The organism is Campylobacter sp. (assembly GCF_052169515.1).
GTDB lineage: Bacteria > Campylobacterota > Campylobacteria > Campylobacterales > Campylobacteraceae > Campylobacter_A.
In genome coordinates this window covers 1-57,671 of record NZ_JBQNCH010000007.1, presented here as the reverse complement: position 1 = coordinate 57,671, position 57,671 = coordinate 1, and the positions used below count along the sequence as shown (strand labels likewise).

Genomic DNA, 57,671 nt, shown 5'->3' with positions numbered 1-57,671 from the left:
TTTGGTTCATATTTGCCTGCCGTAGCCTTAATACCAACCTCACCTGAGTGAATCACTTTAAATGGCTGAGTGATAGCAAAAATAGCAATAATTGCAATTAAAATGTAGGCAAGTGCTCCAAATTTACCAAAACCATTTGGCAAATTTGGCATTTTAAAGTCCTTTTTGAAGGGTGGTTCTTTGTCACTATTTTGACTAGAGCCCCTGTTGTCATTACCTGGCTTTTTTTTATTGAAATAATCGTTTAAATCAGCGGGCATTTCGTTCCTTTAAATTTTTAAATATATGTTAAAAATGATTCATATTTTTTATTTAGACCATAAACTACGTCAAAATAAGCTTTTTGTAGTCTCTTTGTCACTTCGCCTCTAGCGCCGTTGCCAATCACGCGGTTATCTATGCTATTTATCGGTGTTACTTCGGCTGCAGTACCTGTGAAAAATGCCTCGTCAGCAGTGTAGGCCTGATCTCTTGTGATGCGCTCTCTTCTTACCTCTATGTCAAGATCATGAGCTAGTTTTATGATAGTATCTTGAGTGATGCTAAGTAGGCTATTGTCATTTGGTGGAGTGATCAATGCACCATTTTCAACGATAAAGAAGCACTCGCCAGGACCCTCAGCTACAAAGCCTTCGCTATCAAGAAGTAGCGCCTCGTCGTATCCAGCCTCTTTTGCCTCGTAGTTTGCCATTTGTGAGCTTAGGTAGTTTGAGCTAGCTTTTGCCCTGTTCATCTGAGCAGCAGGGCTTAGCTTTGCATAGCTTGAAATTTTAACCCTGATGCCTTTTTCTAGACCTTCATCACCAAGATATGCACCCCATTCCCATGAAGCGATAGCAGTTTGCACTGGTGCTTTTGTGTGTGCTACACCCATTACGCCATATCCTAAAAATACAAGTGGGCGGATATAGACGTTGCCGTTATATTTGTTTGCACGAAGTAGCTCGATCTGCGCTTTTTCTAGCTCTTCTTGTGTATACGGCACGTTTAAAACTGTCATTTTTGCTGATTTTAAAAGTCTTTTTGTATGGTCTTGAAGTCTAAAAATAGCTAGACCTTTTTTTGTTTTATAAGCTCTTGTGCCTTCAAATACGGCATTGCCATAGTGCAAAGAGTGAGTTAGAACGTGTACTTTTGCATCGTCCCATTTAACTAATTTTCCATCCATCCAGATGAATTCTGAAGCGTTCATTGTTAAACCTTTCTGTTTTTTAGAAATTTGGTCTCAGTTTATCTAAAATTGCTTTAAATTTACATTTCTAAGACCAAAATTTGCAGGCATTGCCGGCTAAAATTTACTTGTCTAAAAGCTCTTGTATCGTCTTTGCCATCTCATCTATTGATGAGGCTGTGTTTAAATTTATTAGGTATTTGCCACTTACCACAAAGGCTGGTACACCGCTAATGCTAGCGACATCATAAGAGGCGAACCATGTATCTAAAAGCTCTTTTGCTCTGTCGCTATTTAGTGCTTTTTCGTAGTCGGCTTTGCTCACGTGAGCTGCTTCGAGGGCTAAATTTAGAAATTTTTCTTTATCTTTGCCGTTGTTAAAGTCGTCATTTTTGTCGTGTCTGGCTTTGTAGATAGCAAATTTAGCCTGCTTAAATTTAGACTCATCACTTAGTAGATCTGTACCGTTTGCTTCGTCTATCGAGATAAGAGCCGCAAAAATTTTACTCGCACTCTCGCCAAGTTTGCCTTTGGTGCTTAGGTGATATGGTATAAATTTAACTCCATCAAGCTTTGCCATTAGCTTTTTTGTGATCGAGCGATCAAACTTATAGCAGTGTGTGCAGTCGTAGCTAAAGACCTTGACGACCGAGTTTTTAGGCACATCAAGTGGTTTTGCTAGAGTTTGATACTCTACACCTTCAGTGAGAGCTGATAAATTTAGCGCAAAAAACGTACTTAAAATTAGCATTTTTATAAATTTCATTCTTGCTCCCTATTTTACTAGATCAGCTAGTACTTTTGCGGCATGATCTTTTGCTTTTACGCTTTTGTAAATTTTTACTATTTTGCCGTCTTTGCCGATCACAAATGTACTTCTAGCGATGCCAAGATACTCTTTGCCGTAATTTTTCTTGACCTGCCAAACACCATAGAGTTTAGAAATTTCCTTATCCTCGTCGCTTAAGAGGATGTGCTTTAAATTTTGCTTTGTGATAAAACCAGCGTGCGATTTGACACTATCTGGACTAATACCGATAATAACAGTGTCATTTTTGATAAACTGATCGTAGTTTGCGCTAAATTCGCAAGCCTCAGTCGTGCAGCCTGGGGTGTTATCTTTTGGATAGAAGTAAAGCACTACATTTTTACCCACAAAGTCCTTTAGTGCGACCTTTACACCGTCTTGATTTAGTGCTTCAAACTCTGGCGCCTTATCGCCAACTTCAAGCGTTATCTTTCTTTCTAAATCTGCTTTGCTAAATTCGCTCATTTTGTCCCCTTTCTCTTATTTTCTACACTCTCGCCTGCTACGCCGATATTGCTAGCGTCGTGAGTCTCTAAAAATATCATAATCGACTCTTTTTTCTTGCCAAGTACTCTCACAAGCGTATCTGTCATCTCTTGAAAAACTTGATCTTTCTGCTCTTTTGTCGGCTCTGGACCTGCTATTTTTATATTTACATAAGGCATTTTTGCTCCTTTTTTAAGATGTGAAATATTAGCTAATTTGAGTGAAATTTCAGATTAAAGCCTTTATTTAAGAATTTGGCATTAAAATACAAAAACTTGTTATTGGGAGCGAAAAATGGACTACAACAAACACAATAAAGGCTTTGTTTGCTTTATGTATGGCTTTGGACGAAGCAGGGCAGTTTACGCTGTTTTGATGGTGCTGGTCGCATTTTTGCTCGGTTTTTTAACATTTGGCTCAAGCGCTCAAGCTGACGTTTTAAATTTACAAATAGCCCTTGGCGTCATGCTTTGTGGCCTTTTGCTGATCTTTGTAAATCCAAAAATTTTCATCATCAAGCTCGCAGGCTATCTTATCAGCCTAGTTGGCGTCATGATCGCCCTTCATAATGCAAGTTTGCTAGGTGCGGACTTTGACCTATACTTTTACGCGAGTCTCGTTTTTGGCGCATTTATGATGCTCATGCTTCTTAGCTGGTTTGTTTACAATGCAAGAAGTAGCGAGATAAATGAAATTTAGTTCGCTACTCCCATAAGTACGCTTGTATAGGTGTTTTGCTTCACATCGGTGCTTGTCGCTTCTTTTACACTTATCCTGCTTTTGTCAAGCCCAGCTTTTACAAGCGCCTCTTTGACAGCATTGGCGCGTTCATTGGCGAGCTCAACTAGCTTTTCTTTATCCACCTCGATCGCCTTTAGAGCCTCTTCTCTTAAGGCTTTGTCGCTTCTATCTTTTGCGTTTAGCACTAGCGAATTTAGCGCCCAAACATAGTCTTTGCCGCTAGATGCGATGAGCTGGTTGAGCTTTTGCTCTAGCCTTTTATCTTTAAAGTAAAGCACGTCTATCTCTGAGTAGGTTGGTGTGATGCTAAGACTCATCTTTGGTTTTTCGGATGTTATCTTTATAAAATCGTCTATTTTGGCTGCTTCTGAGCTTATTAACTCGCTACTTCCAGCAAGAAAGTCAATGGAGCTTAGATCTTTTCCGCCAAGTCCTAAAGCATTTCCTAAAAATCTAAATGGTGCTAGCGTAATGTCGGCAAAGAGTTTTTTTACCGCGGCCCAGACAACGCCACCATATTTAAAGTCAGGATCATTTAAATTTCCCTCAACTGGAAGATCGATGTTTATCTGGTTGTTTTCATCACTTAAAATCGAAATAGCAAGCGATAGCGGTAAATTTACAGCATCTTTTGAGTCAACTTTTTCACCAAGCGTGAGAGAGTCAAAATTTATAAGATTTGAGCCATCCAGCTTAGAGTCGATGATACTATATTTTAGATTTAAATTTAGTTTTCCTTTTTCTATCTTATAGCCTACGAATTGCCCGCTGTAAGGTGTTATATTGATTAGGTCAATGTCCTTAAAGTCGAGCTTAATCTCTGTATTTTGTTTTATCTCAAATGGAAATAATTTTGCTGTAATCTTAGAGAAGCCATTTTTGCCGACTACGCCTTGAAATTCCCCAGAGCTTGGACGCTTTTTGTCGATGTCAGTGAGCTTGCCGTTTAGTTTTGATATCCTTGTGGCAAATGGCATAAATAAAGATGCGTCTGAGAAATCAACTTCGCCATTGTTAAGTGAGAAATTTTTAACACTGAAATTTATTTCATCGTCTTTTTTGCTAGCTGCCTTTTTGCTCTCAGATTTTTGCTCGCTTTGAGCTTTATTTTTATCTTCTTTTACGATTTTGCTTAGGTTAAATTCGCGCTCTTTGCTTAGATGAGCTTTGATAAATGGCGAGTTTAAGCTTACGCCAGATAGTTCTAGGTCGTTTTTGAAAAATGAAATTTTATCTATATTCAAGCTTTTAAATGCAAAAAGCTTTTCACGGTCTTTGTCGTTTAAGGCGATATTTTTTATACTGATTTTTGCGTTGGCTTTAGTATCTTTTGCGTAGTGTAGCTCGGCATCAGCACTCATCTCTCCACTCACAAGATCTGCTTCTAAAAACGGCTTTGCGTAGGCAAAATACTTTGGTAAATTTGTATCACTTAGTTTGATTTTTGTATTTACATCAAGTGGCTCGATCTTGATCTTTGAGTCTACATTGAGGTTTAGCTTTTGTGAGCTTTTCATATCCACCTTTGTATCAAATGGCCTACTAAAATCACTACTTAAATTTGCAACTTTTATAAATAGATTATCAAATTTATGAGCGATCTTCTCGCCTTCAAAAAGGTGTGTCAAAGCGATGTCAGCGTTATTTACATTGATATTTTTTATATCAAATTTAAACTCACTATCTTTGCTTTTTGAAGCAGCTTTGCTCTGCATTTTTTTCTCATCTTTTGATACTTTTTTGGCTGTTTTTACTGGTTTTTCTTCGCCAAATCCTAGTTCATTTATAGCGCTTAGACCGTTACCACTTAGCTCAGAAGTAAATTTAGGCTTATTTACATCGATGCTAGCAGTATTTAGAGTCATTTTTAAAATATCAAAGCCTATGCTCTTTGCAATGACTTCTGTCACGTTTAAAATTTCCTTGTTTTTAGCTTTTAAATTTATGCCATTTACATTAAGCTCATTAACACTAGCCTCACTTTTGTTGCTATCTTGTGTAAAACTTGTGCCTAAAATTTGTATGTTTGTTACGTTTGTGGTCGCATCCTTGCTAAGTGGTGCATTTATGCCACTAAGCGCCGTTTTTTCAAGACTTAAAGCGACTTTTTCATTTAGCAAATCTGCCTTTAAATTTGAAGCATTGAGGTCTTTTAATGTAGCTAAATTTTTACTGACCTCATCTACCTTTAGGCTGCTTGCGCTTATATTTTTTAGCTCCGCTTTAGCATCTAGCTCGCTCTTTTCATTTAAATTTGCAAGAAGCGAGATACCGTTTAAATTTAGTGATTTTAGGCTTTCTTCAACCGCGCTTTTAAAAGAGATCTCGTTTAAATTTATGTCGCTTAAATTTAGCTTGGCATCTATGGTTTGGGCTATTTTGCTATCTAGATCAAATTTTGGTAGATCAAGCTCGCCAAGGCTTATCTCATTTTCGCCCTCGTTTAAATTTAGTGATTTTATATTTAAAAAACTATCCTTTAAATTTATCTTTGTAGCGTTTTCATCGGCTTTTATATCGTAGTTGATACCTAAATTTATAACTGCATTTTTAAGGTTTAGTGTATCGTTATCGATGAAGCTTATCGCAACTGGCTTGATGCTAAAGTCCTTAATGACAACACTACCATTTATGTTTAGCGGATTTAGCCTGATATCGCCTTTTAAGTCGATCTTGTGTGCAAGGCTTGAGTTTGAGTCAAAGATATGATTGCCGGCACTATTCTTTTTTGTATTTAGCGAGTTTAACTCGTAGTTTATATCATCAAAACTTACATTAAATGGCTTTGTGAGATTTTGGTCGCTATACGAAAATGAGCCTTTGATGATCTTGGCACTATTTAGGGCGAAATTTATCGAGCTTGTACTGTTGTCCTCATTGCTTGCATTATCTTCACCTATGAAGTTGCTAAAGTTAAATCTCGCATCCTTAGTTCTTGCGATCTTTACGCTTGGCTCATCAAGTCTAAAAATATCAATCTCTATTAGTTTTTTGAAGATAGAAAATGGCTTTAGCTTGATGTCGACTTGCTTTGTACTAAAAAGTGGCGAAGTGCTGTTTAGTTCAGCATTTGTAGCGTTTAGCTCAAAAGTAAATGGATTAAATTTAGCCTCTTTCACAAAAAGTGTTGCATTATAGTCTTTTAGATACTTTGGAACAACATTTTTGATAGCATAAGGAACACCAAAAAAGCCAAGAAGCGTATAAATAAGCAAAAGTGAAACTAAACTTATACCTGAAATTAGGGCTATTTTTTTATTTTTATTCATTTAAAATTTTACCTTGAAGTGAGCTAAAATAAACTTTGATTTTACTTTAAATAAGGTTAAAATATAGTTAGAAATTTCCAAATTTTTAGACGTTTATATTTACATTTTAGTTAATAACACTTTTATAAAATTCGTATTACCATTTTACAAATATTTCAAAAAAGGGGATAATGTGAAGAGAATTTTACTTGCATTTTTCTTGTTATTTGGCGTTTGCCTTTACGCAAATGAGAGTAAAGTCGTAATAGCTATTGAGGAGCAAACACCTCGTATAAATCCACTTTACGACGAGGATCATGATCCTACACTTTCGTTAGTTTTTTCTGGTCTTACGAGCCACAATGAAAATAGCACGCTCGTGCCAGAGCTTGCCAAGTCTTGGCAGGTGAGTGATGATGGATTGGAGTATGTTTTTGAGCTAAGAGATGATGCTTTTTGGCATGACGGAGTCAAATTTAGCGCAAAGGATGTTAAATTTACCATCGAAGCGGCTCAAGATAAGAAGCTGAACGCACCTGCTATCTCAAACTACGAGGTCGTAAAAAGCGTTGAAATTTTGGGTGATTATAAGGTAAAGATCACGCTTAGCGAGCCATTTCCACCGTTTCTAGACGCACTTAGCTTTGGTGTGTTGCCTGAGCATATCCTAAAGGGCAAAGATATAGCAACTGATAAATTTAATGACGCTCCTATCGGAACTGGTGCGTATAAACTCGTAAAATGGAAAAAAGATGAGAGTTTAGAGTTTGTGGCAAATGAGAAATTTTACAAGGGCGAGCCAAAGATCAAAAAGGTATTTTTTAAAATTGTCGGCGATGAAAATTTAAGACTTGTAGGCCTAAAAAGCAGTGAGATCGACGTCGCGCTTATCTCTCCAACTGGCGTAAATTTTATAAAAAATGATAAAAAATTAAGCTTGCTTAAGTTTAAAAGCGCGGACTATAGAGCGCTAATGTTTAACTTTGAAGATCCTCTTTTTCAAGATAAAAATGTAAGGATAGCCCTAAACTACGCAGTCAATAAAGATGAGATAGTTAAAAATTTATTCCACGGATATGCAAGTGTGGCGAACAATCCGGTAGAAAAAAGCTTTGCAAATGATGGCGAGTTTAAATTTAGCTACGATCCGCAAAAGGCTAAAGAGCTACTTGAAAAGAGTGGCTTTAAGAAAAACAAGGCTGGCTTTTTCGAAAAGGACGGTAAGGAGCTTGGCTTTGATATCTACGCCTTTAATAACGACGTTTTAAGGGTCAATCTAGCCAAAATTTTAAGCAGCGAGTTTGAGAAATTTGGTGTAAAAGCCAAAGCCTACGCAAAGCCAAAAACAGCTTTTGATCTAAGTAAGGTAGATAGCTTTGTGATCGGCTGGGGAAGCCCGTTTGATCCAGACTTTCATACATATAGAATTTTTGGTGGATTTGCCGATGTGAGCATAAATGAAAATGGCTGGAACTTTAGCCACTACAAGGACGCAAACGTAGATCTCACCCTAAAAAACGCAAGGTATACAAAGGATGTGGAGCTTAGGAAAAAGTACTATAAGGAATTTCTAAAAGCGCTTCATGAAAATCCGCCTTACATTTTTATAGCCTATCTTGACTATCCGCTTGTTTTTAACAATAAAATTTCAGGCATCAAGACGCAAATTTTGGGACATCATGGGGCTGGATTTTTATGGAATATAAGAGAGTGGCAAGTAAAATAGTGGATAAAAACTTTGTTTAGAGCCATTTTTAAAACAGCGATCTCAAGCCTTGGATTGCTGTTTTTTATCTCGTTTTTTCTATTTTTGCTCATATATTTTTTGCCAGGAAACGTCACTGACGCGATGTTTTCAAGGAGTGAGGCGATAAATTTAGCTATAAAAGAGCAAATTTTAAAAAATTTAGGGCTAAAAGATAACTTTTTCGTGCAGTATTTTAGGTGGCTAGCTCGCTTTATCACAGGAGACTTTGGCACTAGTTTTGTAAGCGGAGCGAACGTATCTCTGCTCATTAAAGAGCGGCTTTTAAACTCGCTTATTTTATTTTTTGCTTCGTTTTTTTTGATAACTCTTTTGTCTTTTTTCTTAGGGCTTTTAAGTGCCATTTATAAGAATAAATTTGCTGATATTTTTATAAATTTTAGCTCGTTTTTACTAGCTTCATTGCCGCATTTTTACATCGCTCTTGTGCTAATAGCGATATTTAGTGTATATCTAAACTTGCTACCAAGCTCTGGCGCAAACGAGCTAGGATATAGCGGAGTAGGGGCTAAATTTATCATCTTACCAACTCTTGCCATTATCTTGCCACACCTTGGTGCAAACGTGAAATTTGTAAGAGACAGGCTAAATCAAAGCCTAAGCGCTGACTTTATCCAAACAGCGCGCGCTAGAGGTTTGGGCAGTGGCAAAATTTATCTCTTTGCCATAAAGCACGCAAGCACCGATATGGTTTATTATTTCGCCACACTTGTGGCTGGCGTTTTTGCTGGCTCGTACGTCATTGAGAGTATTTTTTCATTTCCGGGCATAGGCAAACTAAGTCTTGATGCAGCGATCGCCAAAGACTATCCAGTCGCACTTGCAACCATTTTGCTAACAGCCATTTTTGTCGTTTTTGCAAATTTGCTAGCAAAAATTTTTGCTATTTTGGCAGATAAGAGAAATTTATGAGAAAAGTCCTATTTTTCCTAGCTTGCTTTATATTTTTGGCACTTGTCGCATTTGCCTTTGTGACACCATTTTTTTCTAAATTTGAGCCAAATTTCACTGACTTTATGGCAGTAAATTTAGCTCCAAGTAGCGAGCACATCTTTGGCACTGACATCCTAGGCAGGGACAATCTCATAAGAGTAGCTTGCGCGCTTAAAAACTCACTTCTTATCTTGCTACTAGCTGGCTTTTTAACGACACTTTTTTCGCTCATATATGCCTATTTTGGCACGAGTAAGAGTAAAGCTTGTGAGAGTATTTTTGACAAGGGACTTGATACCTTTTTGAGCATACCAAACATCGTTTTTATCATGCTTTTTAGCTCGTTTAGTAGCGGAGATCTGCTTATAACATCTTTTATCATCGCTATTTGTTCGTTTATGCAGGGAGCAAAAGTCTTTATGCAAAATTTAAGACTTAATAAAAAGTGCGACTACGCCGAGCAAGCCGTGATAAATGGGGCTGGTAAATTTAGCCTTATCTGCTTTGAAATTTTGCCAAATTTAAAGCATCTTGTAGTTAGTATCTTTGGCATAAATGCGATAAATGCGGTCGTCATGGAGGCCACGCTTGGCTTTTTTGGCGTAGGCAGCGATGCAAATAAAATAAGCCTTGGCATCATGCTAAATGAGAGCAAAGAGGCACTTTTTCTTGGCTCATGGTGGATGGTGCTTTTCCCTGGGGCGACGCTCTTTTTGCTCATTCTTGCAACCTCGATCATCACGTCAAATTCAAAAAATGGCAATATAAAAATATGATAGAGATTAAAAATTTAAACGTTTTTTATAAAGATAGGCAGCTTTTGCGTGAGCTTGATTTTGACATGAGTGATGGTAAATTTATAGGTATCACAGGCGCTAGCGGCAGTGGAAAATCTCTCTTTGCAAAGAGCCTAATAAGGCTTTTTGATGATCATTTTAGAGTGAGGGCGGATAAATTTAAGATAGGTGAAAAAGATATCTTAAAACTTAGCCAAAATGAGCTAAAAGAGCACCGAAGAAAAGTTGCCGCGCTCGTTTTTCAAAACTCAGTTGCAAGCCTTCATCCACTCTTAAACGTGGGCGATCACTTTAACGCTTATCTTGATGGCGACAAAAGGGCGAATAAAGAGCTTGCATTTAGCTACTTTAAGGAGTTTGGGCTAAATAACGCAAATCTCATCTGGCACAAATACTCATACGAGCTAAGTGGCGGCGAGGCGAGCCGTGTGCAGATCGCTCTTGCGCTTTGTCTAAAACCAAAAATTTTGATCTGCGACGAGATAACAAGTGGGCTTGATAGCATTAGCGGGGGCCAAGTGGCAGGCATCTTAGAGAGCTTAAAAGGCAAGATAAGCGTCATCTTTATCTCGCATGATGAGGCGCTGACAAACTATCTTAGTGATGAGATTTGGCAAATGAGAGATGGGCGGCTAAATTTAAAGGAAAATGCGTGAAAATCAAGCTTGAAAACGTCTCAAAAAGTTTAAACTTTAAGGAACATTTTAATGCAAAAAGTGAAACCTTACACCTTTTAAATGGGATAAATTTTGAACTTGATGATGGCGAAAATTTAGCCATTTTGGGCCAAAGTGGTAGCGGAAAAAGCACGCTTGCAAAGCTCATATCATTTAGCGAGCCAAAAAGTGGGGGCAAAATTTATATAAATAATGAAGAGATCACGGACAAAAATGACCTCAAAAAAGATATCAGATATATCTTGCAAAACCAAAAACAAGCGCTAAACCCAGCGCTTAAGGTAAAAACAGCCATCGCTCATGTGAGGTCATATCTTAAGCTTGGCTTTAGCAAAAATGAGCTCAAAGAGCTTCTGGCAAATTTAAATTTAAAAGATGAAATTTTAGAAAAATATCCGTCTCAGCTAAGTGGCGGCGAAGCGACAAGGGTTGGGATATTGCTAGCTCTTCTTTCTAAACCAAAAATTTTAATCTGCGACGAGATAACAAGCGGGCTTGATAACGAGACGAAGCAAAAGATCATAAATTTGCTTTTAAGCTTAGATGAAAAGATCAGCATAATTTTCATAACGCATGATATTTTAAGTGCTAAGATGATCGCAAAAAAAGTACTTATAATCGAATCTGGCAAGCAAATGGCTTTTGATAAATTTGATGACCTAGTAAGCCAAAATGTCCTTAAAAAGTACCTCAATGCGGCTAAATTTTATGATGACAAACTTTGATATAATGCAAGCAAAAAAGGTCAAATTTGCTAGTTCAAATCTGCTGCTCGGTCGATAGCCACTATTTTTTGCAACGCTTACGAAAAGACTTTCCAAATGAACGAATAGTAGGCTATTTTTATGATCCAAACATACATCCGTATAGCGAATTTTTACTGCGTTTTGAGGACGTGAAGCGAAGCTGTGAGAAGCTAGGCATTGAGCTAATATGTGGTGAATACGATTATGAGGCGTGGCTTGGTGGCACAAAAGGACTTGAAGATGAGCCAGAAAAGGGCAAAAGGTGCGAGTACTGCTTTGATTTTCGTATGAAAGACTCTGCTAAAAAGGCGCTTGAGCTTGGGCTAGATAAGATCACGACGACACTTTTGATGAGTCCAAAAAAGGACTTTTCTCAGCTTAAAAAGGCGCTCGATGAGGCGGTGGCTGGCTCAAATTTGGAGGCTGTTGCGGTTGATTATAGAAAAAATGGTGGCACAAGCGAGCAGTTTATCCTCGCTAAAAAAGATAAGCTCTATCACCAAAACTACTGTGGCTGCGTCTTTGCGCTAAAAAAACAGAGAGACTCGCAAAATTTGCCACAAAGTGAGCTAATGAGCGAACTACATGCAAGGGCGCTTTATGGCAGCATTGAGGCAAGGCTTGAGCTTTATAAAAAGGTGCGCGAGTGCGAGGCAAAGGGGGAGAAATTTCACCTTTTTAGAAGGCGATTTTTAAACTATAGACTTTTACGTGCTTATGTAAAATTTGAAGGTCATGTGACACCGAGCTACTTTGTGCTTTACTCTGGTTTTAAAAGAGAAAATTTAAGGCTAAATGTGACAAGAGATTGCGAGATGGATGATGAGCTAAAAGAGGGTGTCGTTTTTATGAGTTTAAATCGATTTAATAAATTTACAAATAGTAATTTTGCAAGCATAGACGAGCTTTGCAAAAGACCGCTTGAGCTTAGTGATGAGATGAAATTTCGTCGCGATATAAGTGGGGAATTTTCACAAAATCCTATTATCATTTTAGATGAGATCAAAAAGGGTAGCTACGAAATTTATGCAAAGGCTGTTTTTTATAATGACAGCGAAGAAATTTTGGTTTTAGAGCACTAAATTTAAATTAATCAAAGCTAAATTTCAGAGATTTTTAAGAGAAGCTAATAATTTTTTTCTTAGTATAAATTTGTTACAATCGCCAAAAATTTACATTACTAAGGCTAAAACGTGATAGACGTCGTAGAAATTCAAAAAATTCTCCCACATAGATTTCCATTTTTACTTATAGATAGAGTTGTTGAGCTAGAGCCAGCTAAAAATATCGTGGCTTATAAAAATGTAACCATTGGTGAACCGATATTTCAGGGACACTTCCCAGGTCACCCGATCTATCCTGGTGTCATGATAATCGAAGGCATGGCGCAAGCTGGTGGCGTGCTAGCTTTTAAGAGCATGAGTGACGAGCACCAAGCTGGTATCGAAAATAAAGTGGTCTATTTTATGAGTATAGACGGAGCAAAATTTCGCCATCCTGTCCGCCCTGGAGATAGACTAGAGTATAGACTAAATGTGCTAAAACACAAAGGAAATATCTGGGTGCTTGAAGGTAAAGCATACGTCGATGAAGTACTTTGTGCCGAGGCTGAACTAAAAGCGATGATAGTCGATAAATAGGCTTTTGCTTAAGAAAAAGAGAAATAATGAAAAACATCCACAAAACAGCTGTAATAGAAGATGGAGCGATAATCGGAGATGACGCAAACATCGAGGCCTACGCATTTGTTAGCAAAGATACAGTCCTTGGCAACAACGTCACGATAAAGCAAGGCGCAAGGGTGCTTGGTAAGACTAAGATCGGCGATAACTCTCGTGTATTTAGCTACGCGATCGTGGGCGACATCCCACAAGATATAAGCTACAAAGACGAGGTCGATACTGGCGTAATAATAGGCGAACACGCAACTATACGCGAGTTTTGCACGATAAACTCAGGTACACACAAGGGTGATGGTATCACAAGGATCGGCGATAATGCCTTTATCATGGCGTATTCTCACATCGCACATGATTGCATCATCGGTAGCAACGTTATTTTGGCAAACAACGCAACTCTAGCAGGCCATGTCGAGCTTGGTGACTACGCTGTTGTGGGTGGGCTTACGCCCATTCATCAGTTTGTTAGGGTTGGCGAGAGCTGCATGGTCGCAGGTGCTAGTGCACTAAGCCAAGACGTAGTGCCATTTTGCCTAGCTGAGGGCAATAGAGCCTATATTAGAAGCCTAAATTTAGTTGGCATTAGACGCAGATTTGACAAAGAGCAGGTTGAAGAGCTGGTTCGTGCTTATAAATTTTTGTTTAATCAAGGCATCAGCTTAAAAGATCAAGCAAACGAGCTGATCTCAAAAACTAGCGACGAAAACGTGAAGAAAATGTGTAAATTTATATTAGAAACGACAAGAGGAATTCCGCTTGCAAAAGGAAGAGATTAATGGCTAGAAAGTGTAATTTTTGTGGAGAAGCTGAGTCTGCCGAGAGAAGGCTACTAGCAGATATAGAAGGAAATGCCTATATATGTGAGTATTGCATCGCTGCGGCATACGATATGATACACGGAGATACTAGCGTAGAAGAGAGTAGAAGTGAAGAAGTAATAGAGTATCAAAAACTTACACCAAAGGAGCTAAAATCAGTACTTGACAACTATGTAGTCGGTCAAGATAGAGCCAAAAAAGTGTTTAGTGTTGGTGTTTATAACCATTATAAGAGAATTTTTAAACAAAGTGATATCAAAGATGACACTGAAATTTCAAAATCAAACATCTTGCTTGTTGGACCAACAGGAAGTGGCAAGACATTGATGGCTCAAACTTTGGCGAGATTTCTTGACGTGCCTATTGCGATTTGTGATGCTACGAGTCTAACTGAAGCTGGATATGTTGGAGAAGATGTTGAAAATATCCTTACTAGACTTTTACAAGCTGCAAATGGTGATGTGAAAAAGGCGGAGCAGGGCATTGTTTTTGTAGATGAGATCGATAAGATCGCTAGAATGAGTGAAAATAGAAGCATCACAAGGGATGTTTCAGGTGAAGGCGTACAGCAAGCACTTTTAAAGATCATTGAAGGAAGCGTTGTAAATATCCCACCAAAGGGCGGTAGAAAACATCCAAACCAAGACTTCATCCAGATAGATACGACAAATATTTTATTTGTTTGTGGCGGTGCATTTGACGGACTTCTTGATATTATCGAGAGAAGGGTTGGTAAAAACGTACTTGGATTTAACCAAGAAAAACGTGGCAAAAATGAAAAAGAAAATCTCTTAAGCCTACTTGAGCCAGACGATCTTGTGAGATATGGCCTCATTCCAGAGCTTATTGGCAGACTTCACGTAGTAGCTACTTTAAACGAAATAACAAAAGAAGATATGGTAAAAATTTTAACTGAGCCAAAAAATGCGATATTAAAACAATATCAAAAGCTTTGTGCGATTGATGGTGCTACACTTAAATTTGATGATGAAGCACTCGAAGAGATAGCAAGTCTGGCTATCGAGCGAAAGACTGGAGCCAGGGGGCTTAGAAGTATAATGGAAGAGCTTATGACGGACATAATGTATGAGCTGCCAGAGTTAAAAGAGTATGATATTGTTATCTCAAAAGAGACTGTAAAAGATAAGGCAAAGCCAATTTTAATAAAACACGATAAGAAAATTGCGTAAAGGAAATAGATGTTTTTAGATCAGGTTATAGGTTTTTTCTCAAGTGATATGGGCATAGATCTCGGTACGGCAAATACACTTGTTTTGGTAAAAGATAAAGGCATAATAATAAACGAGCCTTCTGTTGTTGCAGTAAGACGTGAAAAATATGGCAAACAAAAAATTTTAGCGGTCGGACATGCCGCAAAAGAGATGGTCGGAAAAACTCCAGGCGATATTGAAGCGATAAGGCCAATGAGAGATGGTGTTATTGCGGATTTTGATATGACTGAGCGCATGATACGCTATTTTATAGAAAAGACTCATAAAAGAAAAAGCTTTTTACGCCCAAGGATCATCATATCAGTCCCTTACGGACTAACTCAGGTCGAAAGAAAGGCCGTTAGAGAGAGTGCCTTAAGCGCTGGAGCAAGAGAAGTATTTTTGATTGAAGAGCCTATGGCAGCGGCAATCGGTGCAAATTTACCAGTTCGTGAACCACAAGGTAACCTTGTGCTTGATATCGGTGGCGGTACTACTGAGATAGGCGTCGTTTCTCTTGGTGGTTTAGTTATATCAAAATCAATCCGTACAGCTGGTGATAAGATCGATAATAGTATTGTGAATTATATAAAAGAGAAATACAATTTACTAATAGGCGAGAGAACTGGCGAAGAGATAAAGATCGCTGTGGGCTCTGCCGTTCAACTTGAAAAAGAGCTAAGTGTGGTGGTAAAAGGTCGCGACCAAGTAAGCGGTCTTTTAAGTAGAGTTGAGCTAACTAGCGAAGATGTGAGAGAGGCTATGAGGGAGCCGCTTAAAGAGATAGCAGATGCACTTAAAACTGTGCTTGAGATGATGCCACCTGATCTTGCTGGCGATATCGTCGAGACTGGTATCGTGCTAACTGGCGGCGGTGCTCTTATTAGGGGACTTGATAAATTCTTATCTGATATTGTTAAGCTTCCAGTTTTTGTAGCTGATGAACCATTGCTTGCGGTTGCTAGAGGGACAGGCAAGGCACTTGAAGAGATCGGACTTTTGCAACAGCTGACAAATGAAGAGTAAGATTGTTCTTTTTATTTTTATAGCGTTGCTTGCAGGAGCTTCGATATTTAAGGGTGAAATTTTAAGCAACATTTCTATTAAATTTAGCAACTACGCTATAAATTCATATGACAATTTTGCTAAAAGCATAAAAGACTACATAAATGAGTATTTTAGACAGGCTAGTGAGATAGAGAAGCTAAGAGTACAAAATCAAGAGCTAGAGCGCTCAGCTACGCTCCTATCGACTTTTGCAAATGAGCTAAATCAAATTTTAAAAGATAAAAATTCGACTGCCTATACTCCAGCTGTCAAGTTAGTAAAAGGGCTTAGTTACGTAAATATCGGAGATTATAATAAAATTTGGATAAGCGAATTTGAAGGATACGATCCAAATAAAATTTATGGGCTCATCTATCAAGGAAGCAGTGCTGGTATCGTCATATCAAAAGACGGTAAACCGCTAGCTTACTTACAAAATGACCCAAAAAGTATCTTTGCGGTTTACATAGGAAATGATAAAATTCCAGGCGTTGCCCATGGAAATCAAGGTCAAATAATGGTGAAATTTATCCCGCAATGGCTCAGTCCAAAAGAGGGCGATGAGGTCTTTACAAGCGGGCTTGATGGGATATTTTTTAGTGGAGTGCCAGTAGGGCGCGTGAGTAAAATTTTAAAAGAGAGCTCCTATCAAAGCGTGATAGTCGAGCCTTATGTGAAGCTAAATATACCAAACTACCTATACGTTGTTACAAAGGAAAAATAATGCCAAAAAGAACAGATATAAATACCATTTTGCTAATCGGCTCTGGCCCTATCGTTATCGGTCAAGCGTGCGAATTTGACTACTCAGGCACGCAAGCAGCCAAGACACTAAAAGAGCTTGGATATCGCGTAGTGCTTATAAACTCAAACCCAGCCACTATCATGACTGACCCAAATTTTGCCGATGCAACGTATATTGAGCCGATCACAAAAGATAGCATTTTAAAGATCATCGAAAAAGAAAATATTGATGCCATCTTGCCAACGATGGGCGGTCAAGTAGCGCTAAACGCAGCTATGGAAGTATTTGAGAGTGGCCTTTTAAAGGATGTGAAATTTCTTGGTGCAAACCCAGAAGCGATAAAAAAAGGCGAAGATAGACAAATTTTTAAAGCAACTATGCAAAAGATTGGCATGGACCTGCCTGAGAGTAGATATGCTTATAACATGGATGACGCGCTAAATGCAGCAAATGAGATAGGCTTTCCACTAATAATAAGAGCTAGCTATACGCTTGGTGGCGCAGGAAGCGGCGTGGCCTATAATATGGATGAGTTTAAAGAGCTAGCCAATACTGGCCTTGACGCGAGCCCAATACATGAAATTTTAATAGAAGAGAGTTTGCTTGGCTGGAAAGAGTATGAGATGGAGGTCATCAGAGATAGAAATGACAACTGTATCATCGTCTGCTCGATCGAAAATTTTGATCCAATGGGCGTGCATACAGGCGATAGTATCACGGTCGCACCAGCCTTAACACTCACAGATAAAGAGTATCAGGCTATGCGTGATGCTAGTTTTGCCATACTTCGTGAGATCGGAGTTGATACGGGTGGCAGCAACGTGCAGTTTGCTATAGATCCAAAAAGTGGGCGTATGATCGTTATCGAGATGAACCCACGCGTTAGCCGAAGCTCAGCCCTTGCAAGTAAGGCTACTGGCTATCCGATCGCAAAGGTTGCGACGTTGCTTGCAGTTGGTTTTAGCCTAGATGAGATCAAAAACGACATTACAGGCACGCCTGCTAGCTTTGAGCCGGTGATTGACTACATCGTGACAAAGATCCCACGTTTTACATTTGAGAAATTTCCAGGGTCAAATCCATACTTAGGTACTGCGATGAAGTCAGTTGGCGAGGTTATGGCGATAGGCAGGACATTTAAAGAGAGTATCCAAAAGGCGCTTTGCAGCCTAGAGCGTGATCTTTGCGGATTTAATAGCTTAAATTTAGAAAAAAATGCCTTGGTCTATGGCATCAGAAATGCAAACGAGCAGAGAATTTTATATATTGCGCAGGCATTTAGGGATGGCTTTAGTGTGGCTGAGGTGCATGAGTTTAGCAAGATCGATCCTTGGTTTTTAGAGCAAATTTGTGAGATAGTTAAATTTGAAGATAAGATTGACATGGATATATTAAACAACGAAGAGCTGCTACGAGAGGCCAAAAGTATGGGCTTTTCAGACAAGATGATAGCTGTGCTTATAAATGAAAAAGACGATCTTGAGCTTAGTCAAAATGATATCTATTTTGCTAGACAAAAGCTTGGCATCGAGCTTGAATACAACGAAGTTGATACTTGTGCGGGCGAGTTTAAGGCACTAACGCCGTATCTTTACTCATCTACAAATATCACTAAATTTCCTAAAAAAGAGCTAGCAAAAACAGATAAAAAAGTGATGATAATAGGCGGCGGTCCAAATAGGATCGGACAGGGTATAGAGTTTGACTACTGCTGCGTACATGCAAGCTACGCCCTAAGAGACCTTGGCGTAAAAACAATAATGTACAACTGCAACCCAGAAACCGTCTCAACAGACTACGACACGAGCGATATTTTATACTTTGAGCCGATCGATTTTGAACACGTGAGAGCTGTCATTGAGCGTGAAAAGCCAGACGGCGTGATCGTGCATTTTGGCGGCCAAACTCCGCTTAAATTTGCAAAGCGCCTAAGCGTTATCGGCGCAAAGATCATTGGCACAACTGCAAGAGTGATCGATATAGCCGAGGATAGAAAGAAATTTAGCGAATTTATAAATAAAATAGGTGTCCTTCAGCCTAAAAACGATACCGCCACTAGCTTAGAAGAAGCCTTGCAAAAGGCCGCGACTATCGGCTATCCAGTGCTCGTTCGCCCAAGCTACGTCCTTGGTGGCAGGGCGATGAGAAGGGTACATAACGAGAGCGAGCTAAAAGAGTATATGAGCGAGGCGGTAAAGGTTAGTAACCACTCACCAGTGCTACTTGATAAATTTTTACAAGATGCAAAAGAGCTCGACGTAGACGCGATATGTGACGGCAAAGAGGTCTATATTGGTGCGATAATGGAGCACATCGAGGAGGCTGGAATTCACTCTGGTGACTCAGCTTGTATATTGCCACCGATGAGCCTAAGCGATGAAATGATAAAAAAAGTGGAGAGGCAAACCAGAGATATAGCGCTAAATTTAGGCGTTGTTGGCCTTATGAATATCCAGTTTGCTATCTATGAAAACGAGCTTTATATGATCGAGGTAAATCCTCGCGCAAGCAGGACCGTGCCATTTGTGAGCAAGGCTACCGGCGTGCCTATGGCAAAGGTGGCGACAAGGGTTATGTGGCAGGGAAATTTACGTGAGGCGCTTAAATTTTATGATGATTATAGAGTTGTTTATGAAGAGGGCGACATCTTAAAACCTCGCGTAAGCTCGCATGTTAACGTAAAAGAGTGCGTGCTGCCGTTTAACAAGCTAAGTGGCGCCGATCTCATCCTTGGCCCTGAGATGAAGAGCACGGGCGAGGTCATGGGTATCAGCCACGACTTTGCAAGCTCATTTGCAAAGAGCCAGATCGCTGCGAGCAACACTTTACCAAGCAAGGGCAGGGTATTTTTAACGCTAGCTGACGGCGACAAGTCTTACGCACCAGACCTTGCAAAAGATCTTATAGCGCTTGGCTTTAGCGTCATCGCAACTGGTGGCACGCATAAAATTTTAAGCGAAGCTGGCGTGGAGGCTGAGTTTGTCTATAAGATAAGCGAGGGCAGACCAAACGTCGAAGATAGGCTCAAAAATGGTGACATCGCACTTGTTATAAATACAAGTGATACAAAATCAAGTGTAGATGATGGCAAAAAAATCCGCCAAAATGTGCTTAGATTTAAAATTCCATATTTTACAACGATCCGCGCAGCACTCGCAGCTGTTAAGTCGCTAAGTGCAGTTCAAACTGGTAAAGCACTTGAGGTAAAAAGCCTACAAGAGTATCTAAATCAAAGATAATAAATTTTGTGACAGTTTGGCAAATCTAAACTGTCACTATATTTTTATACGTTAATTTTTAAATCGTTTCATAATATTAAAGCTTATATTTAATATAATCTCATCTAAAGAGGAGAGATTATGAAAATTTTAAATATCTTTTTTGCCGGTATCATATTTGTTCTTGCTCCTATTTTTACGCTATTTGTTGGACTTTATAATAATTACTTCTCCTACTACGGCATAAATGAGTACTTTAACGCTATCTTTGCTGATAATGTGCCTTTCTTGTGGCTTTTACCTGTATTTTTTATATTTGGATATTGCTTTTTTTACGCACCATTTAGAAAAATTTTTAGAGGCTTTTATCTGGTTTTACTGATAGTTTGCGCATTTAGCTGGTATTCGGAGTTTGGTTTAGAGCTTGGCAAACATATTTTTATGAGTGAGCCAAAAAGTAGAAATATTGGACTAGATGGTACAGTAGAAGTGAGCGGAAAAGATCTTTATATCGGCCGTAAAGAAATTTACTTTTTAAGGGGCGATAATGATAAAGTCGTTAAAATTTCAAAGTAAAGTTTTACTTTTGTTTAGTTACAATTGCACAAAAATTTAAAGGTTTAAAATGCGTATAAAACTCCCACATGTCCCATATGTATCACATAAAATAGCAATAGATCTTTTAAACTGTGGTTTTGTAAAGTTAAACAAAGGTATCGAGCCAGTAGTAGCAAAGGCAAATGAAATTTTAAGTAACGATGTTCAAAAAGAAAGAGCCTTAGACGAGCGAGTAAATGAGCTTTTGGAGAAAAACGAAGACGAAATGCAGACTATGCAAATCGACCGTAAAAATATGTTTTGGCTCGTTAAAAAGAAGCTTGCAGGCGAATTTGATGTAATCTTAACTCACGAAGATAGATTTAGTAACGTCGCTCACAAGATCCTTGAGACGATTTGGAAAAGTGGACTTGTTGATTACAGCGTATCTGAAAACCGTGTAAAAAACGTGATATACGGCTCAATAGATGAGTATCTAAAAAGCTATGAGAAGATAGAAGATAGTGTTTACGAGATGATGCAAAACTATAAACGTAAGCTTATTCCAGGGACTGACGAGTATGACCTGATTTTTGAGCGTTTATATCAAGATGAGCTTAAAAAAAGAGGAATGCTTTAATGAAAGCTTATATCTACATTGAAAATGGCGTTTTTTTAGAAGCAAAAGCTTTTGGTGCTCACGGTGAGTGTGCAGGTGAGCTCGTTTTCAACACCTCGATGACTGGCTACGAAGAGATCATGAGCGATCCAAGCTATGCTGGTCAGTTTATCGTCTTTACGATGCCAGAGATAGGTATAGTCGGTATAAATGAAGATGATATGGAGAGCCTTAGAATTCACGCAAGTGGCGTCATAATGAGAAGCTACAACGAGACTCCGTCAAATTACCGCTCGCAAAAATCTTTGGGTAAATTTTTCGAAGAACAGGGTAAATTTGGTGTTTACGACGTTGATACTAGATACTTGACAAAGATGCTACGTGACGAGGGTGCACTTATGGCCTACATCTCGACGCAGATAAGCGACAAAGATGAGCTAAAACGCAGGCTTGAAAGTAGTGGCCGTATAGAAAATATAAACTACGTAAAAACAGTCAGTGCTATGGATGAGTACGAACATAAAAAAGGCGCTTGGGATAGAAATTTAAAATCATATAAGCCGTTAAAAAGTGTTGGCAAAAAGATAGCTGTTTTTGACTTTGGTGTAAAGAGAAATATCCTAAACGAGCTATGTGAAACTGGCCTTGAGGTCATCGTAGTACCGCATGATACTAAGGCTGAAGTTTTGATAGAGAAATTTAAAAATGGCGAGATAAATGGGGTATTTTTATCAAATGGCCCAGGCGAGCCAAAAAATTTAAAGGCTGAAATAGGCGAGATCAAAAAGATGATAGAGGCTAGGATCCCGATATTTGGCATCTGTCTTGGACATCAGTTGCTATCAAATGCATTTGGATACGAGACATATAAGCTTAAGTTTGGTCAGCACGGAGCAAACCATCCGGTTTTAAATCTAGAGACAAAAGCAATAGAAATAACAACGCAAAATCACAATTACAACGTGCCAGAGAGCATCGCAGAAGTGGCAGTTGTGACACATAGAAATTTATTTGATAACACGATCGAGGGTGTGAGATATAAAGACTATCCGATCTTTTCGGTCCAGCACCACCCAGAAGCAAGCGGCGGCCCTACTGAGAGCAAGTATATATTTAAGCAGTTTTTAGAAATTTTATAATGCAAGATATAAGCCTCTACACGGTCATCGCGGTTGCTTTTATGAGCAGCTTTAGCCATTGTGTCGGTATGTGTAGTGGGTTTTTGAGCTTGCAGGCTCTATTTTTTAAAGGCAAAAGCAAGAGAGAAATTTTAATGCTAAGCACGCTTTATAACCTAGCTAGAATTTTTGCTTATGTGGTTTTGGGAGCTTTGTTTGGCGCTTTTGGAGCGGCCATTAGCTTTGGCTTGCAAGCAAGAGGTCTTATATTTTTTATAGTTGGTCTAGTTATTGCATTCATCGGTGCTGCGTTGCTTTTTAGAGGTGAGCTTCTAAAATTTGTAGAGAATGAAAAGGCGCTTAATTTTGTAGTAAAAATGGCAAAAGCAAGGCTAAACAATAAAAATCTGATAAATTTTTTACTTCTTGGCTTTTTAAATGGACTTTTGCCTTGTGGTGTTGTCTATTACTTTTTGGCACTTGGGATTTTAAGTGCAAATTTTATTGATTCAGCTCTTATAATGCTTGTATTTGCGCTTTGTACTTTACCAGCCATGCTTCTTACTAGCTTTATTTTTAACGCATTAAGTGAAAAATTTAAGAAGATAATGTTTGAGATGTCAGCTGTTATAATGATAGTAAATGGGATCTACCTATCTTTTTTAGGATATAGGGCGAATGTCTAGGATATAAAATAATACAATTAGATCAAATTAAGTTATAGTTTGTAGTTTCTGATAAATATAACCAAAAAGGAAAGATAAATGAGCAAAATTCTTAATAATCTAACCGTTCTTATTGTAGAAAATGAGAGCGATGGTAAAAAAATAGTACAAGAGGTTATGCGGGATAAATTTGAAAAAGTTATTACTGCTCAAAATGGCGATGAAGCACTTAAAAAATTTAAAAAATACAATCCAAATATGGTTATAACAGATGTATCTATGCCAATCATGAATGGCCTTGATATGGCTAAATACATTAAAGAAATATCAAAAGATACGCCTATTATAGTTTTTAGTGCAAATAGTGAAAAAGAAACACTTTTAAAAGCAATAGATGTTGGCGTTGATAAATATGTTTTAAGACCAATCGATCTTGATGATTTTTTAGTAATATTAGAAAATGTTGCTAAAAATAAGATAGAAACAGCAAATATTATTCAAGTTGCAAGCGGTTATAGCTTTAATAAAATAAAACGTGTTTTAATTAGAGATGGTGTTGAAATTTCTCTTACTAAAAAAGAGCTCGCATTTATATCTTTGCTTATAAAAAGACTTGGCACCCTTGTGCTTCATGATGAGATAAAAAGTGTTGTATGGGTGGGCGAGAGCGTTACTGAGGCAGCTATTAGAACCTTTGTTAAGCGTGTTAGGGATAAGGTCGGTAGTAGCTTTATAAAAAATGTTCCAGGACTTGGTTATAAAATAGACAGAAGACTTTCCTAGTAAAAAATAATTTATATTAATTAAGTCCTTTTATAGTTTTTCTACTCTAAAATAGCTGACTATTAATATAAATTTAACTAGGAGAAATTTTATGCGACCATCCCAGTTGCTACACTACGACTATAGCGTAGCAAAACTATTTATGTTCTCAACGATATTTTTTGGTATCGTAGGCATGGCTATTGGCGTAGTAGTGGCTTTTCAGCTTGCCTGTCCAGATTTAAACTATATAGCTGGCGAGTATTCAGCCTTTGGAAGGTTGCGCCCTCTTCATACTAACGGCATCATATTTGGTTTTATGCTTTCAGGTATTTTTTCTACTTGGTACTATATCGGACAGCGTGTTTTAAAGGTCTCAATGAGTGAGTCGCCATTTTTGATGTTTATTGGCAAGCTTCACTTTTGGCTTTATATGCTTGTGATGATCTTGGCTGTTGTTACACTTTTTATGGGTGAAAGTACCGCTAAAGAGTACGCTGAGCTTGAGTGGCCGCTAGATATCGGAGTGGTTGTAGTTTGGGTACTTTGGGGTGTAAGTATATTTGGCCTTATCGGTATTCGTCGCGAAAAGACGCTTTATATCTCAGTTTGGTACTACATCGCTACGTTTTTAGGTGTTGCGATGCTATATCTATTTAATAATATGGAAGTTCCAACAAGATTAGTTAGCGGATATGGCTCATGGCTTCACTCTGTGTCTATGTATGCTGGCTCAAACGACGCTTTGGTTCAGTGGTGGTACGGCCATAACGCAGTTGCGTTTGTATTTACAGTAGCTATCATCGCTCAAATTTATTATTTCTTACCAAAAGAGAGTGGTCAGCCTATTTTTTCTTATAAGCTTTCTCTATTTTCATTTTGGGGTTTGATGTTTATATATCTTTGGGCTGGTGGTCACCATTTGATATATACCGCTACACCTGATTGGATGCAGACTATGGGCTCTGTCTTTTCTGTTGTATTGATTCTGCCTTCATGGGGATCAGCTATAAATATCCTTCTTACGATGAAAGGCGAATGGACACAACTGCGTGAGAGTCCGCTTATTAAATTTATGATCCTAGCTTCAACATTTTACATGTTTTCAACACTAGAAGGTCCGATTTTAGCGATCAAATCCGTAAATGCGCTAGCTCACTATACTGACTGGGTGCCAGGACATGTGCATGATGGAGCACTTGGTTGGGTTGGCTTTATGACTATGGCAGCACTTTATCACATGACACCACGTGTGTTTAAGCGTGAAATTTACTCAAAATCACTAATGGAAGCTCAATTTTGGATACAAACAACAGGCATCGTTTTATACTTTGCATCTATGTGGATCGCCGGTATCACACAAGGTATGATGTGGAGAGCGACTGATAGCTATGGAAATTTACTCTACTCGTTTATTGATACAGTAGTTGTGCTTATCCCATACTACTACATAAGAGCTATTGGCGGACTTCTTTATTTGGTTGGCTTTTTTATGTTCACTTACAATATCTACAAATCAACTTCTACTAAAGCCATCTTGGCAGAGCCAAAAAGTGCTTCGCCAATGGGTGGTGGAGAAAAAGCCAATGTGGAGGTGATGTGATGTTTGCTTGGTTAGAAAAAAATCCATTCTTTTTTGCAGTTTGCGTATTCATCGTTATTGCCTACGCTGGTATTGTAGAAATTTTGCCAGACTTTGCAAATAGGGCCAGACCGCTTGAGGGCACAAAGCCTTATACTGTTTTGGAGCTAGCTGGTAAAAATATCTATATGCAAAATGGCTGCAACACCTGCCATTCGCAAATGATACGTCCATTTAAGGCAGAGACTGATAGATACGGTATGTACTCGTTAAGCGGAGAATTTGCATACGATCGTCCTCATCTTTGGGGCTCTAAAAGAACAGGTCCAGACCTTATGCGCGTGGGCAATTATAGAACGACTGATTGGCACGAAAACCATATGCTAGACCCAGTCTCGGTAGTGCCAGGATCTATCATGCCAGCTTATCCATTTTTGTTTAAGAAAAACGCTGATATAGAGACCGCTTACGCTGAAGCGCTAACGGTTAAAAAGGTTTTTAACACACCTTATGATGAGAAGGATATGCCAGCTCTTGGCATATTAGAGCAAGCAAATGCTAATGTCAAGGCTGAAGCCGCAGTTATCGTTGAAAACATGAAAGATGAGCAAGTTAAAAGTGCTTTTGAAAAAGGTGAAATTCGCCAGATCGTAGCACTTATCGCTTATCTAAACAGCCTAAAGTAGGAGCAAAAGATGGAAAATATTAGAGAGCTTCAAGCTTATGGCTATTTTTTCTTAACAGCATTTTTGGCAATCACTTTGTATGCCTACTTTTTTCATCTTTTTAAGAGCGAAAAAACTGGCAGAAGAAACTACGAACAGTATTCAAAACTTGCTCTTAATGATGAGATCGGCGGAGAAATTTTAGAGCGCAAGGCTACAAAGGAGAGCGTATGCAATGGCTAAATTTAGAAGATAATATAAATTTACTTGCGTTAATAGGTGCTATTTTGATAATCGTGCTAACTGTCGTTGTAGCGGGCAAGTATGTTGGACAGATGAAGGTAAAAAAGGATGAAAACGTAGAGCTTAGCGAGCATAATTGGGACGGTATAGGAGAATACAAAAATCCAGTCCCATTTGGTTGGGCGGTTGTTTTCTTATTAACACTTATTTGGGCTATTTGGTACTATTTACTTGGCTATCCGCTAAATTCTTACTCTCAAATCGGTGAGTACAATAAAGAGGTCAAAGAGGCGAACGCCAAATTTGAAAAAGAGTACGCAAATCCAAGCAAAGAGACACTTCATGCTATGGGAGAGAGCATATATCTCGTGCAGTGCTCAGCATGTCACGGCATCACAGGCGATGGTATCGGCGGTAAGGCTGCAAATTTACAAATTTGGGGTAGTGAAAAAGGCATAGTTGATGCGATATTAAATGGTTCAAAAGGGCTTGAGTATCCTATGGGTGAGATGCCAGCAGGGTTAGCTGACGCTGATGGCGCAAAAGCTATTGCAGCTTACGTAGCTAAAGAGATAAGTGCGATAAAAAGTACTAAAAATGAAAATTTAGTAGCTACAGGTAAAGAACTTTACGTAGCTTGTACAGCATGTCACGGCGAAGACGGTAAGGGCATGGAGGGTATGTCGGTTGATCTTACGAAGTACGGTTCAGCAGAATTTGTGGCTGATGTGCTAAATCGTGGTAAAAAAGGTGCGATCGGTGCTATGCCTAAATTTAACGACGGCAGACTAAATGATATCCAGCAAAAAGCAGTTGGCGAATACGTCATATCGCTATCAAAGGGCGAATAATGGAAAATAAAAATAGAAATATCTTTGCCTTAAATGGCATTAGCGGTTATTTAATAGCGGTGGTACTTTTGCTCTCTATCCTTGTAGTGCTTACATATATGGGTATTGGCTTACAGCAAGAGGTTGCAACTAAGCCTTACTCGCTAAAAGATGCGGCTAGTATCCAGATGAAAAGCGTAGATAACGCAAAACACGTCATCATAAAGGAGTAGTGATGCTAGGCATAATCGAAAAAGCCATTATCCTGCTGATAGTTATCGCAGGTATCATTTGTGCGTGGTCAGTGCTTACACCAAATCATCTTTTTGTAGGCTAAGTTTGAAGAAATTTGCACTCATTTTTATCATTTTTCTTTGTCAAAATTTGGCTTGGGGTGCAAATTTTGTGATAAATAACGATGAAATTTTAAGCCAAAAAGTGAGCCAAAAGCTAAATGAGATCGGCAGCGAGCTTTATGAAAAAAGCGGCATAAATTTAGTGGTTGGCGTATATAAAGATGGCGAGTTGGATGCGCTTTTTAAAGAGCAAAATTTAAGCTCACCATTTGCCTTTTTGGCTCTTATCAGAGATAAAAAAAAGGTAGAAATTTTTGCTGACAGCAAAACCTCACAGCTCTTTAACAAGGAGCAAATTTTAAGTCCTAATCCAGAATCAGGCACCATCATTCCCATTCTAGTCTCAAAAAATGGTAAAGATATCTACAACGCCGCCATCTTAAATGGCTACGCAGATATCGCTGAGCAAATCTCTGAAAGTTTAAATTTAAAATTAGAAAGCGGCATCGGTAGCTCAAACAAGACGACACTAAATTTCTTGCGATTTTTCGTCTACGGACTAATCGGACTTTTTGTCGTCATCATCTTTTACAAAAAGGTAAAAAATGGATAAAAAAACGTTTTGGCCTTACGCTATCGTCCTTTCTATTATAGCTATCATCATTGCCTGCATTGTAACTATTGTCATAGCGTTACAAAATCCGGTCGAGATGGATAACACCTATATGCAAAGCTATCAAAGGGTTGATGAAAACATAACTTTTATAAAAGAGAGTGAGGCTAGGTTTGATGAGAAATTTGGTCTAAAATTTGAGCCAAATTTTGATGGATTAAATGGAAATTTTAAATTTTATATAACTCCAAAAAGTGGCGAAATTTCAAGCCTTAGCTATGAAATTTTACTAACTCGTCCACAAACAAATAAAGAGAATAAAACACTAAACGCATCATGGCAAAATAACGAACTCATCAGCCAGAGTGTTAGCCTAAAAGAGGGTAGATGGCAGCTACATTTAAGGCTAAGCGATAAGCAAGACACGAGATATTATAAATTCGACTTCAACGCCATTAAGTAAATTTACTCTTAAACTAAAATTTGGGCAGTAAAAGTGCTCTTTTATAAGCTTTTAGCTATCATTTTTAAAAATTTGAAAGAGAAAAATGCACAATCTAGACAAACTTTTTGTTTTTACAAACTCACGTAAGATTCGCGAGTTTAACGCTAGTTTTAATGATGAGATATTGCCAAAGAGCCTAAGTATAGCTGAGTTTTACAAAAAAGTGCTTTTTGTAAAAGATAGGTTTGAGATCGATAGTACGTATGCCTTGGTTCTTATGAATAGGGCTTGTGCCAGCGTTAAAGAGGCAAACTCGGTACTTAAAATACCAACTGAGTTTTTTGAGTTTTTGAAAAATAATGACTATCTGTTTTCATTTTTTAAAGAGCTAGCCATCAGCAAAAAGAGCATTGGTGAGATCAAATTTAATGACATTTACGCTGATTTTGAGGAGCATTTGAGCATACTTGAAGTAGTTTTAAAAAAGTATGAGAGTTTGCTTGAGCATGAAAAATTTTATGATGATATAACTTTGCCAAAAATTTATACTATAAATGAGGATTACGTTAAGAAATTTAGTGAAATTTCTCTGCACATCGATGGAATTTTAAGCGAATTTGAATGGGAAGTTCTGGAAAAAATATCAAGAATAACCACACTAAAGATCATCTTTCAAACAAGTATTTTTAATAAAAAGCTAGCTGATAAAATAAAACAAATTTCAAATCTTAGCGAGCTTGATACTTATAAAAAATATGAGCTGAATTTAAAGACAAATGAGCTAGTTTGCTTAGAAGAAATAAGCAAATTTGAACCAGTTTTGGTGAGAGAATTTACCACTAGAAGCCTGCAGTGTGCTTATGTGATGGCGAAAGCTAGTGAGTTTGTGCGTGATGGCATAAAGCCAGAAAATATCGCTGTGATCTTACCAGACGAGAGTTTTAGTGAAATTTTAAGACTACATGACAGCGGAAAAATTTTTAACTATGCCATGGGCGAGAGCTTTAAAAGTACTAAATTTTATGAGATACTTTTTTACATTACAAGGGCAATAAACGAAGAAGCAAATCCTATATTTGACCAAAGCAAGCTTGAAAGTTACGAGGAGTTTGGTTTTATCTTAAGCGAGTTTGGTGTGAATGAGGAGCTTTTTAACAAGTTTAAGTCAAGCTATTTTGAGCCTTGTGAGTTTGCCAGATTTAAAGAGCTGGTAGATGAAATTTTTGCTCTAAGCGATGAAGTAAGGAGCGAGGAAAAGCTTAATTTAGAATTTTTTAGGATCGAAAATTTATGTAGGTATTTTAAATTTAGCCTAAAACAGCTTTGTGAAATTTTTTTATTAAATATCGCACGCCTTAGCATAGATGATGTAGGTGGAGGAAAGATCAGCGTCATGGGAATGCTAGAGAGTCGTGGCATGAAATTTGATGGTGTTATTGTGGTTGATTTTAATGACAACTTCATCCCTACAAGAAGTACAAATGAGATGTTTTTAAATTCAAAAGTGAGGCAAAAAGCAGGTCTTATAAGCTACCTTGAGCGAGAAAATTTACAGAGATTTTACTACGAAAGTCTTATAAATAATGCTAAAAAAGTTGCTATAAGCTGCTGTGTCAATGAGGAGAGTATTCCTTCAAGATTTTTAAAAAATTTTAGAACTATAAAAGATAAAAATTTTAGTGATGAAGCCTATTTAAAACTATTTTTAAAAGGCAATGCCAGCCTAAATTTAAGCGATGATGAGATCGTTTTGGAGCATGATTTTTTTGCTAAAGAACTTTCATTTTCCACGCTAAATTTATTTCTAACTTGTCCAAGGAAGTATTATTACGCAAAGATAGCTGGCATAAGGCCTGCAAAAGGCATAGCAACCGAGCCTGGTTCAAAGCAAGGAAATAGCGTCCACAACGCACTTTATGAGTACTATATGAGTGATTTTTATATACAAAATAATATCTTTGATCTTTCTGTATTTAAAAAAATGCTAGCAAAGCAGGCTCTCTCGCCACTTGAGCTTGAAATTTGGATACAGAAATTTAAAGATTATGAGAAATTTGAAAACAATCGTTTAAATGCAGGATTTAAGGTGTTGGAGTGTGAAAAAGAGGTAAAAAGAGATTTTTGTGGCGTACAAATTTATGGATATATCGATAGGATCGATGCTGGTCCCGATGGCGAGCCTTTTATACTTGATTATAAAACCGGCGATGCAAATGCAAATTCTCTTCAACTTGCTTTTTATGAGGCACTCTATGGCAGCGATGCAAAAAGTGCATATTATGCCCTAAAAAACGAGCCAACGTTAGTTAGCTCAAAAAAGAGCATAGATGATCTAGGGGCCGAGATAGAAAATCTAAAAAATATAAACAAAACCAAGATAAATTTTGAAAAAAAGAGTAGTGCTTGTAAATTTTGCGAGTATGCCATACTTTGTTGGAGAGAGTTATGAAAGATTTTTTAGCCCTAAAAGCAAGTGCAGGAAGTGGAAAGACTTTCGCTCTTAGTGTTCGCTATATCGCTTTGGTGCTTAGAGGTGAAAATATAAATGAAATCATCGCTCTAACTTTTACAAAAAAAGCGGCAAATGAGATGAAAGAGCGGATAATCGCAACTTTTTTGGATTTGCAAAATAAAAAAGGCGAGCTTGAAAAGGTTAGCGAAGAGCTTGGTTTGAGTCAGAGCGAAGTGATAAAAAGGCGAGATGAGAGGCTTGGAGCATTTTTGCAAAGTGAGCTAAAAATTTATACATTTGATGCATTTTTTTCTGGAATTTTAAAGAAATTTAGCCAAAATTTAGGCCTTAGTCCAGATTATAGCGTGCGAGATAGCCTGCAAGATCTTTCGTGGAAAAAATTTGTAAAAGAGGTGAGTAGGGATCAAAATCTACTTAGCAAACTAGCTTTGATGATGATCATCTCAAGTCAAAAAGAGGCGAGCTTTTCAGAGACTTTGTCAAAATTTTATGAAAGCTTTGGCGGTGAACTAAGAGAAACTAGTGCAAATTATCCAGATGATAGTAAAGTAAGAGCCGCTCAAAAAGCGATAAATGATCATATCTGCTCTCAAGCTGGTGCTAGTGATACAGTTAAAAAGACATTTAAAGAGCAAAATTTGTTCGAGCTTTTTAAAAGCAAGGTTTTTGAAAGAGATAGTCTAGATTACCGCACATTTAGCAAAATTTATGAGCCCAAGCTTGACGTGCTTTTTAACGAGCTAAAAGAGGCAATAAAAGACTATATCTTGGATGTAGAAAGATATAGACTTAGTGGCTTTAGTAAGCTTTTGGAAATTTACAAGCGTTCAAATTTGGAGTTAAATAAAGAGATAAATGCACTAAGTTTTGCTGATATAAATAAGCTTGTTTTTAAACTTTTAGTTGAGAATTTGAGCAAAGATACACTTTATTTTAGGCTTGATGGGCGAATAAATCATCTTTTGGTTGATGAGTTTCAAGATACAAACGTGATCCAATATGAGATCATCTTGCCACTCATCGCTGAGATCGTATCTGGATATGGTCAAAATGGGCTTGGCAGTTTCTTTTATGTGGGCGATACAAAGCAAAGTATCTATAAATTTAGAGGTGGAAAAAAAGAGCTTTTTGACAAGCTTGGGGAGGATTTTAAACAAATACAAATAGAAAATTTGCCAAGCAACTATCGAAGTTTAAAAGCTTTGGTGAAGTTTAACAATGCGATTTTTGAAGAAATTTATCATAGATATGGGCTTGAGTTTGTACCTCAAAATCCAGTAAAAAAAGATGATGAGCTAGACTATAAAGTAAGTGACAAATGCCCATATTTTGAGACAGATGATGATGACTACGGATATATTCGTGTGCTTGGTAGCGAAGATATTGTGGCCGATGTCCTCTCTCAGACGCATGATCTCATAAAATCTGGTGTAAATCCAAGTGATATAACGGTTCTTTGCTGGAAAAATAGCGACATAACACACATTTCTGATGAATTTAGCAAAGAGGGCATAAAGAGCGTAAACGAAAGTACTTTAGAGCTAAAGAGGACGCCATTTGTTGTAGCTATCATAGAGTATGCAAAATTTTGTCTATTTGGTGAAGAAATTTATGAGAAAAATGTAAAAGCGCTTGTAAATTCTAATTTTAAAAAACTAAAAATAAGAGTAGAAGATAGCGCGACAAAGAGCTTATTTTATCTGGCCAAAAATTTGAGCATAAATCTAGCAGATGTTGATATATTAAGGCTTTTCGAGTTAAGCAGTGGCTATAAAAATTTAAGTGATTTTATATTTAATCTCGAAAATTTTAGCTCAAAAATTAGCCCTAAAAGCAGTGATGGTGTGAAGATTATGACTGTTCATAAATCAAAGGGGCTCGAGTTTGATCACGTTATAGTTTGCGATATGATCAGTAAGGGTAGAGGCAACGACTCAAATTTTATAACCGAATATAGCGAAAAAGGCGAGTGGATCGTAAAAAGCAAAATCTCAGGTAGAGAAAATTTTGACCCTGAGTATGCTGGTGTATTAGAGCAAATGAGAGAGCTTGAGAAGCAAGAAAATATCAATAAAATTTACGTTGCTTTCACTAGAGCTACAAAATCACTTATTGTCGTTAAACAAGCTAATCCAGGTGGAAATAATCCAAGCTTTTTCTCTTTTTATACCAAGAGCGACAAGAGCGAGGTAAACGACTATCTTGATCTAAAGGAGTTTAGTTTTGGTAAAATTTTGCCTAGTAAAACAGAGCAAATTGGAATAAAAAAAGATGAAGAAGTCCCTGAAATTTTAAAGATAGATAAGCAAGAGGTAGAGGTAAGAGAGCAAAAAACAAGTGGAAAAAATTTAAGTGCGATCTACTTTGGTTTAGCGTTTCACTATTTGCTCGAAATGAGCGAGAAATTCGATGAAAATTCGCTCTTGAGAGCTAAGAATTTGATGCTAAATAAATTTTATAAATTCTTGCCAATAGAAAAGCTTGAGGATGCCTTTAAAAGAGCGAATATGCTTATAAGTGAACCAAAATTTATAGAGTGCGTAAGTGGCAAGGAAATTTATAAAGAGCAGCCATTTAAGGTTAGAAATGAACTAAAACAGATGGACTTGTTTTGTGTTGGTAAGAACGAAATTTGTGTTATTGATTATAAAACGACCGATAAAAATATCGAGGAAAATAAAAAACAAGTTAGCGAATATAAGGCGGCATTAAGCAAATTTTATCCAGGACATAGTATAATAGCAGTCATTTTTTATGCTCTTAGCGACAAAATTTCATTTGTTGAAGTTTAAAGACTACTTAATTTAAGTTTTTTCAAAGTATTATTTAAATACAATCACAACTCAAAAATTAACTTGGCAAAGGTAAGAAAATGACAAAAATAACAAAGCCAAACGAAGTTAAGCGAGACTGGATCGTTGTTGATGCAGCCGGTAAACGCTTTGGTAGATTGCTAACTGAGGTAGCAACTATACTTCGTGGCAAAAACAAACCATGCTTCACGCCAAACGTAGATTGTGGCGACTATGTTATCATCATAAATGCTTCTAAAGTAGAATTTACTGGTAATAACAAGGCTGAAGACAAACTTTATCACAGACACTCAGGATATTTTGGCAGCGTAAAGAGCGAGAAATTCGGCGATTTGATAGCAAATAAGCCAGAAAAACTGTTCAAGCTAGCTGTTCGTGGAATGCTTCCAAAAACAAAACTTGGAAGAGAGATGATAAAAAAACTAAAAGTTTATGCTGGCAGTGAGCATCCTCATACGGCACAAATAGCTAAAAAAGAAGGAAAATAATTATGGCAAAAGTTTATGCAACTGGTAAAAGAAAAACTGCCGTAGCAAAGGTTTGGATAAAGTCTGGAAGCGGTAAAATCGTAGTAAATGGTATGGATCTTAATACTTGGCTTGGCGGACATGAAGCTATAAAACTTAAGGTTATTCAACCACTTTTAGTAACAAAACAAGAGAGCTTAATAGACGTAGTAGCTACAACTTTAGGTGGCGGATATTCAGCACAAGCTGAGGCTTTAAGACATGGTATTTCACGTGCTTTAGCTAATATGGATGCTGACTTTAGATTAGCACTTAAACCAAAAGGCTTGTTAACTAGGGATTCTCGTACCGTTGAACGTAAGAAATTTGGTAGAAGAAAAGCTAGAAGAAGTCCACAATTCTCTAAACGTTAATGATTTTTTGCAAGTGCTTTTTGTTCTTGCAAATTTTAGGTTATGTAAATTTCAAATTTACATTATTAATTAAATTATAATTTATGGTTAGTTAACTTTTTTTAAGTTAAAATGTAACCACTTTAAAATAAATCCTAAAAGAAAGGAATTCTACTATGAAAAAGATTGCTTTAGCTATGGTTGCCGCAACTGCGGTTTTTGCGTCTAACGCAGCATATAACTATGAAATTACTCCAACTATTGGCGGTATTCACCCAGAGGGAAATTTACGTGTAAAAGATAACAACTTTGTAGGTGTTAGAGTTGCTAGAAATCTTGAAGATTTCTTCTTTAATCAATTTGAGATTGGTGTTGACTATTCTCAAAGAATAAAAGAGAGAACAGGTGATGTTGTAAGAGAAGGTAGAGTACTTAGATATCACGCAAACCTAGTAAAAGATATCGTTGACTTTGGACCAGTTAGCCTATATGGTTTAATTGGTGCTGGCTATGAAGATGTTCCTGCTGTTTTTGTTAAAAATGAAGACGGCGGCTTTGGTCAATACGGTCTTGGTTTAAGATACCAAGTTACTGATAGATTTGCTCTTAAAGCAGAAGCAAGAGATGCTATCAAATTTGAACACGCTGATCATAACCTATTCTATTCACTAGGTTTTGGCATCGGTCTTGACTCAAAAGCAGCTCCAGTTGTAGCAGCAGCTCCAGTAGCAGCGGCAGCAGCTCCAGCTCCAGTTCTTGATGATGATAATGATGGTGTGCCAAATGATATCGATCAATGCCCTAATACTCCAGCAGGTGTAGTTGTTGACGAAAGAGGATGTGAGAAAGTTATCGTTCTTAGAGATCTAGATGTTAACTTCGCATTTGATAGCTACAAAGTTGGACCAAGCTATGCAGCTGAGATCAAAAAAGTAGCTGACTTTATGGGCGAGCATCCAGATTATAAAGTTGTACTTGCTGGTCATACTGATAGTGTAGGTACAGAAGCTTACAACCAAAAACTATCTGAAAAAAGAGCAAAAGCAGTGGCAGAAGTTCTTGCTGGTTATGGTGTTGAGCAATCAAAAATCTCAACAGTTGGTTACGGCGAGCTTAAACCAATTGCTACAAATAAAACTAAAGAAGGTCGCGCTCAAAACAGACGTGTTGAAGCTACTTTCAATAAATAATTTTATTATTTAAAATTACTTCTTTAGGGCTTAGCTTCGGCTAGGCCCTTTTTTATTTCTGCGGAGATCATCATGAAAAAAACTATACTTTTTGACTTAGACGGTACACTTATAGACTCAACTTCTGCTATTTTAAAAGGTTTTGATAGTGCATTTGTGGCTCACGGTAAAAAAGAGCCTAATCACAATACTTTAAAATCATTAGTTGGATATCCGCTTGAAATAATGTTTGAAAAACTTGGTGCAGATAAGAAATTACTTGATGGTTATATAAAAGAATATAAAGCCTGCTATGAGAAAATTTATCTTGATGAAACTGTGCTTTTGCCATATGCAATGGAGGCTTTGAAAGAAGCAAGTACTTTTGCTGATATAGGTATTGTCACTACAAAGACTTCTAAATTTTCTATCATTTTGCTAGAACATTTAGGTGTTATGAAATTTATAAAAACTGTTATTGGCAGAGATGATGTTGTAAATCCAAAACCAGATCCTGAGCCTATAAATTTAGCACTTGAGAGGTTAAAAAAGGATAGAAACGGTGCGTTTATGGTTGGCGATACTATCATGGATCTTAAAGCTGCAAAAGCTGCTTTTATTACTGGTATTGGCCTTACTTGCGGATATGGGCAAAGAGCCGATTTGGTAAACGACAGTGAATATATCTTTTCAAATTCTCTCGAGGCCGTTTCTTTTATAAAAGAAGCTTAGCTGCTAAATTCTAGCTATGAATTCATGAATTTAAATTTTTAAGTTTACTAATTCATTTTGTCTAAAATAATTTTATAGATTTTAGCTATATGCATGAATATTTTCATTAAAACATATATTACGCATGCTTTGCTTGTATTTGTAAAGAGTCAATTTCACAAATAGTTTTAATGCTTGTCTGTAAGTCTTTTTGACATATCGTTCTTGCTTTTAGCCCAATTTAAGATTGGATTGCAACTCTTAAGTTGGACAAGCTATCTCAAATATTTTGCCACTTTCAAAGCGCTTGCAAATGCTAGGTGTAGGTTATATCCACCAAGCATGCCAGTAATATCCAAGACTTCGCCTATGAAGTAAAGTCCTTTTATACTTTTACATTGTAGATTTTCATCTAAAAATTCAGTTTTTACTCCGCCTTTTGTAACTTCAGCCCTTTCAAAACCAAATGTGCCGGCTGGCGCAAATTCATATGCTAATAGCCTTTTTATAGTCCGCTTTTCATCATCACTAAACTCATAAAAGGCTTTGTCTTTTAAGCCAAAATTCCTTAAAAACTCCAGCACAAATCTCTTTGGAAGTGGTAAAACCGAGCTAAGCTGCTTTTTGCCGTTTATTAAATTTTTCTCACTAAATCTAGGCAGAAAATTTATGTAGATCCGCCCTTTTTGCCAAAACAAAGATGCGTTTAGTATTGCTGGACCGCTTATGCCTCTGTGTGTAAAAAGCACATTGTCACTAAATTTATGATTATCGTTTTTGTCACTTATCTCAACATCTGCTCTTAAACTAACGCCGCTCAGCTCTTTAAACCAAAACTCATCTTTTTGTACGCTAAAGCTAACAAGTGCAGGCGAAATAGGCGATAGCTCAAGACCAAATTCACCTGCTATCTTGTAGCCAATATCGCTTGCACCAAGAGATTTGTAGCTTAGTCCACCACTTGCGATGACTAAATTTTTAGCTCTAAATTTCTCATCTTTTGTTAAAATTTCAAAAATTTCATCTACTTTTTTAGCGCTGGTAACTTCTTTATTGTAAAAAATATCCGCATTTTGTCTCTTTAAAAGTAGGTTTAAAACGCTCTTTGCGCCGCTATCACAAAAAAATTGATTTTGCTTTTGCTCGCTAAATTTAAGCTCACTAAAAAATTTTAAAATTTGATCCGGAGTTAGCACTTTTAAAATTTGCTCTACAATTTTTTGCTCACAAAGATAGTTTTTGGCGCTTACAAAGCGGTTTGTGATGTTGCATCTGCCACCACCGCTCGCAAGGATCTTTTTGCCAGCGCTGCTGTTTTTCTCTAAGATAGCGACCTTTTTGCCCTTTAAATTTGCTCCTAGAAAAAGCCCACTAGCCCCAGCACCAACGATGATGACATCATAGATCAAAACTTCAAGCTCTCTTTTAAAACTGCCTCACTTGTTAGGCGAGAGTCAAATTTGATCACTTGGTTTTTCTCGTTTTTGTAGTAGTCTACCACTCCTTTTTGGCTATTTAGCAGCTCCAAATTTATTGTCACATCAGGACTTAGATAGATATTTTTAAAAATTCTTGGGTCATTTAGGCTAAATAGTAAAACAAGCCAGATCACACAGAGTACCACACATACGATGGCAAGTGTTTTAAAGTCAAAGGCGTGCAATATATATCCACCAACTGCTCCTCCAGCAAAGCTGCCAAGGTAGCCAAATGAGTTAAAAACTCCAAGAGCAGTACCTTTTTGTGAGAATTTTACAAATTTGGTCGCAGTTGATTGCATAATAGGCTCATGCATATTAAAGCCAATAAAAAAGATGGCTACGCCCAGTACAAAGATAAAAAGTGAAAAACTAAAAGCAAAAATAGCGTAAGTTAGCCCAAAAAGTAGCGTGCCTGCTATCAAGATGACCTTGCTAAGGCCTTTTCCATCGCCCAAAAATCCAGCTAGCCCCATAGCTAAAAACCCAAGCACGGCACCAAGCGTATAGACCTTGTAAAGCTCGCTACTTTCGTAGCCATATTCTTTCACCAAGATGATCGGAATAGCTAAAAATGCAGTACTTGTAAGCATCTTTTGCATAAAAGATGTGAAATTTATGATCATATAGTCTTTTTGTAAAAATAGCTTTCCAAATGGCACTTTCTCGGCCTTTTCACTAACTTTTATCTCTTTTGGCACAACGGTGTAGAGTAGCACTATGCAAAAGAGACTAAGAGCGGCGCTAAAGTAAAAAAGACTTGAAAGGCCGTAGCTTCTAGCAAATAGCGGTCCAAGTACCATCGATAGTGTAAAACTAAGACCTATAAAAACTCCCATTATTGCCATGGCTTTTGAGCGGTTTTCCTCTGTGACAAAGTCGCTTATCATAGCTGTTGCCACAGCTCCAACGGCTCCGATGCCTTGTAAGAATCTACCAAAAAGCATAGTGTAAATATCGCTTGCTAGAGCGCAAATGATCGAGCCACCAATAAAAACTAAAAGGCCTATAGTCAGGGCTTTTTTACGACCGATCTTGTCCGAGAGTGCACCAAATGGTACTTGAAATATCATTTGTGAGATCGCATATACGCCTACGATGAGCCCCACTAAAAATTCATTTGCACCCTCTAAATTTAGGGCGTAGAGGCTAAGAACAGGCAGAACGATAAAAAGACTCAAAAATCTGCTTGCGACAATGAAAGATAGTGGCAAAACACTTTTTAACATAAATTTCCCTTCGTTTAAAAGCCTTAATTTTATCATTTTAATACTAATCTAAATTTAAAAATTTAATCTACTTTTATGTAAAATACGCCCAAAAATCAAGGAGCTCTTGCAATGAAAATCGTGCTTGCAACGTCAAATTTAGACAAAGTAAAAGAGATAAAAGAATTTTTAAAAGGCTATGAAATTTATGCATTGAGCGAGATTATCAAGCCATTTGAAATCATTGAGAACGGTAGCAGCTTTCAAGAAAATGCGCTCATAAAGTCCAAAGCTGTTTTTGCGAAGCTTAAAGAGCTTGGACTCGATAGTGGATTTATAGCACTTAGTGATGATAGTGGTATCAGCGTGGATGCGCTTGGTGGCGAGCCAGGAATTTACTCTGCACGGTACTCAGATATCGATGAGAGTGGCAAAATGGCAGCCAAAAACGCCACTGACGCAAGTAACAGAGCAAAGCTCATAACTAAACTAAATGCTCTAAATTTACAAAGCTCACTTGCTCACTACACCGCTTGCATCGCTATTAGCTCGAAATTTGGCGACTACACGACGCACGGCTTTATGTACGGTGAAGCGATAAACGAGGAGAGAGGTACAAATGGCTTTGGTTACGATGCGCTTTTTATCCCAAATGGCTTTACTAAAACGCTTGGCGAGCTAGATAATGAGACGAAGCTTAAAATTTCTCACCGCTCAAAGGGACTTGAGCTTGCAAATTTCGTGCTAAAAAGTCTAAAGAAAAACTTTAGTTAAGCTCTTTTAGTCCTTTGTCGGCTCGCTCTAAAAGATCCCGTGCGCGAGGATTTTGCTCTTTTCCATTTAAAATTTCAAGCACTTTTTTGTAGTTTTGGGTAGCTTCGTCCTTTTGATTAAGTTTTGCTAGGTCGTTAGCAAGCTCTACTAAAAGCTCTGATCGCACAAGCTCGTTGCCACTTAACTCCGGCGTGATATCAAGTAAATTTAGCGCTAAAAGGTGGTTTTCGTGGGCTTTGTCAAAGTCATTTTTTAGGTAGTAGGCGCTAGCGATGCCTTTTATACAGATGAGTTCGTCGTTCATTGGGGCATTTGGCGCGTTGTCATAAATTTTTAAAGCTTCTTGAAAATTAGCAAGTGCTTCGTCGTATCTGCCTAGCGCCTTTTGTGCCGCACCTAGGCTATGATAAGAGCGAGCTAGTAGCAGCTTGTCGCTAACGTTTGCCGCAAGCTCTAGGGCTCTTTGTGAGAGCTCTAACGCCTTTTGTGGCTCTTTATTTACCATGCAAATGCTAGCGCTATTTATGAGCGAAGTGATCGCCTGCTCGGTGTTGCCCTCTTTTAAGCAGACATCAGTCGCTTGCTCGGCTAAATTTATGGCTCTCTCCAAATTTCTATCGCTTTTATAAAACTCCCTCACACTCTCTTGTATTAGCTCGTCACAGCTACTTGAAAAGAGGCAAATAGGCGCTAAAAATGGCAAAATTTTCTTCATGTTTTTACTTTTAAATTTTGCCTTATTTTACCTTTTAAAGCGAGAAATTTATATTAACTTTGTTAAAATCAGTAAATATCTGTTTTTAACAAGGAGAATATATGGCTAATTTTGCAAAGTATATAAAACAGGATAAAAATAATACAATAATAGACCCAAGTAAAATTTTTACATCACTACCACAAAAACATTATCAATATTTGCGAACTCCACAAACAGATGTCATTGAAAAGTGGTTTGAGCAAAGAGAAAAAAATACTACGGTCATAAAAATGAATACCGGAAGCGGTAAAACATTAGCAGGCCTTCTTATATTAGAAAGCTGTCTAAAAGAAAAAAAAGGACCTTGCGTATATGTGGTGCCTGACAAATACCTTGTAGAACAAGTTAAAAAAGAAGCTGACTTGCTAGGTATCAATACAACTACCGATAAGCAATCAATAGAATTTGAAACTTCAAAAAAAATCTTAATATGCAATATATATGAACTATTTAATGGACAAAGTAAATTTGGAGTCGGGAAATCAGAAATTGAAATTGGAAGTGTAGTTATAGATGATGCGCACGCTTGTATAGATATTATAAACAAACAATTTACTATAACGATTAATCAAGAAGATAATAAAAATTTATATAATCAAATTTTTAGACTTTTCATTAATGATATTAGAAACCAAAGCCAGTCATTAGCAACAAAACTCGAATTGAATGAACCAAATACAATAGGGCTTGTTCCTTTCTGGAATTGGCACGACAAGCATCAAGAGGCTTTTAAATTTATAATAGAGAATGGGGATGATAATTTAAAAAAATTTAATTTGAAATTGATAGAAAGAAATTTTGAATTATGTAGATGTGTGGTTAGTCCTTCCAGAATCGAAATAACTCCTCATGTTATTCCTGTGCAAGAGTTTGTATCTTTTGAAAATGCCAAGCGCAAGATTTTTATGACTGCAACACTTGTCGATGATAGCATATTATCAACCCATTTTAATATAAGCGAGGAATATTTAAACAAACCAATTACTCCAAAAATGGTGAACGATATTGGAGAACGTCTTATTCTTGCTCCACATATGATAAATCCAGACGTAACAACAGAAGATATCCAAGAAATGTTGCAAAATTTAGTTAATGAATTAGGATGCAACATATCAATAATTTCACCATCTTTTCAAAAGAGTAATGCCTGGAAATGTATAGCAACCAATATGGCGGATAAAGATAATATCATAGAATGCATCAATGAACTTAGGGATAAAAAATCAAGTGGTAATATTGTTGTTTTTACAAATAGATATGATGGTATAGACTTACCAAATGATGCTTGTAGAATTTTGGTAATAGATGGATTACCGAATGCTCAAACGCTAATAGATCAGCTAAATGAAGGGTATTTACAAGGAGACGACGATAAAATTTTAAACCAAAAAATACAAAAAATTGAACAAGGAATGGGTAGGGGAATAAGATCAAATTCTGATTATTGCATCGTATTGTTACTTGGGTATGATTTAGCAAGAATAACTGCAAAACATAAAGATAAATTTTCAGAGGCGACAAAACAACAGTTTGAATTATCAGAAGAGGTAATGAAAGATTGTAAGAACATAGAAGATATTCAAACAACCATTATACAGGTATTACAAAGAGATAAGAATTGGATACAAGCGCATAATGACAGAATTTTAAATATAGAATTTAAAGCAAACAGCTTAAATGTATTTTCTATTGAATTACGAAAAGCCTACAACTTTGCTATTAATAAAAACTATAAAGTAGCACAAGAAATTTTAGAAAATCATATAAACAAATTACCACAGGATAACAAAATTTTTATAGGCTACACAAAACAGATTCTTGCAGAGTATACAAATTTTATTGATCGAAACAAGGCACAAGAAATTTTAAAATCTGCCTGCAATCTAAATAATCAAATTTTAAAGCCGATCAATGGAATAGAATATAGTAAAATTTCTCAGCAAAAAAGCCAGGTAGACAATATAACTAATTATATATCTGACTTTACAAACACAAATGACTTAATAATAGAGGTTGAGAAAATTTTATCTCATTTAGTTTTTGCGAAAGATACCTACGATAAATTTGAAGATTCCATTAAAAGAATAGGTGCATTATTGGGCTTCTATTCACAACGGCCAGATAAAGAGTATAAATGTGGTCCTGATAATTTTTGGGCAATTGATAATAAATATCTTATAATAGAATGTAAAAATGGCTCCGTAACAGACACGATTTCAAAAAGCGATATAGAGCAGATAACCTCGTCTGTTAGCTGGTTTAATCAAACTTATCATATTGAAGATAAAAATGTCTTCTACCCTATTTTAATTCACCCAAGCAATAAAATTTCACAAGATGCATTTTCTAATGAAAAAATAAGAGTTATGACAGAGGCAAATTTGCAAAATTTCAAGAAAAATATTACAGAGTTCTTCAAGGCAATAAAAGATAAGACAAGCGATAACAGAGCTATTGGCAAACAACTGAAACATTATAAATTAGAGCCAAATTTAATAATTGAAAATTATACGGAAGACTATAAAAAATAATCTAAAGGAGATGAAATGTCAAATATCTTAATCATAGGCGCGGGCGGCGTGAGCCAAGTCGCGACCGTAAAATGCGCGATGAACGCGGACGTTTTTACAAAAATCACCCTTGCAAGCCGCACCAAAAGCAAGTGCGACGCGATCGCTAAGTTTATCAAAGACCGCCTAGGCGCGCAGATCGATACTGCCCAGATCGACGCGGACGACACTGATGCGGTCGTAAATTTAATCAAAAAAACGGGCGCCGAGCTGTTACTAAACGTCGCGCTGCCGTACCAGGACCTAACGCTCATGGACGCGTGCTCTCGCGCCGGCATACCATACATTGACACCGCAAACTACGAGCACCCGGACACCGCGAAATTTGAATACAAGCTGCAGTGGGCGAAGGACGGCGAGTTTAAAGCCGCAAACACGATGGCGCTACTGGGAAGCGGCTTTGATCCGGGCGTGACGAACGTATTTTGCGCCTATGCACAGCAAAATCTCTTTGACGAGATCCATGAGATCGACATCCTGGACTGCAACGCGGGCGATCACGGATATCCGTTTGCGACGAATTTCAACCCCGAAATCAACCTGCGCGAAGTGAGCGCAAAAGGCCGCTACTGGGAGCGCGGCGAGTGGAAAGAGACCGAGCCGATGGAGATAATGTTCAAATGGGACTACCCAAAAGTCGGCGTCAAGGACAGCTACCTGCTCTATCACGAGGAGCTTGAAAGCTTAGTAAAAAACATCAAAGGACTAAAGCGGATCCGCTTTTTCATGACATTTGGGCAGAGCTACCTCACGCATATGAAATGCCTAGAAAATGTCGGCATGCTACGCATCGATGAGGTCGAGCACAACGGCGTAAAGATCGTGCCGATCCAGTTTCTAAAGACCTTGCTGCCTGATCCTGCGAGCCTCGGTCCTCGCACGAAGGGTAAAACCAACATCGGCTGCGTAATCCGCGGTCTAAAAGATGGCAAAGAGCGCCAGGTCTACATCTACAATGTCTGCGACCATGAGGCTTGCTACGCCGAGACGGGCGCGCAGGCCGTGAGCTACACGACGGGCGTGCCAGCGATGATCGGCTCGATGATGGTCGCAAAGGGCATCTGGAACGGCAAAGGCGTCTTTAATATGGAAAATTTCGACGCTAAGCCCTTCATGGATGAGCTAAATAAGCAGGGCTTGCCGTGGGAGATGATCGAAATGAAACCGGGCGAGAGGTATGAAATTTAGCTTTTAGGCTTGTCTCGTGAGTGTATTTTGTGGAGCTTGAAATTTTCACCCTTCGACAGACTATATGTCTAGTCTTGGGATGAAAATTTCTTCGCAACCCCAAAATCCATATCACGACACTTTGCCTGTGAGTTTGTGGCATTTAAATTTTAATATACACGCTCCACTTAAAAATCTTCTGCTTGCAGCTACGAGCAAAGCGAAGTAGAAATTTCGCCTCGTAATCTTGTTTTTAAAACTATTCAGTTTTTCGGTAGCCAAAGCCAAATTTTACTTTTTCTTGTTTTTGCTTTTTTACGTGCTTAGCGCCTCAAATTTCTGCTTTAAATTTTAAAAACCTCGTGCTTTGAGAGCTCGTATTTATCGTATATCACGGCGCCATGGTCGCCGATAGGCTGCATAGCCCATAAGCCGCGTCGCAGTCTAGTTTCCCTCGTTTAAATCTCACGTTAAAACGCTAATTTTGCACTTGGTGTCGACCATGCGAACGCTGATTTCTTCGATATCTTTAAAGTAAATTTTTGCATTAACTAAATTTTAGACTGATTGCATTTTAAGTTATTGATTTTTAGCATTATGGAATAAAAAGTAAAGTAAAAAATTTGGTATAGATAAGTCTTTAATCTATTGTTTTTTAGTTCAAGCGAGACTTCTGCATAGAGGTAGCTTTTGTTGCTTTGAAAGAGTCTAACGACTATTTCAAATTTTTTAAAGCTCTCACTAAGATTTAGGTTATTTATAAGACCGATCAATATCTTGGCGGCTATTTTGTCATATATGTTAAGTTGTATCTTTATTTTGCCAGATTTGCTGGCAAATATTTTTACTCTGGATCATCTGAAAATTCATTGTCTCTAAAAATTGCATAAAAATTTATGAGCCAAAAGATAAAAGCAAGTGCTATCAAAGTGGCTGGTAAATGAATATAAAATCCGCTCCAAAAATATGCCAAAATTCCTCTGCTAATGCCAGCTAGGAGGACTAAAATAAATGCAATTTTGCTAAGGCATAAAAATTCAAGTTCTTGTCCGCTGTGACGAAGCCCTGCAATATTAAAAATAAGCATAACACTAAAAATAACAGCATTTACTGCTATTAAGTGCATAAAATTTACTTCAAGACCTAGATTTAAAAGCCCACTTACTCCGATGCCCAAAAATCCAACCGCTAAAAATATCTGCATAAAGTAATAGTAAATCACAAAATTATGTCTCAAAAGTTGCTTGTAGTGCCACTCTTTAAGTTTTGCAAGCACCGCACATCCGCAAGCGATAGCCGCATAGTATGTGCCGATACTCTCTTCAAAGAATATATTAAAAAGCAAAAATGCACAAGTCATACAAATAGCGATATTTTTGTAGATAAAATTTGGTACAAAAATAGCCTCATCCATATCTCTTTCTCGCTTTAGCGCTTCTTTGCCAAGTACAACGCTAACACGATATGAAATAAGTAAGATGGCGATGATATGAAGATAAATTTGCAAATTTAAAAATTTTTCATTCCCACTTATTAGATAGTAGATTTCAAAACCTAAAATACCAAATAAAAATCCAAGTATGCCAAATTGATCAAGATTTTTATCTCGCCAGATCATATAAAGGCATAGCATCACTAGATATGCCCAAAAAAGCGTAATAAAAAAATGTGCTAAAAATAAGCTAAAAAGTGCAGCTATAAAGCTAGTTGCAAAGAGTGAAAATAAAATGTAAGCGTGGACTTTTAGTGAGGAGCTGAAATTTGTCCAGTCGGTTAGCCCAGTGAGTAAAAATCCAGCATAGGCAAGTGCTAAAAAAAGATGCAAAAATATAAATTTGTGTAGACTCACAAAATCAGTTGGTGTAAAAAATATAGCAGCTCCCAGCACAGCACAGGCAGCACTGGTAAGAAAAAATATCCTCATAGGATATGTAAAAAAGTTATTAATCATAATAAATTTGCCCTTTAAAATTTTCATCTATTGTTTTGCTAATAAATTCAAAATCACGGTTTTTAAAAGCCTCATCTAAAATAAGCTCTTTTTGTATGACCGCACCTTTATTTGCGAGAAAATAAATTTTATTTGACATCTTTACGGCCTCCATTCTGTCGTGTGTGACGAGTATTATGCTCATGCCCTCACTCACTCTTTGACTAACGATATCGATCAAAATTTCTTTCATGTCATAATCAAGCCCCGAAAATGGCTCATCCATTAAAAGTAGATCAGGTTTTGTCACAACTGCTCTTACAAAAGCGACCCTTTGCCTCATGCCGCCACTTAGTTCACTTGGATATTTTAGTGCGTCTTTCTGACTAAGACCAACCTTGGCAAAGAGCTTTAAAACGCTGTTCTGATCAGGTTTATCCATAACCAAAAGCACATTTTCAAGAGCATTTTTCCATGTAAGCAGACGATTTTCTTGAAAAAAATATGTCATTTTTTTAAATTGATTAAAAATTTCCCCTTTTCTGGGCTCATTTAGTCCGCTAATAATCCGTAAAATAGTAGTTTTCCCACACCCTGAAGGCCCAAAAAGTGTCACCACTTCACCTTTTTCTACCTTTAGGCTAAAATTCCTTACGACCTTATCTCTTAAAATTTCATACTCTACATTTTTAAGTTCAAGCATCATCTTCTCCAAGGCATCAGAGCTATTTTTAAAGGCTCAATGATGAGGTACTCAAAAAGCATGATAAGAGTGATGCTTAAAAGAACATACGCCATTACCTCGGTTGTTTCAAGCATCGCCCTTGCATTTGCTATCTTTGCTCCCATGCCGTTATTTGCGCCTAGTAGTTCGGCCATTATGACTATTTTTACACCCATTGCAACAGCCACACTGACCGAGCTTATGATATAGCTTGTAAGATGTGGGATATAAAGGTGTTTTATCTTTTTTAAAAAGCCTAAATGATAAGCATCAAACATCTCTTTTAGCTCCTCATCTACACTGCTCATAGCAACTGCCGAGCTTGCGAAAGTAAGCGGTAAAATGGTTATAAAGATAGTAAAAATGGTGCTAAAATTTCCAAATCCAAACCAAAAAATAGCAAGCACTATCCAGATAATTGGTGGCATCGATAAAAGCAAGGTAATAACAGGCTTTAAAAAGGCTGCAAAGCTTTTAAAGCTACCTGCTATTAGCCCTAAAAATATACCAAAAAATGTTGCCGTACTAACTCCAACTAGTGATCTGCAAAGCGTTATATTTATCTCGCTATTTTTGTAATCTTTTAAAATTTCACAAACTTTAAAAAATACATCTTTTGGCGACGGGAGTAGGAGTGGGGAGCTAAACTCGCTTCCCACTTGCCAAATGGCTAAGATCAAAAAAACTACGGCAAATCCGCTAAATCCGCCCCAAAAATAATCAATTATTTTTAAAAAGCCTGAGCGATCTTTTTTGACGCCGTCGATTAGTATCATAAAAATAGACCTTTATCTGGCATCTTACCACCTAGAAATTTTGGATTAAACTGATAAATTTCTTCAAAAAATGCCATGATTTCATTTTGTAGTTCATTTGCTTTTGTCACTGTTAGATTCGCCTTATCAAAGGCATTTGCAAGTGCAACTTCTGGAGCTGGCAAATAACTTGAGCCAATCTTTGCTGCACTTTGTTTGTTTTCAAGAATCCAAGAAAGAGCATTTTTAAGATCGCTATGGAGCGTATCAAATAGATTTAAATTTTTCTCATAAAAGCCTTTTTCTACGATAATGCCAGCCATTGGGATTATTGGCTTTGTACCAAAGCTCTCGCCCCAAATTTTTGGAAAATCAACTGAGTAATGTACGCTAACACCTGCTTTTTTACCACGTAAAATAGTAGCTTCGCCAAGAGGTTGTGGGACTATTAAAATGTCAAAATCTTTTTGTAAAAATAAAAGTAGAGCTTCAGGAGGTGTTGCTGTATAGGTGATATCTATTTTGCTAACGTCTATACCTCGCTTTTTGCAAAGTGCTCTTAGAACAAGATCTGGCATATCACCACGAAACGGCATGATTAGCTTTTTGCCCACAAAATCTTCTAAGTTTTTGATCTTTTCGTCCTTGACCATAGCGTTCATTACGCCAAGAGTTAGTAAATTTAACATAGCAAAATCAAGCCCTTGATTTCTTAAATTTGCAGCGACATTTGATGGTGACATCGTAACCTTAATGTCTCCGCTAGCTACGCCTGCACGAAGCTGATCTGGTGTTTTCCAGATATTTAGACTTACATCGTAAGTTTTATTTAACTCGCCTTGTAGCGCAGCAACCGCCATTATGACGCTTGGGATTGCTGGTGCGCCCCACATAGTAAAGCTCTCTTTTGCAAATAAATTTGGTGCAAATGCGCTAACGCCTAAAGCTGTGCTAAGTCCTAAAAATTTTCTTCTATCTAACATCTTTTTCTCCTTTAAAAACTGCTGTGAAAGCTAATGAAAAATGTCCTGCCAGGGGCATGAACGACTACTGGATCAAGTGCTGCTACGTGATCGCCGCTAATAAATTCTGCATAATCTTTATCAAATAAATTTGCTACGCCAAATCTTATGCCGACTTTGTTTTTAAACTCTACGCCACCATAAAGATCGAGCAAGCCAAATCCTTTTGCGGCCTCTTTTTTGTCGATACCTAGACCATTTTGCTTGCTAAAATCGCCCCTAGTTTGCTTTGAAACTAGTCTTAGTGCAGTGCCTAGGTTGTAGCTACCAAAGCTTGCATAGTCTTTGTAGTCAAACGCAAAATTTGCCTCAAAAGGCCTTATTTGATAAAGTGGCCTGCCATCTGTTTTGTTTTGTCCGTAGTTGTAGTAAAACGAGCTTTTTAAGCCAAAGTGCCTTGCAAAGCTATATTCTGTATTGAAATTTACACTATAAAGCGTTGCATCAACGTTTCTTGAGATGACTGCATTTTTGTTTAGAGACATCGCAGCTTTTGAGTGACGTCTATCAAAAATGATTAAATTTTTAACGCTATCAGCGATGAAATGTCCGCTAAAACCAAATGCATCTTTGTTTTGTAGAGAGTTTAGGTATTCTTTGTAAAACTGGCTGCCAAATTTAAAGCCAAGAACTGCTCTATTGTGTCTCTCTGGCTCCAAATTCGGATTTGCTATCCAGCCAGAGTCATTTTGTCCATAAAGCGCGTTAAAACGCTCCATATTACTTGGCAAGCGAGATAAACTCTCAAGTTTTGCAAAATAGCTATCCTTATCGTTTGGTGTAAATTTATATTTTAAACTTGCACTAAAAGCGTCTTTTTTGATCTTGTCATTTACGTTTTCACCGTAAATTTGACGAAGTAGTCCACGAGTGGTGCTAATTGGATTTGGTGCAAAATATTTAGTATCAAGCCCATTAAGCTTGCTTCTTTGCTCTTCATATTTTAAAGCAAGAGAAGCTTCGTTTGCCTCATTGAATTTATAAGCAAGTGTGTCAAAGAGCATAAATTTATCATTTCTGACATCGGCAAATCTGTATCCGTTAAAGACCCAGTTATTGCCTTGCTTCATGTATCTTTTGCCATCATGTTTATCTTTTTCAAAGCCAGCGCCTATTTGATTATGAAAGCTTGCAAAGTCAGCGTCATACTTTAAATTTGCCTCAAGTACATCTCTTTTTATATCAACTTTTACATTTGGAGTAGAATTTCTTAGGTGAAAATTATCTGCTTTTCTCTCAATCTTTTTTGCAGCGAATTCAAAATTTAGCGTATTTGATAGATCTTCTTCGCCCAAGCGAATATTTAGCTTGCCGACTTTCCTGGTTGTTTTAAAGGCATCCATCACGTGTTCTGGTTGTTTATCTTTTGCTAGATTATCCCTTAAAAATGTAAGTCTAAGCTCGCTAAGCTCATTTGGTACGAAACCTAAAATAGCGCTTTGGCCTTGCCTGTTGTAGCCATAGTCCCATCTTTTACCACTGCCATCTTTGTAGCTATTTGCTTTGGTGAAATTTGCGTTTAAAATGGTATAAAAATTTGCGCCACGATATTTAAAAAGCGATGAGTTGTAAAAGCTTTTGCCATACATTCCAGCTGAAATATGAAACATATCAGCTGAGTTGTCAAGTAAATTTGTCACAAACGGATACTCGCTTCTTTGAGTGTGATCAAACTGATTTTCCACAAAGGCACTTTGTGCAACGTTTGGTGCGATGATCGGCGGTGGAGCAAATTCTTTAACAGGCTTTATAGTGTCTAAATTCGCTTCATTTGCTAAAAGCAGCGACGAAAAAACTGCTAGGCTTAAAATGGGCCTCATAAAAACTCCTTTTAAAATATAATTATGATTTTTTTTATCATAATTCTAATACTAAATTTATTTATAAGAGTTGATATAAATCATTATTTTAAAAATAAAATGAAATTTTAATTTTTAAAAACCATAGAAAATGGAGGAATATGAAATTATTTATTTTTTTTGCAAAGCTGACAAAAAATATAAAGTTTTAAGTAGTAAAATAGACCATGAACAAACTAGGCTTTAAATTTACCAAGTCTATCTCTTAGCTCTTTTGAAATAGTAAATTTTGAAAGTTCGTATTTGTCAAAAATAATGATAATGTCATCACCAATAGGCTGTACTAGGCCAAAGCAAGCATCTCTATCAAGACGATTTTTTCTAAATTTTACGCTTAAAGTTTCCACTTTTTTCTTATCGCCAAAGCTCCTAATAGCTATCTCATCAATATCTTTAAAGTAAAATTTGATGCTTTTTGATCCTTTTGTGATAATAAAACCATCATCATCAATACATAAAAAATTGTTTTGTAAAATTTTTCTAATACAAAAAAATGCTGAGAGAGCACCGACAATGATACCAAGAAGAGATGGTGTGCCAAGGGCTAAATAAAAGTAACCAAAAATGCTAAATATAAATAGTCCAACGCCAAACGCCAATGTTAAAAATAGATCCTTTTTACTCTCTTTTGTTATCACCATGTCTCCTTATTAAGCTAAAATCCCAGCACCATTTATCGCTTGGCTGCGCTCTTTTGCATAAATTCTCTCGCCGTTTATCACGTCGTATTTCCAGATTGGTGCATTGGCCTTAAAGTCCTCGACAAATTCGTTTATAAGCCTTAAAGCAACTTTTCTTTGAGGGCTCACAACACCTGCTACATATGAGCTCGTATGCACTGCCACGTCGCCTTTTGAATGAGCAAAGAGCACGTAGGCATTTTCTTTTTTGGCTCGCTCTTCCCAGGCTTCTAGCCATTTTTTAAGTATTGGCTCGTAGATATCAAAGCTAAGCGCTGAGATGCCACCTTCTTCTCTTACAATTCCAACAAAAGTGATGAGCGCGCCGCAGTTTTTATCCTGAAATTTTTCATACCACTCGTTTGTGATTCTTTGAACATCCAAGCTTCCGTCATAAATTTGCATCTTAACCCCCACAAACTGGCGGTAATATAGAAATTTTATCGCCTTCTTTTAGAGCAAAATTTATATCACTTACGATCTCGTCGTTTACGGCAACTGCACAGATATTTAGCCATTTTTTTAGCTCCTCTTTATCGCTTAAAGCCGCTTTTACCTCGCCTAAATTTTTAGCCTCTACCTTTAAATTCTCTACCCCGATAGGCCCAAGAAATTCGATCTCTATCACAGTTTATCCTTTGAAATTTTTGCTGATTTTACTTAAAAATAAATTTAGATATACTTATTTGAAAATTTAAAAAGCGAGAAAAAATGAACGAAATTTTAAAGAAAATAAAAACTCCAGCCTACGTCTGTGAAGAGGCAAAAGTACGTAAAAATTTGGAGCTTTTAAAGTATGTCAAAGAACAAAGCGGAGCCAAAATTTTAGTAGCACTTAAGGGCTTTGCATTTAGCGGAGTGATGGATATGGTGGGCTCTTATCTTGACGGTGCGACTTGTAGTGGGCTTTATGAGGCAAAATTTGCAAACGAATACCTAAAAGGCGAGATTCATACTTATAGTCCAGCCTTTAAGGATGAGGATTTTGATGAAATTTTAAAAATTTCAAAGCACATTACATTTAACTCTTTTGCGCAGTGGCAAAAATTTAAGGGTATTGCCCTGCAAAACGGCATCATCTGCGGCCTGCGCGTAAATCCTGAAGTCTCACTAGCCCCAACTGACAGCTATAATCCATGCGGCAAATTTAGCAGGCTTGGCATCACAAGAGAAAATTTTAAGCCAGAGCTTCTTGATGGCATTAGTGGGCTTCATTTTCACGCACTTTGCGAGGAGAGTGCGAGTAGCTTGCAGGTCGTGTTAGAGGCATTTGAAGAGAAATTTGGCGAGTTTATCCCAAAGATGAAGTGGATAAATATGGGTGGCGGCCACCACATCACGAGGGCTGATTACGACGTAGAGCTACTTATAAAGATGGTAAGGCGCTTTCGCGAGAAATATGGCGTTGAGGTCTATCTGGAGCCTGGCGAGGCCGTTGGCTGGCAGACTGGCTTTTTGATAAGTAGCGTGCTTGACATCGTGCATAACGAAAAAGACATCGCCATCCTTGACACCTCGGCCGAGGCGCATATGCCTGATACTGTGCTTATGCCTTACCGCCCAGCCGTTAGAGGCGAGAGTGAAAATGGCAAATTTGCTTATAGATTTGGTGGGAATACCTGCCTAGCTGGCGATATAGTAGGGCTTGAAGCGGGCGATGCGGAGTATAAATTTGATAGCGAGCTAAAAATCGGCGACCGAGTCATCTTTGAAGATCAAATTCACTACACTATCGTAAAAAACACGACATTTAACGGCATAAAACTGCCTGATCTACTGCTTTTAAAAGAAGATGGCGAGATAAAGATGATTAGAGAGCTTGACTACGAAGAGTATAGGCGTAGAAACTAATAGCTGGCCTTGTGGCTAGTTTCTGACTGTTAAATACTAAAAGCTCATTTGTATCTATATCTATAAATTTTTATACGGATCAATATCCATAAATTTTTTGGCAAATTTATCTATCTTTGCACTCTTTTGCCAGTTGTATTCGGTTTCATTTGCGATATTTTGAGCTAATTCTTTACCAAAATGATCACTTATGAAGCCAAGAGCCATATCCATGCCAGCGGCTACACCTGAAGCCGTGTAAAATTTATCATCTTTTACCCACCTGGCGTGTGATTGCCATTTTACGGCATCACGGCACTGTTTTACCCATTCAAACGACTTTTTATTTGATGTGGCTTTTAGTCCATCAAGCACTCCAGTGCAAGCTAGCAAAGCTGAGCCAGTACAGACACTAAGGCAAAAATTTGAAGCCAAAACACACTCTTCAAGATGTGATATAAACTCGTTGTCTTTTACTAAAATTCTTGTGCCCTGGCCACCAGGTACCAGCAAAATACTATTGTTTGGTAAATTGACCAGCTTTTTTGTTTTTACTTCAAAGCCTTGCTTACTTTTTATTGCTTTACCATTAAACGATACAAAATTTGGATTTATTCCAGGTACTCTTGCTAAAAACTCTACAGGACCCATGAGATCAAGTGCCTCGTAATCATCAAAAAGAAGACAAAATAGATTCATTGCTCTGCCTTTTGGATAGAAATTTCAAAAATACTTTGATATTTTAGTTTAAATTTTTAAGAAATAAAGGGAAAAATATAAATTTTTAAAGAGTTTTTATCTAAAAAATTGAGATAACTGAAAATTGTTTTTAAAATTTAGATAATAAATTTTTAGGTATATTCTAGTAAAAAATTAACAAAACTTAAATATATTTTATTAAATTATTAGTAATTTTTTTTACTAAGGTTTACTTGTGATTAGCTCTGATATAATAGCGATCAAAACGGCATAACTATGTGATTTTAGCATATTTAACTAAAAGCTCAAATCATTAAGTTTTGTGCAAATAAAGGAATAAAATGACGAGAATTCTGTCTTTATTGTTTACATTGTCGGTAGCGGCGATGGCTAGTCAAGGGCCAGCAGGTGTCAATCAGTTTGACAGCACCATATGGGCAGCTCAAAGGGTGGAAAATATCAAGCCTTACGAACATGGTTGGGGTCCGATATTTACCTTTATCCAAGGCAACGACTACTTTGCGATAGGTGCGCTCTGTATTATCTTTGCGGTAATCGGTGCATTTGTGTTACACTTTTTGATTATCGGACCAAAACACTTCAGTCACGATGGCAAAAAAGTATATGCTTTCTCAATGATTGAGCGTATAGCTCACGGTCTAGCTGCGATCTCTTGGATGGTTTTGGTTCCAACTGGCATCATCATCATGTGGGGTGCTGAGCTTGGTGGCGGTACGTTTGTGCGCTTCTGTAGATATTTGCACGATATATCAACTGTGATCTTTGCAGTTTCTGTGCCTCCTATGCTATTTGCGTGGACTATAAGAATGCTCCCAGTGGTTTATGATATCAGGTGGATGTTTATAATCGGTGGCTACTTGTCAAAGAAAAAGAGACCTGTTCCAGCTGGTAAATTTAACGCTGGACAAAAAGCATGGTACTGGATCGCTATTCCTGGTGGTATTGTGATGATCATCACTGGTGCGATTATGTATTTCTTGGACTTCAAAGAGCCAGCAGTTGCTACATGGCTTGGTATAACACAGATCGACCTTTTAAGATATAGCGTAGTTATACACAACTGCCTTGGTATAGTCTGTGCAGTATTTTTCCTAGTTCATATCTATATGGCTGCTATCGCTATCCACGGCGCGATCTGGTCGATGGTCACTGGATACAAAGAGGAAGAAGAAGTTTATGTGCTTCACCACTACTGGTATCAAGAGCTTGTTAAGAAAAATCAGATCCCAGTATCTGATTACGAAAAAGTTTATACAAATTTAAAATAATCAACCTTGACCTTGCGACTCTTGCAAGGTCAAATCTCTCTTTTACTCCAAATTTCATAGCCTAAATTTTTGAAAATAATTAATATTTTTTTAGCTATAATCCAAAACTAGTTTCAAGGTTTGAAATACTAATCACAAAAGGAAAAATAATGACAACGACAATTGATTGTAGAAATTTAGAATGTCCAAAGCCAGTTATCATGACTAAAAACGCGCTTGATAGTTTAAAAGAAGGTGAAAACTTAGAAATTTTAGTAAATGCATTAGCGCCAAAAGAGAATATCTCAAGATTTTTAAAAAATCAAAATATAAATTTTAGCCTTGAAAACAATGGCAATGAGACTAAAATTTTAGCCACGAAAGGCAAAAACGCAATTGAGCTTACAAATTTTGACGAATTTGTCTGCGATATCACACCAAAAAGTGAAAAAGTGCTCTATCTAAACGACGAGCGTGCAGGAAGTGGTGATGTTGGTGTAAGCTTACTTGCGAAATTCCTTGGAGCTTTTCTTCAGGTTGATAAAAAACCAAAGATAATAATATGTGTAAATAATGCTGTAAAAATGACAACAAATCGCTCACATCCAAGCTTTAAACCGCTTAAGGAGCTTGAAGCTGCTGGAGTAAAAATTTTAAGCTGCGGAAGCTGTTTGGAGTCATATAAACTAGTAAGTGATCTTGCTATTGGTGAAATTTCAAATGCCTATGAGATCATTGATATACTTTCAACTCACGAGCAAATTATCCTATGACCTATCACGATAAAAAACTTACTCAATTTGTTAGAGCCGCTGGTTGAGCTGCTAAGCTTGACCCGTTGGGTCTAAACAAAACGATTAGTAGTTTAAATTTATCTCATCCAAATCTGCTCTCAAGCACTAACTCAAACGAGGATGCAAGTGTTTTTAAAATTTCAAGCGACCTTGCATTGGTTCAAACGCTTGATTTTATAACGCCTGTGGTAAATGATCCATTTATATATGGACAGATTGCCGCTGCAAATAGCCTAAGCGACGTTTTTGCCATGGGTGGTGAGGTGATGAATGCACTAAATATCGTAGGCTTTGATAGTTGTAATCTTGCATCTGAAATTTTAGGCGAAATTTTGAGAGGTGGAGCCGATAAAGTAAAAGAGTGTGGTGGTATCATCGTTGGCGGACATACGATAGAGACGCAGCAGATGTACTATGGACTTAGTGTCACTGGAAGAGTCCATCCTAATAAATTTTGGGCAAATAATACAGCTATAAATGGCAATGTTTTAATCCTTACAAAACCACTTGGAAGTGGTATTTTAAGTACAGCGATAAAGGCTGATTTACTAAGCATGGAGCAGATAAAAGAGGCTGCAACTATCATGGCGCAGCTAAATTTTTATGCATTAAAAGCACTTGATGGCATCAAAGTCTACGGCGCCACTGATGTGACTGGATTTGGCTTTTTGGGGCATTTAAGCGAAATGCTAAATGAAAAGATCAGTTTTGAAATTTATGAGCAAAACGTACCTATCATCACATGTGCAAAAGAATTTGTCGATATGGGCATTATTCCAGAGGGGAGCTATAAAAACCGCGAATTTGCAAAGCATCTTGTGGACAAGGAAGCTGACATTTTGCTATTTGACGCGCAAACTTCTGGTGGACTTTTGCTCGCAGTTGGTGAAAATGAGGCAAATTTAGCCCTAAAGCGCCTAAAAGAGGTTGGTTATGAGCACTCAGCGATCGTTGGTATGGCTACAAGTAAAAATGAGTTTGAAATAACTCTTAGATAAATTTAAACTACATGCCAGCCTTTTGTGCTGGCTGCTAAATTTCTTTTAATTTACCTAACCGCCCTATAATTTTAAAAATTAAACAAAGGAGAGATGATGAATTATCTTGAAATTTTAAAATTTCGTCACGCTTGCAAAATTTTTGATGAGAGCAAAAAGATCAGCGCTGGCGAGTTTGACTTTATCCTAGAGGCTGGTAGACTAAGCCCAAGCTCGACTGGCCTTGAGCAGTGGGACTTTTTGGTCGTACAAAACAAGGAGCTTAGAGAAAAAATCAAAGCCGTTTCGTGGAACCAAGTGCAGATCACATCTTGCTCGCATTTAGTCGTCGTTTTGGCAAAGGTCAAAGAGATAAAATTTGGCAGCAGCTATGTTGATAAAATGATCTCTAGACGCGCAGATAAAGACCCTGAGATGATTGCTGCGAGGCAGAAATTCTACCACGACTTTTTGCTATCAAATTTCAAAAACGACGATGAGCTAACATTTCAGTGGTCGCACGAACAATGCATGATAGCTGCTACAAATATGATGAACGCGGCTGCAAGCCTTGGGATTGACAGCTGCCCGATCGAAGGCTTTGATAGACACGCTTTAAATGAAATTTTAGGCCTTGATGAGAGTGAGCAAAGAGTGGCTATCGTAGTGCCATTTGGCTACCGCCTAAA

The 57,671-nt window shown here is 37.5% G+C and carries 57 protein-coding genes (1 of these 57 running past the window's edge); 39 read left to right on the top strand and 18 right to left on the bottom strand.

The window, feature by feature from the left end:
* From ACTTKV_RS03555 to ACTTKV_RS03535, 5 genes are all read right to left on the bottom strand, one after another.
* A protein-coding gene (locus ACTTKV_RS03555; protein ID WP_442549274.1) for an SPFH domain-containing protein crosses the window boundary here: on the bottom strand, positions 1–260 show its 5' end (the start). 859 nt of this gene lie to the left of the window's left edge; 260 of the gene's 1,119 nt are visible here — the first part of the coding sequence; its start codon is at positions 258–260; the stop codon falls past the left edge of the window.
* A 17-nt stretch (positions 261–277) separates the two neighbouring features.
* Positions 278–1,192, bottom strand: coding sequence for a branched-chain amino acid transaminase (locus ACTTKV_RS03550; RefSeq protein ID WP_442549273.1), 915 nt, complete (start codon positions 1,190–1,192; stop codon positions 278–280).
* Between the two features lie 103 nt (positions 1,193–1,295).
* Positions 1,296–1,937, bottom strand: a complete 642-nt coding sequence (locus ACTTKV_RS03545) for a thiol:disulfide interchange protein DsbA/DsbL (protein ID WP_442549272.1) — start codon at positions 1,935–1,937, stop codon at positions 1,296–1,298.
* Positions 1,938–1,946: 9 nt separating this feature from the next.
* Positions 1,947–2,444: a thioredoxin-dependent thiol peroxidase gene (gene bcp / locus ACTTKV_RS03540; protein ID WP_442549271.1), complete on the bottom strand. Its 498-nt coding sequence runs from the start codon at positions 2,442–2,444 to the stop codon at positions 1,947–1,949.
* On the bottom strand, positions 2,441–2,644 hold the full coding sequence (locus ACTTKV_RS03535) for a tautomerase family protein (RefSeq protein WP_149719814.1): 204 nt from the start codon (positions 2,642–2,644) through the stop codon (positions 2,441–2,443). The genes bcp and ACTTKV_RS03535 overlap by 4 nt, the downstream gene beginning before the upstream one ends.
* A 115-nt stretch (positions 2,645–2,759) precedes the next feature.
* Here ACTTKV_RS03535 and ACTTKV_RS03530 point away from each other — a divergent pair, with 115 nt between their 5' ends.
* On the top strand, positions 2,760–3,164 hold the full coding sequence (locus ACTTKV_RS03530; protein ID WP_442549270.1) for a hypothetical protein: 405 nt from the start codon (positions 2,760–2,762) through the stop codon (positions 3,162–3,164).
* On the opposite strand, the gene ACTTKV_RS03525 is transcribed toward ACTTKV_RS03530, so the two are convergent.
* Complete coding sequence (locus ACTTKV_RS03525; protein WP_442549269.1) at positions 3,161–6,475, bottom strand: DUF748 domain-containing protein; 3,315 nt, start codon at positions 6,473–6,475, stop codon at positions 3,161–3,163. The two genes, ACTTKV_RS03530 and ACTTKV_RS03525, sit on opposite strands and share 4 nt — an antisense overlap.
* 172 nt (positions 6,476–6,647) lie before the next feature.
* On the opposite strand from ACTTKV_RS03525, the gene ACTTKV_RS03520 reads away from it, so the two are divergent.
* The 30 genes from ACTTKV_RS03520 to ACTTKV_RS03375 all read left to right on the top strand — a co-directional run bounded on the left by ACTTKV_RS03520 (position 6,648) and on the right by ACTTKV_RS03375 (position 36,511).
* Positions 6,648–8,180 (top strand): ABC transporter substrate-binding protein, encoded by a 1,533-nt coding sequence (locus tag ACTTKV_RS03520; protein WP_442549268.1) that lies wholly within the window; start codon positions 6,648–6,650, stop codon positions 8,178–8,180.
* Between the two features lie 12 nt (positions 8,181–8,192).
* Complete coding sequence (locus ACTTKV_RS03515) at positions 8,193–9,131, top strand: ABC transporter permease (protein ID WP_442549267.1); 939 nt, start codon at positions 8,193–8,195, stop codon at positions 9,129–9,131.
* Positions 9,128–9,928 (top strand): ABC transporter permease, encoded by an 801-nt coding sequence (locus ACTTKV_RS03510; RefSeq protein ID WP_442549266.1) that lies wholly within the window; start codon positions 9,128–9,130, stop codon positions 9,926–9,928. The genes ACTTKV_RS03515 and ACTTKV_RS03510 overlap by 4 nt, the downstream gene beginning before the upstream one ends.
* Positions 9,925–10,605 carry an ATP-binding cassette domain-containing protein gene (locus ACTTKV_RS03505; protein ID WP_442549265.1) on the top strand — a complete coding sequence of 227 codons (681 nt, stop codon included), beginning with the start codon at positions 9,925–9,927 and terminating at the stop codon, positions 10,603–10,605. The genes ACTTKV_RS03510 and ACTTKV_RS03505 overlap by 4 nt, the downstream gene beginning before the upstream one ends.
* A complete protein-coding gene (locus ACTTKV_RS03500; RefSeq protein ID WP_442549264.1) occupies positions 10,602–11,351 on the top strand; it encodes an ATP-binding cassette domain-containing protein in 750 nt (249 codons plus the stop codon). The genes ACTTKV_RS03505 and ACTTKV_RS03500 overlap by 4 nt, the downstream gene beginning before the upstream one ends.
* A gap of 26 nt (positions 11,352–11,377) precedes the next feature.
* Positions 11,378–12,454: an epoxyqueuosine reductase QueH gene (locus ACTTKV_RS03495; RefSeq protein WP_442549263.1), complete on the top strand. Its 1,077-nt coding sequence runs from the start codon at positions 11,378–11,380 to the stop codon at positions 12,452–12,454.
* Between the two features lie 111 nt (positions 12,455–12,565).
* The gene (gene fabZ / locus ACTTKV_RS03490) at positions 12,566–13,012 is read left to right on the top strand and encodes a 3-hydroxyacyl-ACP dehydratase FabZ (RefSeq protein WP_087578292.1); all 447 of its coding nucleotides are present in this window, start codon (positions 12,566–12,568) and stop codon (positions 13,010–13,012) included.
* Between the two features lie 26 nt (positions 13,013–13,038).
* Positions 13,039–13,827 carry an acyl-ACP--UDP-N-acetylglucosamine O-acyltransferase gene (lpxA, locus tag ACTTKV_RS03485; protein WP_442549262.1) on the top strand — a complete coding sequence of 263 codons (789 nt, stop codon included), beginning with the start codon at positions 13,039–13,041 and terminating at the stop codon, positions 13,825–13,827.
* Positions 13,827–15,059, top strand: coding sequence for an ATP-dependent Clp protease ATP-binding subunit ClpX (gene clpX / locus ACTTKV_RS03480; RefSeq protein WP_442549261.1), 1,233 nt, complete (start codon positions 13,827–13,829; stop codon positions 15,057–15,059). Before lpxA ends, clpX begins: the two co-directional genes overlap by 1 nt.
* Before the next feature lie 9 nt (positions 15,060–15,068).
* Positions 15,069–16,106, top strand: a complete 1,038-nt coding sequence (locus tag ACTTKV_RS03475; protein WP_442549260.1) for a rod shape-determining protein — start codon at positions 15,069–15,071, stop codon at positions 16,104–16,106.
* Entirely contained in the window at positions 16,096–16,851 is a 756-nt protein-coding gene (mreC, locus tag ACTTKV_RS03470) for a rod shape-determining protein MreC (RefSeq protein ID WP_442549259.1), read from the top strand. The genes ACTTKV_RS03475 and mreC overlap by 11 nt, the downstream gene beginning before the upstream one ends.
* Positions 16,851–20,111: a carbamoyl-phosphate synthase large subunit gene (gene carB / locus ACTTKV_RS03465; protein ID WP_442549258.1), complete on the top strand. Its 3,261-nt coding sequence runs from the start codon at positions 16,851–16,853 to the stop codon at positions 20,109–20,111. The genes mreC and carB overlap by 1 nt, the downstream gene beginning before the upstream one ends.
* Positions 20,112–20,231: 120 nt before the next feature.
* Entirely contained in the window at positions 20,232–20,666 is a 435-nt protein-coding gene (locus ACTTKV_RS03460; RefSeq protein WP_442549257.1) for an isoleucyl-tRNA synthetase, read from the top strand.
* 49 nt (positions 20,667–20,715) lie between these two features.
* Positions 20,716–21,267: a DUF507 family protein gene (locus ACTTKV_RS03455; protein ID WP_442549256.1), complete on the top strand. Its 552-nt coding sequence runs from the start codon at positions 20,716–20,718 to the stop codon at positions 21,265–21,267.
* Positions 21,267–22,385 (top strand): glutamine-hydrolyzing carbamoyl-phosphate synthase small subunit, encoded by a 1,119-nt coding sequence (gene carA, locus ACTTKV_RS03450; RefSeq protein ID WP_442549255.1) that lies wholly within the window; start codon positions 21,267–21,269, stop codon positions 22,383–22,385. Before ACTTKV_RS03455 ends, carA begins: the two co-directional genes overlap by 1 nt.
* A complete protein-coding gene (locus ACTTKV_RS03445) occupies positions 22,385–23,050 on the top strand; it encodes a sulfite exporter TauE/SafE family protein (protein ID WP_442549254.1) in 666 nt (221 codons plus the stop codon). The genes carA and ACTTKV_RS03445 overlap by 1 nt, the downstream gene beginning before the upstream one ends.
* Before the next feature lie 78 nt (positions 23,051–23,128).
* Positions 23,129–23,812: a response regulator transcription factor gene (locus ACTTKV_RS03440; RefSeq protein WP_442549253.1), complete on the top strand. Its 684-nt coding sequence runs from the start codon at positions 23,129–23,131 to the stop codon at positions 23,810–23,812.
* 91 nt (positions 23,813–23,903) lie between these two features.
* A complete protein-coding gene (ccoN, locus tag ACTTKV_RS03435; protein WP_442549252.1) occupies positions 23,904–25,394 on the top strand; it encodes a cytochrome-c oxidase, cbb3-type subunit I in 1,491 nt (496 codons plus the stop codon).
* Positions 25,394–26,059 (top strand): cytochrome-c oxidase, cbb3-type subunit II, encoded by a 666-nt coding sequence (ccoO, locus tag ACTTKV_RS03430; RefSeq protein WP_442549251.1) that lies wholly within the window; start codon positions 25,394–25,396, stop codon positions 26,057–26,059. The genes ccoN and ccoO overlap by 1 nt, the downstream gene beginning before the upstream one ends.
* A gap of 9 nt (positions 26,060–26,068) precedes the next feature.
* Positions 26,069–26,281, top strand: coding sequence for a cytochrome c oxidase, cbb3-type, CcoQ subunit (locus ACTTKV_RS03425; protein ID WP_442549250.1), 213 nt, complete (start codon positions 26,069–26,071; stop codon positions 26,279–26,281).
* On the top strand, positions 26,269–27,132 hold the full coding sequence (locus tag ACTTKV_RS03420; protein WP_442549249.1) for a cbb3-type cytochrome c oxidase N-terminal domain-containing protein: 864 nt from the start codon (positions 26,269–26,271) through the stop codon (positions 27,130–27,132). The genes ACTTKV_RS03425 and ACTTKV_RS03420 overlap by 13 nt, the downstream gene beginning before the upstream one ends.
* A complete protein-coding gene (locus tag ACTTKV_RS03415; RefSeq protein ID WP_442549248.1) occupies positions 27,132–27,344 on the top strand; it encodes a DUF4006 family protein in 213 nt (70 codons plus the stop codon). The genes ACTTKV_RS03420 and ACTTKV_RS03415 overlap by 1 nt, the downstream gene beginning before the upstream one ends.
* A gap of 106 nt (positions 27,345–27,450) precedes the next feature.
* Complete coding sequence (locus ACTTKV_RS03410; protein ID WP_442549247.1) at positions 27,451–28,020, top strand: hypothetical protein; 570 nt, start codon at positions 27,451–27,453, stop codon at positions 28,018–28,020.
* Complete coding sequence (locus ACTTKV_RS03405) at positions 28,013–28,483, top strand: FixH family protein (protein ID WP_442549246.1); 471 nt, start codon at positions 28,013–28,015, stop codon at positions 28,481–28,483. The genes ACTTKV_RS03410 and ACTTKV_RS03405 overlap by 8 nt, the downstream gene beginning before the upstream one ends.
* An 85-nt stretch (positions 28,484–28,568) precedes the next feature.
* Positions 28,569–30,914 (top strand): PD-(D/E)XK nuclease family protein, encoded by a 2,346-nt coding sequence (locus ACTTKV_RS03400; protein WP_442549245.1) that lies wholly within the window; start codon positions 28,569–28,571, stop codon positions 30,912–30,914.
* Positions 30,911–33,730 (top strand): RecB-like helicase, encoded by a 2,820-nt coding sequence (locus tag ACTTKV_RS03395; protein WP_442549244.1) that lies wholly within the window; start codon positions 30,911–30,913, stop codon positions 33,728–33,730. The genes ACTTKV_RS03400 and ACTTKV_RS03395 overlap by 4 nt, the downstream gene beginning before the upstream one ends.
* Positions 33,731–33,810: 80 nt before the next feature.
* Positions 33,811–34,239 carry a 50S ribosomal protein L13 gene (gene rplM, locus ACTTKV_RS03390; RefSeq protein WP_002939292.1) on the top strand — a complete coding sequence of 143 codons (429 nt, stop codon included), beginning with the start codon at positions 33,811–33,813 and terminating at the stop codon, positions 34,237–34,239.
* Positions 34,240–34,241: 2 nt separating this feature from the next.
* Complete coding sequence (rpsI, locus tag ACTTKV_RS03385; RefSeq protein ID WP_442549243.1) at positions 34,242–34,631, top strand: 30S ribosomal protein S9; 390 nt, start codon at positions 34,242–34,244, stop codon at positions 34,629–34,631.
* Between the two features lie 155 nt (positions 34,632–34,786).
* The gene (locus ACTTKV_RS03380; RefSeq protein ID WP_442549242.1) at positions 34,787–35,800 is read left to right on the top strand and encodes an OmpA family protein; all 1,014 of its coding nucleotides are present in this window, start codon (positions 34,787–34,789) and stop codon (positions 35,798–35,800) included.
* 72 nt (positions 35,801–35,872) lie between these two features.
* A complete protein-coding gene (locus ACTTKV_RS03375) occupies positions 35,873–36,511 on the top strand; it encodes an HAD family hydrolase (RefSeq protein ID WP_442549241.1) in 639 nt (212 codons plus the stop codon).
* A gap of 254 nt (positions 36,512–36,765) precedes the next feature.
* Here the strand turns inward: ACTTKV_RS03375 and ACTTKV_RS03370 are convergent, their stop codons facing one another.
* On the bottom strand, positions 36,766–37,899 hold the full coding sequence (locus ACTTKV_RS03370) for an NAD(P)/FAD-dependent oxidoreductase (RefSeq protein ID WP_442549240.1): 1,134 nt from the start codon (positions 37,897–37,899) through the stop codon (positions 36,766–36,768).
* A complete protein-coding gene (locus ACTTKV_RS03365) occupies positions 37,896–39,197 on the bottom strand; it encodes an MFS transporter (protein WP_442549239.1) in 1,302 nt (433 codons plus the stop codon). Before ACTTKV_RS03365 ends, ACTTKV_RS03370 begins: the two co-directional genes overlap by 4 nt.
* Positions 39,198–39,308: 111 nt before the next feature.
* Here ACTTKV_RS03365 and ACTTKV_RS03360 point away from each other — a divergent pair, with 111 nt between their 5' ends.
* Positions 39,309–39,950 carry a non-canonical purine NTP pyrophosphatase gene (locus tag ACTTKV_RS03360; protein WP_442549238.1) on the top strand — a complete coding sequence of 214 codons (642 nt, stop codon included), beginning with the start codon at positions 39,309–39,311 and terminating at the stop codon, positions 39,948–39,950.
* Here ACTTKV_RS03360 and ACTTKV_RS03355 read toward each other — a convergent pair.
* Positions 39,943–40,665 carry a tetratricopeptide repeat protein gene (locus tag ACTTKV_RS03355; protein ID WP_442549237.1) on the bottom strand — a complete coding sequence of 241 codons (723 nt, stop codon included), beginning with the start codon at positions 40,663–40,665 and terminating at the stop codon, positions 39,943–39,945. The genes ACTTKV_RS03360 and ACTTKV_RS03355 overlap by 8 nt on opposite strands.
* Before the next feature lie 101 nt (positions 40,666–40,766).
* Here ACTTKV_RS03355 and ACTTKV_RS03350 point away from each other — a divergent pair, with 101 nt between their 5' ends.
* Together ACTTKV_RS03350 and ACTTKV_RS03345 are read left to right on the top strand one after the other, a co-directional pair.
* Positions 40,767–43,238, top strand: coding sequence for a DEAD/DEAH box helicase family protein (locus ACTTKV_RS03350; RefSeq protein WP_442549236.1), 2,472 nt, complete (start codon positions 40,767–40,769; stop codon positions 43,236–43,238).
* A 15-nt stretch (positions 43,239–43,253) separates the two neighbouring features.
* Entirely contained in the window at positions 43,254–44,465 is a 1,212-nt protein-coding gene (locus tag ACTTKV_RS03345; protein WP_442549235.1) for a saccharopine dehydrogenase family protein, read from the top strand.
* Positions 44,466–45,288: 823 nt separating this feature from the next.
* Here the strand turns inward: ACTTKV_RS03345 and ACTTKV_RS03340 are convergent.
* The 8 genes from ACTTKV_RS03340 to ACTTKV_RS03305 all read right to left on the bottom strand — a co-directional run bounded on the left by ACTTKV_RS03340 (position 45,289) and on the right by ACTTKV_RS03305 (position 52,042).
* A complete protein-coding gene (locus tag ACTTKV_RS03340) occupies positions 45,289–46,395 on the bottom strand; it encodes an NnrS family protein (protein ID WP_442549234.1) in 1,107 nt (368 codons plus the stop codon).
* Positions 46,388–47,077, bottom strand: a complete 690-nt coding sequence (locus ACTTKV_RS03335) for an ABC transporter ATP-binding protein (protein ID WP_442549233.1) — start codon at positions 47,075–47,077, stop codon at positions 46,388–46,390. The genes ACTTKV_RS03340 and ACTTKV_RS03335 overlap by 8 nt, the downstream gene beginning before the upstream one ends.
* Positions 47,077–47,874: an ABC transporter permease gene (locus ACTTKV_RS03330; protein ID WP_442549232.1), complete on the bottom strand. Its 798-nt coding sequence runs from the start codon at positions 47,872–47,874 to the stop codon at positions 47,077–47,079. The genes ACTTKV_RS03335 and ACTTKV_RS03330 overlap by 1 nt, the downstream gene beginning before the upstream one ends.
* A complete protein-coding gene (locus ACTTKV_RS03325; protein ID WP_442549231.1) occupies positions 47,871–48,836 on the bottom strand; it encodes an ABC transporter substrate-binding protein in 966 nt (321 codons plus the stop codon). Before ACTTKV_RS03325 ends, ACTTKV_RS03330 begins: the two co-directional genes overlap by 4 nt.
* Before the next feature lie 11 nt (positions 48,837–48,847).
* Positions 48,848–50,695, bottom strand: coding sequence for a TonB-dependent receptor domain-containing protein (locus tag ACTTKV_RS03320; RefSeq protein ID WP_442549230.1), 1,848 nt, complete (start codon positions 50,693–50,695; stop codon positions 48,848–48,850).
* Between the two features lie 215 nt (positions 50,696–50,910).
* Positions 50,911–51,372 (bottom strand): molybdate transport repressor, encoded by a 462-nt coding sequence (locus ACTTKV_RS03315; RefSeq protein WP_442549229.1) that lies wholly within the window; start codon positions 51,370–51,372, stop codon positions 50,911–50,913.
* Positions 51,373–51,384: 12 nt separating this feature from the next.
* A complete protein-coding gene (locus ACTTKV_RS03310; protein ID WP_442549228.1) occupies positions 51,385–51,819 on the bottom strand; it encodes a molybdopterin synthase catalytic subunit in 435 nt (144 codons plus the stop codon).
* Between the two features lies 1 nt (position 51,820).
* A complete protein-coding gene (locus ACTTKV_RS03305) occupies positions 51,821–52,042 on the bottom strand; it encodes a MoaD/ThiS family protein (RefSeq protein ID WP_107792809.1) in 222 nt (73 codons plus the stop codon).
* Between the two features lie 83 nt (positions 52,043–52,125).
* Between ACTTKV_RS03305 and nspC the strand changes: the two genes are divergently transcribed.
* On the top strand, positions 52,126–53,265 hold the full coding sequence (gene nspC, locus ACTTKV_RS03300; RefSeq protein WP_442549227.1) for a carboxynorspermidine decarboxylase: 1,140 nt from the start codon (positions 52,126–52,128) through the stop codon (positions 53,263–53,265).
* Positions 53,266–53,325: 60 nt separating this feature from the next.
* Here nspC and ACTTKV_RS03295 read toward each other — a convergent pair whose 3' ends face one another.
* A complete protein-coding gene (locus ACTTKV_RS03295; protein WP_442549226.1) occupies positions 53,326–53,943 on the bottom strand; it encodes a DJ-1/PfpI family protein in 618 nt (205 codons plus the stop codon).
* A gap of 341 nt (positions 53,944–54,284) precedes the next feature.
* On the opposite strand from ACTTKV_RS03295, the gene ACTTKV_RS03290 reads away from it, so the two are divergent.
* The 4 genes from ACTTKV_RS03290 to ACTTKV_RS03275 form a co-directional block, all read left to right on the top strand.
* Positions 54,285–55,232 (top strand): formate dehydrogenase subunit gamma, encoded by a 948-nt coding sequence (locus tag ACTTKV_RS03290; RefSeq protein ID WP_442549225.1) that lies wholly within the window; start codon positions 54,285–54,287, stop codon positions 55,230–55,232.
* A gap of 149 nt (positions 55,233–55,381) precedes the next feature.
* The gene (gene yedF / locus ACTTKV_RS03285) at positions 55,382–55,984 is read left to right on the top strand and encodes a sulfurtransferase-like selenium metabolism protein YedF (RefSeq protein ID WP_442549224.1); all 603 of its coding nucleotides are present in this window, start codon (positions 55,382–55,384) and stop codon (positions 55,982–55,984) included.
* Entirely contained in the window at positions 55,981–57,003 is a 1,023-nt protein-coding gene (gene selD / locus ACTTKV_RS03280) for a selenide, water dikinase SelD (RefSeq protein ID WP_442549223.1), read from the top strand. Before yedF ends, selD begins: the two co-directional genes overlap by 4 nt.
* 96 nt (positions 57,004–57,099) lie before the next feature.
* On the top strand, positions 57,100–57,671 hold a 572-nt coding region (locus tag ACTTKV_RS03275), incomplete at its 3' end, for an NAD(P)H-dependent oxidoreductase (RefSeq protein ID WP_442549222.1).

Excerpts from the sequence above, each read along its gene's own strand:
- ACTTKV_RS03550 (WP_442549273.1), bottom strand. The coding sequence starts at position 1,192 with ATGAACGCTTCAGAATTCATCTGGATGGATGGAAAATTAGTTAAATGG.
- ACTTKV_RS03545 (WP_442549272.1), bottom strand. The coding sequence starts at position 1,937 with ATGAAATTTATAAAAATGCTAATTTTAAGTACGTTTTTTGCGCTAAAT.
- bcp (WP_442549271.1), bottom strand. The coding sequence starts at position 2,444 with ATGAGCGAATTTAGCAAAGCAGATTTAGAAAGAAAGATAACGCTTGAA.
- ACTTKV_RS03535 (WP_149719814.1), bottom strand. The coding sequence starts at position 2,644 with ATGCCTTATGTAAATATAAAAATAGCAGGTCCAGAGCCGACAAAAGAG.
- ACTTKV_RS03530 (WP_442549270.1), top strand. The coding sequence starts at position 2,760 with ATGGACTACAACAAACACAATAAAGGCTTTGTTTGCTTTATGTATGGC.
- ACTTKV_RS03525 (WP_442549269.1), bottom strand. The coding sequence starts at position 6,475 with ATGAATAAAAATAAAAAAATAGCCCTAATTTCAGGTATAAGTTTAGTT.
- ACTTKV_RS03510 (WP_442549266.1), top strand. The coding sequence starts at position 9,128 with ATGAGAAAAGTCCTATTTTTCCTAGCTTGCTTTATATTTTTGGCACTT.
- ACTTKV_RS03505 (WP_442549265.1), top strand. The coding sequence starts at position 9,925 with ATGATAGAGATTAAAAATTTAAACGTTTTTTATAAAGATAGGCAGCTT.
- lpxA (WP_442549262.1), top strand. The coding sequence starts at position 13,039 with ATGAAAAACATCCACAAAACAGCTGTAATAGAAGATGGAGCGATAATC.
- clpX (WP_442549261.1), top strand. The coding sequence starts at position 13,827 with ATGGCTAGAAAGTGTAATTTTTGTGGAGAAGCTGAGTCTGCCGAGAGA.
- ACTTKV_RS03475 (WP_442549260.1), top strand. The coding sequence starts at position 15,069 with ATGTTTTTAGATCAGGTTATAGGTTTTTTCTCAAGTGATATGGGCATA.
- mreC (WP_442549259.1), top strand. The coding sequence starts at position 16,096 with ATGAAGAGTAAGATTGTTCTTTTTATTTTTATAGCGTTGCTTGCAGGA.
- carB (WP_442549258.1), top strand. The coding sequence starts at position 16,851 with ATGCCAAAAAGAACAGATATAAATACCATTTTGCTAATCGGCTCTGGC.
- ACTTKV_RS03460 (WP_442549257.1), top strand. The coding sequence starts at position 20,232 with ATGAAAATTTTAAATATCTTTTTTGCCGGTATCATATTTGTTCTTGCT.
- ACTTKV_RS03455 (WP_442549256.1), top strand. The coding sequence starts at position 20,716 with ATGCGTATAAAACTCCCACATGTCCCATATGTATCACATAAAATAGCA.
- carA (WP_442549255.1), top strand. The coding sequence starts at position 21,267 with ATGAAAGCTTATATCTACATTGAAAATGGCGTTTTTTTAGAAGCAAAA.
- ACTTKV_RS03445 (WP_442549254.1), top strand. The coding sequence starts at position 22,385 with ATGCAAGATATAAGCCTCTACACGGTCATCGCGGTTGCTTTTATGAGC.
- ACTTKV_RS03440 (WP_442549253.1), top strand. The coding sequence starts at position 23,129 with ATGAGCAAAATTCTTAATAATCTAACCGTTCTTATTGTAGAAAATGAG.
- ccoN (WP_442549252.1), top strand. The coding sequence starts at position 23,904 with ATGCGACCATCCCAGTTGCTACACTACGACTATAGCGTAGCAAAACTA.
- ccoO (WP_442549251.1), top strand. The coding sequence starts at position 25,394 with ATGTTTGCTTGGTTAGAAAAAAATCCATTCTTTTTTGCAGTTTGCGTA.
- ACTTKV_RS03425 (WP_442549250.1), top strand. The coding sequence starts at position 26,069 with ATGGAAAATATTAGAGAGCTTCAAGCTTATGGCTATTTTTTCTTAACA.
- ACTTKV_RS03420 (WP_442549249.1), top strand. The coding sequence starts at position 26,269 with ATGCAATGGCTAAATTTAGAAGATAATATAAATTTACTTGCGTTAATA.
- ACTTKV_RS03415 (WP_442549248.1), top strand. The coding sequence starts at position 27,132 with ATGGAAAATAAAAATAGAAATATCTTTGCCTTAAATGGCATTAGCGGT.
- ACTTKV_RS03405 (WP_442549246.1), top strand. The coding sequence starts at position 28,013 with ATGGATAAAAAAACGTTTTGGCCTTACGCTATCGTCCTTTCTATTATA.
- ACTTKV_RS03400 (WP_442549245.1), top strand. The coding sequence starts at position 28,569 with ATGCACAATCTAGACAAACTTTTTGTTTTTACAAACTCACGTAAGATT.
- ACTTKV_RS03395 (WP_442549244.1), top strand. The coding sequence starts at position 30,911 with ATGAAAGATTTTTTAGCCCTAAAAGCAAGTGCAGGAAGTGGAAAGACT.
- rplM (WP_002939292.1), top strand. The coding sequence starts at position 33,811 with ATGACAAAAATAACAAAGCCAAACGAAGTTAAGCGAGACTGGATCGTT.
- rpsI (WP_442549243.1), top strand. The coding sequence starts at position 34,242 with ATGGCAAAAGTTTATGCAACTGGTAAAAGAAAAACTGCCGTAGCAAAG.
- ACTTKV_RS03380 (WP_442549242.1), top strand. The coding sequence starts at position 34,787 with ATGAAAAAGATTGCTTTAGCTATGGTTGCCGCAACTGCGGTTTTTGCG.
- ACTTKV_RS03375 (WP_442549241.1), top strand. The coding sequence starts at position 35,873 with ATGAAAAAAACTATACTTTTTGACTTAGACGGTACACTTATAGACTCA.
- ACTTKV_RS03365 (WP_442549239.1), bottom strand. The coding sequence starts at position 39,197 with ATGTTAAAAAGTGTTTTGCCACTATCTTTCATTGTCGCAAGCAGATTT.
- ACTTKV_RS03360 (WP_442549238.1), top strand. The coding sequence starts at position 39,309 with ATGAAAATCGTGCTTGCAACGTCAAATTTAGACAAAGTAAAAGAGATA.
- ACTTKV_RS03355 (WP_442549237.1), bottom strand. The coding sequence starts at position 40,665 with ATGAAGAAAATTTTGCCATTTTTAGCGCCTATTTGCCTCTTTTCAAGT.
- ACTTKV_RS03350 (WP_442549236.1), top strand. The coding sequence starts at position 40,767 with ATGGCTAATTTTGCAAAGTATATAAAACAGGATAAAAATAATACAATA.
- ACTTKV_RS03345 (WP_442549235.1), top strand. The coding sequence starts at position 43,254 with ATGTCAAATATCTTAATCATAGGCGCGGGCGGCGTGAGCCAAGTCGCG.
- ACTTKV_RS03340 (WP_442549234.1), bottom strand. The coding sequence starts at position 46,395 with ATGATTAATAACTTTTTTACATATCCTATGAGGATATTTTTTCTTACC.
- ACTTKV_RS03335 (WP_442549233.1), bottom strand. The coding sequence starts at position 47,077 with ATGCTTGAACTTAAAAATGTAGAGTATGAAATTTTAAGAGATAAGGTC.
- ACTTKV_RS03330 (WP_442549232.1), bottom strand. The coding sequence starts at position 47,874 with ATGATACTAATCGACGGCGTCAAAAAAGATCGCTCAGGCTTTTTAAAA.
- ACTTKV_RS03325 (WP_442549231.1), bottom strand. The coding sequence starts at position 48,836 with ATGTTAGATAGAAGAAAATTTTTAGGACTTAGCACAGCTTTAGGCGTT.
- ACTTKV_RS03320 (WP_442549230.1), bottom strand. The coding sequence starts at position 50,695 with ATGAGGCCCATTTTAAGCCTAGCAGTTTTTTCGTCGCTGCTTTTAGCA.
- ACTTKV_RS03310 (WP_442549228.1), bottom strand. The coding sequence starts at position 51,819 with ATGCAAATTTATGACGGAAGCTTGGATGTTCAAAGAATCACAAACGAG.
- nspC (WP_442549227.1), top strand. The coding sequence starts at position 52,126 with ATGAACGAAATTTTAAAGAAAATAAAAACTCCAGCCTACGTCTGTGAA.
- ACTTKV_RS03295 (WP_442549226.1), bottom strand. The coding sequence starts at position 53,943 with ATGAATCTATTTTGTCTTCTTTTTGATGATTACGAGGCACTTGATCTC.
- ACTTKV_RS03290 (WP_442549225.1), top strand. The coding sequence starts at position 54,285 with ATGACGAGAATTCTGTCTTTATTGTTTACATTGTCGGTAGCGGCGATG.
- yedF (WP_442549224.1), top strand. The coding sequence starts at position 55,382 with ATGACAACGACAATTGATTGTAGAAATTTAGAATGTCCAAAGCCAGTT.